This is a genomic window from Bacillus sp. FSL W8-0629, assembly GCF_038593225.1.
GTDB lineage: Bacteria > Bacillota > Bacilli > Bacillales > Bacillaceae > Bacillus > Bacillus altitudinis.
Window position 1 is genome coordinate 1,120,685 of sequence record NZ_CP151975.1, and the last position, 57,427, is coordinate 1,178,111.

Below are 57,427 nucleotides of genomic sequence, written 5' to 3' on the forward strand. Positions count from 1 at the left end.
CCTCAAATTCCTGCTCGCCGAGTAACACACGCAGCGGAATGAGTGTCATGTTTTGTTCATCATAATAAGAAAGAGGCAGATCAGCAGCACTGTCTGCTATGATATGAACAGTCATCAAAATCCCTTCTTTCTAAAAAAAATCAACCATATTTTACATCTTTTTAGCCTAACTATATCATAGAAAATCATTTTTTCGTGTTCAAATTCTAAATTTTAGGGAAAACCATAGAGAGAATGGTAAGTGGAGGAATGACAACATGTTCATTGGAGAAGCAAAAAAATTCATCGTCGTCGTCATTGGTGCCTTACTCAATGCGATTGGGCTGAATTTATTTTTAATCCCTGCTGACGTATATGCAAGTGGTTTTACAGGGGTTGCCCAGCTATTATCTAGTTTAATCGATCAATATGCACCGTTTTATTTATCAACAGGAATCCTATTATTTATTTTAAACATTCCGGTCGGCATTTTAGGCTGGATGAAGGTTGGTCGTTCCTTTACTTTGTATAGCATTATTAGTGTGGCACTGACAACGATTTTCCTCGGCATTTTACCAGAGACAAGTGTTTCTGAAGATATTTTATTAAATGCTGTATTTGGCGGAGTCATTTCTGCACTTGGCATTGGGATTACACTGAAATATGGGGCATCTACAGGCGGCCTTGACATTATTGCGATGATTTTAGCGAAATGGAAAGACAAACCAGTGGGCACGTATTTCTTCATTTTAAACGGAATTATCATTTTTACAGCAGGATTGTTACAAGGTTGGGAGAAAGCTTTATATACCCTTGTCACATTATATGTGACGACTAGGGTAATTGATGCTATCCATACGAGACATGAAAAGCTGACCGCCATGATTGTGACAAAGAAAGCAGATGAAATCAAAGAAGCCATTTATGGAAAAATGGTCAGAGGGATTACGACTGTTCCGGCAAAAGGGGCATTTACCAATGAACAAAAAGAAATGATGGTCATTGTCATTACAAGGTATGAGCTGTATGAACTTGAACAAATTATAAAGGAAGTCGATCCAAAAGCCTTTACAAATATTGTTCAAACAACCAATATTCTTGGATTTTTCAGACGAGATTAAAAGGTGGGTAGAAGATGAAAAAAGGGTTAGTGCTTTTTCTCGTTCTATTGGTTTTAACAGCTTGTGGACAACAAAAAAAGGATGAACCAGACAAGGAGGTATCCGGTCAAATGGGAGAAAAAACCGTTGTACTCACAGTAGACCCCGTCCAAAAAGGTTCTTCGGTTCAATTTCATATGTCACTAAAAAATGAATCAGATCGAGATATTGAATTCACGTTTAACACAAGCCAAAAATTCGAATTGAGTGTGTACGATGAAGACGGAAATGAAAAATACCGTTACTCGAAAGACCGTATGTTCACACAAGCCATCCAATCCTTTGTGCTGAAAGCAGATGAAACATATGACTTCCAAGATACGTGGTCAAACGGTGTGGAGCCGGGAACGTATGAAGCGGTCGTCACATTTAAAGGAAAAGCAGAAGGGCTAAAGCAAATCACTGAGAAGAAAACGTTCCAAGTGAAATAAGCATAAGAAAAGCTGTCCACAAAGCGGACAGCTTTTTTCGTTAAAGATCATCAAGCAGGTCTTGGAACGTATGCAGCTGGTTTCTTTCTGCATCTGTCGAATTAGCAAATGCAGATGATACGGCGTTTTTAGCTCGCTGAACTGCTTGTTGACGCTCTAAACCAGATGGAAATGAAGAAGTAAGGGCTTCTTCAGTAAATGATTTGGCTTGATCAAAAAGTTCGTTTCTCACAATGAACCTCCAGAAGCATCAGTCTTCATATTTCCCCTGTCCTCAGCAGCCTCTTCAAGTGTGGAACGATACGGAAAACGTGCGTCATGCAGACTGACTGAATCTTTACCTTGTTGTATAAAGCGTTTCGATTTGCTTCTTTTACCCATTCGGAATCCGCCCCTTTACACAAGCTGACAGGACAACCTGTCTAACGGTAGTATGCCCGCTTCGACCTGCTATGTATGAATGGAAAAATTAAAGCGAGAAGTAATTCGTTAGGAATTTTGCAATCCCATCTTGTTCATTCGTATCTGTCACTTCATTAGAGACGCGTTTCACTGCATCAATTCCGTTGCCCATTGCAACCCCGCATCCAGCAAATTCAAGCATTTCTAAATCATTGTCTTCATCTCCGAATGCCACAATTCGCTCCTGAGGCACCCCGTAATAATCACTAATTTTTTGCAGTCCAACGGCTTTATTCATACCTGTTTTAATGATTTCAATGACGTGCCACGGAGCAGCCCAGCGTCTGTGGTCAATCACTTCTGCATGAACATCTGTCAAATAGCTCCGGATCGCTCCGACGTCTTCTTCTTTTGCGTGAATTAAGACGCTTGTGACATTCTCTCCAAGATTGTCCCGAAGGTCTCCAACGGTCACTTTGTTTGCATTCATATTAAATATATCAATGAGCTTTTCATCATGATAATGGAAATACAAATCGTCTAGCACTTCAGCTAACACATTGTGCACTTTATATTCCTCACTAATATCCACAAGCTGTTTCACGACTTGAAGATCAAGTGATGTGTGAAATCTGCCCCATTTTTCATCAAGAGGATGATGGACAAAGGCTCCATTAAAGTTCACAATCGGTGAATCGAGCTGCAATTGCTGATAATAAGGAGAGCTGGAACGAAATGGCCGGCCAGTTGAAATACAGACATGATGCCCGCTGTCTTTCACTTTTTGAATGACATCAAGTGTGTGTGCAGAAATCGTTTTATCGTCTTTTAATAACGTGCCATCCAGGTCAAGTGCGATTAGATAAGGTTTAGTCTCCATAAAATCTCCTTTGATCTGTAAGTAATAGGAGGCAGCTGGTGCGGGTGCCTCCACCTATAGTGTATCTTTATCACATCTTCGTTGTCTACATGTTAAAATAAACAAAGACGGGAATGATAAAGGAGGATTCATAGGCTGTGATCACCATTGATGAGCAAATGACGCACGATATTCCATTTTTACATATCGTAAAAGCTGAAAATAAAGATAAACCGATGCCACTTGTATTTTTTATTCATGGATTTACAAGTGCACGAGAGCACAACTTACACTTCGCCTTTCATTTGGCGGAAAAAGGCATGAGAGTCATTTTGCCTGACTGTGCTTATCATGGTGTAAGATCAGAAAACCTCAGCTTAGAGGAACTGGCATCAAAGTTTTGGGAAATCGTCCTGAACGAAATCCGTGAAATCGATATCTTAAAAACATATTTTCAAGAAAAACAATTGATTGAAGCCGATCTAATAGGTGTTGCAGGTACTTCCATGGGAGGCATCACGACCTTTGGTGCACTCGCAAAACATGATTGGATTAAAGTGGCAGTCAGCTTGATGGGCAGTCCGAAATATACGACATTCCTACAAGCACAAATTATGGACATGCGGCACAAAGGGTTGATGAAAGAGATTACAGATGAAGAGGTTCATCAGCAATTAGACGCGCTGCGCCCTTATGATTTAACGCTGCAAACAGATCGATTAAACAAAAGACCGCTGTTATTCTGGCATGCAGAAAACGATCCAGTTGTCCCTTACAGACATGCAAAAGCTCTTTATGACGAGTTAGCAGAAACCCAATATAAAGAAGATCCTCACCTGATTCGTTTTATCACAGATGGACAGGCTGGCCATAAGGTCTCAAGACAAGCGATGTTTGAAACCATTGACTGGTTTGTGACACACCTGAAAAGCACAAACGTTTAGCCAAAAGGAAAAGTACGTTATACTAGTTGAAAAAGGAGTGGATATCATGGATGAAGCATTGAAAGAAAATATTTTAGGCGCCCTAGAACAGGTGATTGACCCTGAGTTAAACGTAGACATCGTCAACCTTGGACTTGTCTATGATGTCGATCTTGATGAGAATGGAAAAGCGGATATCACGATGACTTTAACATCAATGGGGTGTCCCCTTGCACCAGTTATCGTGGATGAAGTGAAAAAAGCATTAAGTGACTTGCCTGAAGTGAAAGAAACAGAAGTTCACATCGTCTGGAATCCACCTTGGACACGTGACAAAATGTCAAGATACGCTAAAATTGCGCTTGGTATTCAATAAGTAAATACGGAAAATGCCTGGTATGAGTTGAACTCGTACCAGGTTTTTTTATGAAAAATTAAGGTAGAGGAGGAGTATGGCTTGATATAATGGATGTAATTTTATAGAACGGAGTACCTATAATGAAACGAAAGTGGATATGGATCGTTCTTTTGATGGGATATGGCGCTGCCTTTTTTGCATCAGTCTCTATACGTGAAGGTCAAGCACACAAAAGGCAAGGACTTGAGGCGTTTACAGATGTGAGTCACCTTATGCCGGTCAAAATAAAAAAAGTCGTGCAAGGAAAAGAAATAGAATCTTTAAAAGAAGTATTAGAAGAAGCAAAAGAGAAGAATCTGCCCATTTCAATCGCCGGAAAGCAGCATAGTATGGGCGGCCACACGTATTATGAAAATGGCATTGTACTAGACATGACGAAATTTCGCCGAATCGTATCATTTAATGAAAAAAAGAAGACCATTCGGGTCCAGAGCGGCGCCACATGGGATGATATTCAAAAATATGTGAACCCATATGGTCTTGCAGTAAAGGTGATGCAATCTCAAAACATCTTTACGATTGGTGGCTCGTTAAGTGCAAATGCACATGGACGTGACATTCGCTACGGCTCACTCATTGACACTGTGCGCTCTTTCACACTGTTAAAAGCAGATGGAGAGATCATCACAGTAAAGCCTAGCGATGATTTATTTACTGCCGTGATTGGAGGATACGGCTTATTCGGTGTCATTTTAGATGTTGAGCTGTCCTTAACAAAGGATGAATTATATAAAATGGAGACAACCTCTCTACACTTCGATGAATACACTGATTATTTTCAAAAGCATGTAAAGAACAATAAAGAAGTGCGCATGCATCTCGCAAGAATCTCTACAGCGAAAACAAATTTTTTGAAAGAGATGTATGTGACGAATTATTCGCTTACTTCTGATCAACAGATCGATCCATACCGCGAGCTCAAAGAAGATCAGCTCGTCATCCCTTTGAAATTTATGCTCGGCCTTTCGAGAAGATTTGATATGGGGAAAGATTTGCTATGGAACTTGCAAAAGAAGTATTTTCAAAGTCAAAATGACCAGCTGATCACAAGAAATAACGTGATGCGGTCTGATTCTGCTTTTTTAGAATATGAAAATGAGTCAGATACCGATGTGCTTCAAGAATACTTTGTTCCAGTTGATCGTTTTCGTGCGTATATCGATGACATGAGAAGCTTTTTACAACAGGAAGAATTGAATTTAATGAACATCACGATCCGCTACGTACAAAAAAATGAAAAAGCGGATCTCTCATATGCGAAAGAAGATATGTTTGCACTTGTTTTGTTAGTGAATTATGGTTTTGAGAAAGAAGAGAAGGCAGAAGCGGAGCGGGTCATCCGGCAAGTGACAGATATCACCTTGCGGCACCATGGAAGCTATTACTTACCATACATGCCGTATCAAACGAAAGCACAAATGAAACAAGCGTATCCAAAAACCGATCTATTCTTTCAAAAGAAAAAGCAAGCAGATCCAGATGGCAGATTTATCAACTACTTTTATGAAAGGTACAATACACAATGAATGCTAAAGCAATGAAATGGTTCGTCTATTCACAAAGTCTACTGTTTTTCGCCAGTAGTCTCATTTTCCCTTTTTATATTCTTTTTATTAAAAATGTTGGGTCGAGCTATTCTCAATTTGGTCTTGCTTATGGTCTGTTTGGTTTGAGCGGTGCGTTCATTCATTTATTATTAGGAAAACTTCCTGAAACGACCGACAAGCGTCTCTTTTTAATCATTCATGCGTTTGGTATGGCGTTTCTTCTTCTACTTTTTCCACATATCACAGAAGTAGAGCAAGTTTATATGATTCAGCTTGCCTTAGGTGTGCTAGGTGGTGTTCAGAAGCACGGAGAGAAATTACTCGTCACCGAACTCACAAACGAGAAAAAGCGTATGAAAGAAGTTGGGCACTATCATTTTTGGACAGCGCTTTTTTCATCGATCGCCATTATGCTTGGCGGCCTGTTTGCTGATTTCTTCACCATTCATTTGATTTTTTATGCAAGTTCCCTATTATATTTATGCAGTGCGCTTCTGGTCCTCAATATGAAGAACAATAGATAAAATCCGCATGTCTCACGAAGATATGTGGATTTTTTTATGAAAAAAAATGAAAACAAATATTAAATATACAATTGAATTAATTTTTATACATGTTATAATGTTAAATAATTTCACAAAGATCAAGAGGGTGTATTGACGTTGAAAATAGGTATTATAGGTGCTACAGGGTACGGCGGTGCGGAATTAGTTCGTATCTTTAAGCAGCATCCACATGTGGAGGAATGTATATTGTATTCATCAAGTGGTGATGGGCAATTATACAGTCAATCTTATCCGCATCTGACAACGATTACTGACCAAACATTAAAAGCCATTGATCCGGCGGCCATTGTGCAAGAAACAGATGCTGTGTTTTTAGCGACACCAGCAGGCGTTTCAAGTGAACTCACACCGAAGCTCATGAATCAAGGGGTGCCAATTATTGATTTATCAGGTGACTTGCGCATTCAAGATGGAACTGTTTATGAAGCGTGGTATAAACGAAGGGCAGCGGATGAAGCATCGGTTCAACAAGCTGTATACGGATTATCTGAATTGAATCGTGAAACCATTAAGCAAGCGGAAGTCATTGCAAACCCCGGCTGCTTTCCTACTGCAGTTCTTCTAGGTTTAGCACCGCTGATGAAACAGAATTTAATCGATGAATCTATGATCATAATAGATGCAAAAACCGGGGTGTCCGGTGCAGGACGATCAGCCTCACTTGGCACACATTTTTCAGAGCTGAACGATAACTTTAAAATTTATAAGGTGAATGAACATCAGCACACACCTGAAATAGAACAAGTACTTAGAGAATGGAACCCGCAAACGGCGAACATCACATTTTCAACACACCTTGTCCCGATGACAAGAGGGATTATGGCGACGATGTATACACAATTGAAATCAGATGTCACAAAAGAAGAATTAATGAAACAGATGAAGGGTTTTTATGAAGATTCCTATTTTGTAAGAGTGAGAGATCATGGGATATATCCGCAAACAAAAGAAGTATACGGCAGTAACTTCTGTGACATTGGTTTTCATTTAGATGAGCGAACAGGTAGACTGACGATTGTATCTGTCATAGATAATCTCATGAAAGGTGCAGCCGGCCAAGCGGTTCAAAACTTCAACATCATCAAAGGCTTACATGAAGAGGCGGGCCTCACAATGACACCTCTCTATCCATAAGAACAGGGGAGACAACAAACATGATCGAATTGAATGAAAAAAGTATTGTCAAAATTGACGGGGACGTATCATCACCAAAAGGTTTTGAAGCAAAGGGGATTCATATAGGATTACGCTATTCAAAAAAAGACCTTGGCTTGATCATCAGTGAAGTACCAGCAGCGAGTGCAGCGGTATACACTCAAAGTCACTTTCAAGCTGCGCCTCTTCAAGTCACACAAAAAAGCTTAAAAAAGACGGGCAAACTAAAAGGTGTCATTGTCAATAGTGCCATCGCCAACGCATGTACAGGTGAGCAGGGATTAAAAGATGCATACGACATGCAGGCAGCCTGTGCAGACATGTTAGGCACAGAGCCTGATTACATTGCTGTTTCTTCTACTGGTGTCATTGGAGAGTGTCTGGATATGGATAAAATCAAAACAGGCATCACTCAGCTAAAAGAAGCAAAAGCAGGAAATGGCCACTTTGAAGAAGCGATTTTAACAACAGATACAGTCATTAAAAATACGACATACTCCTTGACGATAGACGGGAAAGAGATTCTCATTTCAGGTGCAGCAAAGGGCTCTGGTATGATTCATCCGAACATGGCAACAATGCTCGGGTTTGTCACAACCGATGCAAATGTCGAACAAGAAGCTTTGCAAAATGCTCTTCGTGACATTACAGATGTGACGTTTAATCAAATTACCGTCGATGGAGAAACATCAACTAACGATATGGTGCTTGTGATGGCAAATGGAATGGCAGAAAACCAGGCACTGAATGAAGAACATCCAGAATGGCCATTGTTTAAAGAAGGATTAAAACTAGCCTGTGAAGATCTAGCAAAAGAGATTGCAAGAGACGGAGAAGGCGCAACCAAATTAATCGAAGCGAAAGTTGTTGGTGCAAAAAACAACTTAGAAGCGGGTATTATTGCAAAAAAAATCGTAGGTTCAAGTCTTGTGAAAACAGCCGTATACGGTACGGACGCCAACTGGGGACGGATTATCGGAGCAATCGGTCATAGCGCAGCTTCTGTCACGCCAGAAGAGGTTGAAGTTTACTTAGGCGGGCAATGTCTGTTTAAACATAATGAACCTCAGTCTTTCTCAGAAGAGGAAGCAAAAGCGTATCTAGAGCAGGATGAGATTACGATTTTCATTCAAATGAATGAAGGAAATGGTGAAGCGGCAGCATGGGGCTGTGACCTTACCTATGATTATGTGAAAATTAACGCGAGCTATCGCACATAATGAAGGAGATAGACATGGATAAAACGATCGTGTTCAAGTGTGGAGGCAGTGTCATTCGAGAACTTTCCGATACCTTTTATGAAAATGTCCGCTCACTTCAAGCTGCTGGATTTAAACTGGCTATCGTACATGGCGGGGGTCCTGAAATCACGAGCATGCTGCAAAAATTAGAAGTGAAAACGGAATTTGTAGATGGACAGCGCAAAACAACAAAGCCGGTGTTAGAGGTAGCCGAAATGGTCCTTTCAGGAACGGTGAATAAATACTTTGTTTCAGAGTTGGCAAAGCATGATATATCATCTGTCGGTGTATCTGGTAAAGATGGACAGATGCTTGTCGCCGATTTTCTCGATCAAGATGTATATGGGTACGTTGGCGAAATCAAAGAAGTCAATCCAGAGATGGCAGAAGCACTAATGGAGAAACAATTTATTCCCGTCATTGCGCCGCTATCTATGACCGAAGAATGCCAAACGTTAAATGTAAATGCTGATCTTGCAGCATCAGCAGTCGCAGGAGCTATGAAAGCTGATAAGCTCATGTTTGTCACAGATGTGGAAGGAATTTTAAAAAATGGTGAGCTGTTAGACGTTGTCACCGAACAAGAAGCTCTCAAGCTCATCGATGAAGGTATTATTTCCGGGGGAATGATTCCAAAAGTGCAATCTGCGCTAAGTGCTTTATCAGGAGATGTGGATGAAGTCATGATTGTGAATGGAAAAGGCAGTATTTTTACAGGAGATACCTTTAAAGGAACTCGAATTGTAAAACAAAAGGAGGCGGTCCTGTGAGTCATCTCTTTCAAACGTACGGACGGTGGAATGTTGAAATTAAAGAGGCAGAAGGTTCTTGGGCAGTTGATACAACTGGGAAAAAATATTTAGACTTTATACAAGGCATTGCGGTCACGAATTTAGGTCACAATCATCCAAAGGTCAATCAAGCCATCAAGAAGCAGCTTGACGAGGTCTGGCACGTATCAAATCTATTTGAAAATGGACTGCAAGAAAAAGCAGCGGAAAAGCTGGCAGCAAACAGTTCAGGAGATCTCGTATTTTTCTGCAACAGCGGGGCTGAAGCGAATGAAGGGGCTATCAAATTGGCCCGAAAAGCAACAGGTAAAACAAATATTGTGACGTTTTTGCACTCTTTCCATGGGCGCACGTATGCTGGTATGGCTGCCACAGGTCAAGATAAAATCAAAACTGGTTTTGGACCGATGCTGGAAGGCTTTCATTATGTACCGTTTAATGACCCTGAAGCGATCACAGCGTGTGAAATCGATGATGTCGCAGCGGTCATGCTGGAAGTGGTGCAAGGTGAAGGTGGAGTGAATCCAGCTACAGCTGAATTTCTAGAAGCCGTTCAAACGTTTTGCAAAAAACATCAAGCACTGCTGATTGTAGATGAAATCCAAACGGGTATTGGGCGAACAGGGACAGCATTTGCCTATGAGCAATCGGGACTTGATCCTGATATTATTTCAGCCGCAAAAGGTTTAGGAAATGGATTTCCAGTCGGTGCAGTGATAGGGAAAAAAGCTTTAGGGGATGCATTTTCTCCAGGCTCTCATGGCACAACATTTGGTGGCAATATGCTCGCTATGTCAGCTGTGAACGCAACTCTTGATGTAATATTCAAAGAAGACTTTCTTTCAGAAGTGAAAGAAAAGGGTGCGTACCTTTTAAAGAGACTGCAAGAAGTCAAACAGCTGAACATCGTGAAAGAAGTACGTGGCAAAGGATTAATGGCAGGAATTGAGTGTCATCAGCCAGTAGGTGATTACATCACAGCCCTTCGAGAGCAAGGTTTGCTGGTGCTTCCAGCTGGTCCGAATGTCATTCGTTTATTACCTCCGCTGAATGTCAAAAAAGTTGAATTGGATCAAGCCATTGAAGCAATCATTCAAGTGTTAGCAAATGAAACAGTAACGGTCTAAATTTTTTTTACACCAAAACGCATAAACATGCATTTATATTATTAATTATTCAATATGGGGTGACACAAGCATGAAAGGTTATTTAAATTTAGAAGATGGAGCCTCTTTTGAAGGAGATCTGACAGGAGAAGCTGGCATGACAGGTGAAGTGGTCTTTTTTACAGGGATGACAGGTTATCAAGAGGTGCTTACAGATCCTTCTTATAAAGGACAAATCATTGTCTTCACATATCCGCTCATCGGAAATTACGGCATCAATCATGAAGACTTTGAGAGCAAAAAACCACAAGTGAAAGCGGTCGTTGTCTATGAGGCAGCTGACCATTTTTCTCATCACCTTGCAGCCGTAAGCTTAAAAGATTATTTACAGAAGTGGAACATTCCGCTTCTTACACATACAGATACTCGTGCAGTCGTGCAGAACATTCGAGCAAATGGAACGATGAATGCAGTGCTTAGTTTAGACGAAAATGAAACGCCACCTGCAATGAAGCAAGACAATGTGGTTGAGCAGGTCACAGAAGATGAAGTATACACACAAGGCAGCGGTGAGGATCATGTAGCGCTCATTGATTTTGGCTTTAAAAAATCAATTGCGGACTCACTCGAAGCGCGCGGCTGTAAAGTCACAGTGATTCCGTACAAACAAATGGAAAAGGTATTTGATATCAAGCCAGATGCGATCCTTTTGTCAAATGGACCTGGAGATCCAAAAACAATGAAGCCATATTTAAAAACCATTCATGACATCATGATGACCTTCCCGACACTAGGCATTTGCTTAGGTCATCAATTAATTGCTCTTGCGCTTGGCGGGGATACGTATAAGCTTCCTTTTGGCCACCGCGGGGCGAATCATCCTGTACAAGATACAGAATCAAAACGTGTCTTTATGACAAGCCAAAATCATAGCTATGTGGTCAATGAAAAAAGCATGAATGACAAAGAAGTGGACGTCAAATTCCTCCACGTGAATGACGGATCTGTTGAAGGATTCATTCATAAAGAGAAGCTGATTATGTCCGTTCAATTTCATCCAGAAGCACACCCAGGCCCTGCAGAAAGTGAATGGGTATTCGATGATTTTATTGAGAAAGTGAAACAAGCAAGGAGAGAAGTTGCACATGCCTAAAGATCAAAGCATACAAACCATTCTAGTCATCGGGTCTGGTCCAATCATCATTGGTCAGGCAGCAGAATTTGATTACTCAGGAACACAAGGTTGTATGGCCTTAAAAGAAGAAGGCTACAACGTCATCTTAGTGAATAACAACCCAGCAACCATTATGACAGACGAGTCATTTGCTGATGAAATTTATTTTGAACCGCTTTCAGTTGATTCAGTGACAAGAATCATTGAAAAAGAGAAACCAGATGGTCTTTTAGCCAATCTTGGCGGACAGACGGCTTTAAACCTTGCTGTCGAGCTGGAAAAAGCCGGTGTGCTGAAAAAGCATGGGGTAAAACTGCTCGGAACGTCAGTTGAAACAATTGAAAACGGTGAAGATCGTGAGAAATTCCGTGCTCTCATGAAGCATTTGAATGAACCTGTACCAGAAAGTGAAATTGTGGATAATGCGAAAGACGCCCTTCAATTTGCAAAAGAAGTGGGTTTTCCCGTCATTCTTCGACCAGCCTACACACTTGGTGGTAAAGGGGGAGGCATCGCTTTAACTGAAGAGGCTTTTAAACCGCTGATTGAAGGTGCTCTTCTAGCGAGTCCGATTCATCAGTGCTTAGTTGAAAAAAGCATTGCTGGCTTTAAAGAAGTCGAGTATGAGGTCATGAGAGATCGTCAAAATACGTGTATCACTGTATGTAACATGGAAAATATCGATCCAGTTGGTGTGCATACAGGCGACTCGATTGTCGTTGCACCGTCACAGACATTAACGGATCAGGATTATCAAATGCTCCGTTCAGCGAGCTTGAAAATCATTTCAGCGCTTGATGTCGTTGGCGGCTGTAATATCCAGTTCGCTCTTGATCCACTTAGCAAAGAATATTTTGTCATTGAGGTCAACCCTCGGGTCAGCCGGTCTTCTGCTCTTGCATCGAAAGCAACAGGCTATCCGATTGCCAAAATGGCGGCAAAACTTGCGGTCGGTTATACACTAGATGAATTGAAAAACCCGCTTACAGGAACAACGTATGCTAGCTTTGAGCCGGCACTCGATTATGTCGTGGTGAAATTCCCGCGCTGGCCGTTCGATAAATTTAAACAGGCAGACCGGAAATTAGGCACAAAAATGAAGGCGACTGGTGAAGTCATGGCGATTGACCGTAATTTAGAATCTGCCATTCAAAAAGCAGTCGCATCACTTGAAATCAAAACAAAGGGCTTCCACTTGCCTGAACTGAAAGAACATTCGACTGAACAGTTATTTGAATTAATCAAAACACCGGACGATCGCCGTTTCTTCGCTGTCATGGAGCTTCTTTCCAGACAAGAAACCGTTGAAACGATTCATGAAACGACGAAGATTGATCTGTTTTTCTTACATGTCTTCAAGAATATGATCACACTCGAACAAGAATTGAAGAATCATCAGGGGACGCTATCCAAAGACACCTTAAGAAAGGTGAAAGAAAAAGGTTTCCTTGATGAAACAATCGCTTCTCTGACGGATCGCAGTGAACAAGATATCAGACAGCTTCGTCAAGAGTATGGCATTGCCGCTTCATTTAAAATTGTCGATACATGTGCGGCTGAATTCGATGCAAAAACGAATTACTTCTATTCTACGTACTTTGGCAAAAGTGATGGAGAGCATCAAGAGAAAACAAAGCAGCGTGCACTCATCATTGGATCTGGTCCGATTCGAATTGGGCAAGGGGTCGAGTTTGATTATAGTGCCGTTCATGGCGTTCTTACTTTACAAAAGCTTGGATTTGAAACCATCATGATGAACAATAATCCAGAAACGGTTAGTACCGATTATGAGATTGCAGATCGTTTATACTTTGAGCCGATCACGTTAGAACATATTTTAAACGTAGTTGAAGCGGAGCAAATTGATTTTGTCATCGTTCAATTTGGCGGGCAGACAGCAATCAATGTGGCGGAAGGTTTAGAAAAAGCCGGCGTTACCTTGTTAGGCACGTCCTTTGACACACTAGATGCATTAGAAGATCGCGATTTATTCTATCAGCTTCTTGATGAACTGAATCTTCCTCATGCAAAAGGAGATACAGCTCATTCAAAAGAAGAAGCACTGGGGCATGCTGCAAGCATCGGGTACCCTGTTCTTATTCGTCCATCATATGTCATTGGTGGAATGGGCATGATCGTTGTTCATACAGAAGCTCAATTGGCAGAACTACTTGATCAGCCAGATCATTTACCTTATCCGATCTTAATTGATGAGTATGTCACTGGAAAAGAAGTGGAAGTGGATCTCATTTCAGACGGACAAACGACATTCATTCCAACCATTGTTGAGCATATTGAAAAAGCGGGCGTACACTCAGGTGACAGCTTTGCCATCTTACCAAGTGTCTCTATTAGTGAAGACATCAAACAACAGGTGTATAACGCTTCTGAACAAATCGCAAAGAAATTAGCTTTTAAAGGCATTATGAATATTCAATTTGTGATAAAAGGGAACCAGGCGCTCGTATTAGAGGTGAATCCTCGGGCAAGCCGGACTGTTCCAGTTGTAAGTAAAGTCATGGGTGTTGACATGATTCCAATGGCGACTCAGCTGTTAGCTGGTGCAACGCTTGAAGAATTGAAACCGGCAACGAAGAATAAGGGGGGCACAGCTGTTAAATTCCCAGTCTTCTCCTCACATGCCATTCAAGATATCGATTTAAAGCTCACACCTGAAATGAAGGCGACGGGTGAAGGAATGTGTGTAGGAAAGAACGTCGAAAGCGCCTTGAAAAAAGTGTTTGCACCGATCTGGAAACAGAAAGGAAGCCTCTTTATACAAGGCAGTGAATTATTCGTAGATGAAGCAAAACGAGCAGGCTTTGACGTCTGGACTGGCAGCTTTGAATCGTGGCTGCAACAAGACGATAAATCGCTTCACATTCATTTAGGTGATGATGAAGAGGCAAAAGAACAGCGTGTAAAAGCACTCACACATGGTGTTCAAGTTCTAACCGAATATGAAACGGCGCAAGCGTTCCTGCAAGGAAAAGATGGAGATGTATCACCAGTATCTCTCCACGAATTATATAAAAAGGAAGTGACGGCATGAGCCAAGTCGACGTGCAACCGGCATTATACGGAAAAGACTTTTTATCGTTAAAAGACTTTTCGATCAATGACATTGCGTACTTAATTGAAAAAGCAGAAGAAATGAAACAACATCCATATCAAGATTTATTCAAAGGAAAAACATTAGCGATGATCTTTGAAAAATCTTCAACTAGAACCCGTGTCTCGTTTGAAGCGGGCATGACGCAGCTAGGCGGACATGCGCTCTTCCTCAGCTCAAATGATCTGCAAATTGGCAGAGGAGAAACGATTGGTGATACAGCGCAGGTGCTGTCTGGGTATGTAGATGGCATTATGATTCGAACCTTTGAACATGAGAAGGTAGAAGAACTTGCAAAATACGCCTCTATTCCAGTGATCAACGGACTAACGGACTACTCTCATCCATGTCAGGCACTGGCTGATTTACTGACGATTAAAGAAGCAAAAGGCACACTAAAAGGTGTGAAAGTGGCGTACATCGGTGATGGGAATAATGTGGCTCATTCCTTAATGGTCGGCTGCGCGCAGTTAGGCTGTGACATTGCCGTTGCATCACCAAAAGGCTATGAACCTCTTCAAGAGGTGACAGACACTGCTCGGGCGTTTGCAAAACAATCAGGCGCAGAAGTCATCGTCACAACAGATCCAGTAGCTGCTGTTCAGGATGCAGATGTCATTTATTCAGACGTATTTACAAGCATGGGACAGGAAGCTGAAACAGAGAAACGTCTAGCAGAATTTAAAGAATATCAAGTCAATGAGGAACTCATGCAACATGCAGCAGCAGATTATATCTTCCTTCATTGTCTGCCGGCACATCGCGGAGAAGAAGTGACGGCTGATATCATTGATGGACCACACTCTAAAGTATTCCAGCAAGCAGAAAATCGCCTGCATGTGCAAAAAGCGTTAATCAAAGAGCTCATGTATCAACAACCTAAATAAATCACAAGTGTCCCTGTCTCGACTGAGCAGGGACTTTTTACATATTGGATTGGAGAGGCAATGGACGGGACATAATAACATCAATCGAGAAAGGAGGATGGAAATGGGTCAACAGCATCAGTTTAAATCTGGTAATAAGGCACCTAATAATGGTGTTTATATCGAAATCGGTGAGACCGGTAGTATGGTGAAAGATCCTTTAAAGATAAAGCTTAAAGCAGGAGACGTCTTTCCGGATAACTCGAACCATAACCGCGTTTGGACTTACCAAAGGAAGCCGTAAGCAATTGACTAAGAGTCCATATGAATAAGTCTTTAGAGGCATGTGTCATGCCTCTTTTTTCTTTATAATAAAAAACAATTAAGTTCCAATTTTCAAATAAATAGTATGAAAAAAAGAAAGATTAAGGTAAAATATGTAAAAATAGTATAAGGTTGAAAGGATTTGTGTGATGGAAAAGATGAATCTCAGTGAAAGTGTTTGGAATAAACGCTTCACCTCATTGTTCATATCAAGACTCATAAAAAATACAGGAGAAAGTTTTGCTTTTACATCCGTTCTTTGGTTATTGATTTTAAGAGGGGATGGAGCGCTCGGTACCGGACTTCTTCTAGCAGTGACAGTTCTTCCTTCATCATTGTTGGCCCCAATACTAGGACCTCTTATGAAAAGACATCATTTATCTAAATGGATGTTTGCTTCAGATGTCATTCGAGCAACCATTGTACTCATTATTCCACTACTGCATTTTTCGCACATATTGCCTCTATGGTTATTGATCTCATTAATGGTTATTCAATCGGCAACAGGTGCAGCATATAACCCGGCTTCTGTGGCCATCCTGCCGCAGATTGTTCCAAAGCATCTCATTCAAAAAGCAAATGCGATCCTGCAATCATCTTTTGAAATTGTCGCACTTGCTGCGGTGATGGTCGCTGGTCTTTTGGTCAAACTAATTGGCCCTGCAGATACGCTCCTAATCACCACTGCTTTATTTATCATATCGGGCTTGTTCATTATTGGCGTTAAACTCCAAAAGTCAGATGCAGAAAAAGCAGCAGACATTAAACAAGCAAAGAATACATATCTGTATAACTTAAAAAGAGGCTTTCTAGTCGTTAAAAATCATCATATTTTATTTGCACTAACCCTTTATTGTATTTTAATGAATGTCGCTGCAGCTCCGTGGCAGGCATTATCCGCTGTATATGTAGCAGAAGCGCTGCAAAGTGATTCAATGGTGTATTCCATTTTAAGAGGTGTCGCTGCAGTCGGTGCGTTTATGATGGGCTTTGCACTGGCGAAGGTGAAAATCAAAAGATTCGGCTTGTTCTTTATTGTCGCAGGCATGATTGAAGGTGCTGCATTCTTTATCACTGGAATGAGTACATGGCTTCCAGTCGTTCTTCTAGCTTCCTTTATTTTTGGTGCAGCCGTCAGTGCGATCAATGTCCCAGAGATGGTTATTATTCAAACGTCTGTTGACCAAGAAGATCAGCCGCAAGTATATGCCGTGATCAATGCGTCATCAAATGTCTTTCTCCCGCTTGCAGCCGTCATATCGGGCGTCCTGGCAGAACGCTTTGGAGCAGGACCTGTCATTGCGGGGGGTGGTGTGCTTGAAATTTTATCGGGCATCGCGATCTTCCTGTTCACAGGGCTTGCGAAAAGCCATTTGTCAGCAGACAAACAGAAGTCCGAAACGGTTGAGGTGTAACTCAAAAACCCCCTGTAATTGACGGCAGGGGGTTTTAGCGTGCGCTCTCAACTTCTAGTCATCATTCTGAAAAAAAGAAAAAGAGCTAATCTCAAATCATTAGCTCTTTTCCAGCAATATTAAGAATGTTCTGTTGAACTTTCTGTTTCTTTCATTGGACTTACTTCAGCAAAGATGAATAAAATAACCGTAAACACTATGGCAAGAATGGAAGTTAACGTAAAATCATAAGCAGCTCCATTCATAGATGAAACGATGTAACCAGCCATATGTGTCAGCAGAAAAGTCCAAATGAGGGTGATAATGTAATGCATTATTCCACCGTCCTTTATGTAACAATCTATTGACTATCATACCATAGATACGAGTTCAGAGAAAAGACTGTTTTCCGCCTTTATGTGATCATTTTGAGACCTTCTACTATAAAAATAAAAAGAATTCTTCTGTCTTTAGGGGATTTCCTTATTCCTACAAGAGTTGTTGTTCATATCATAGAAAGCAGAATCACTGAAAGGAGGCTGGCCATATGGGTGTAAGCGAACGTTTTTTCCAGCTTGGTTCCCAGTGGAACGTCATTCACCTTCCTCAAAAACCAAATGGCTTTGGCATTCTAATCCTCGGTGACCGAAATCACTTTGTGCAGGAAAATACATCATTCTGGCTTCAGCATTACGGAAGAAACCAGCTATTAACTGCTTTAAAGGATGAAGGATATACATTGTTTAATAGTCATCTTCATGGGAATCACTGGGGATGTGAAGATGCTGTTTTTAGTGCGAAACAGCTTGTTCATCACACATTAAAACAAGAAATATTAAACCGGGAAATTCATGTGCTGGCAGAGGGAATGGGCGCACTTATCGCCATGAGTCTTGCCGAAGAAATGCCAGAAGTGCTAAGGTCTATAGCCATGATGAATCCATGTTTACACCTGCAAGCACAAAGAGAAAGAGAAAAGGAACACAAATTCTTCTACAAACAGTTCATGAAAGAACTCGCACAGAGCTATGGGTGCTCTGCAAAGGAAGCAGAAACGTATCCACTTCCTTCTTGCCCCGTTCATTCAGCTCATGTACCGATTCATATATGGCAGAGACTAAACGGCGCACCGTATGCCTATGAACTACATGCAAAGCCTTTTATTGATCAACATATGATGAATCCAGACCATTGTCAGATGGACCTTACCTTGCATATGTTTGATCATCCAAGAAGAATCTTTCAGTCCATTCACAAGTTTTATAAATCGCATGAAAGAGAATTGTAATGAATAGGATGATAACAGCCCTTCATGGAAAGGGCTCTTCTTTTTATTCGATATGCTAAAAAAGGGGACATGAACATGGAAACAGGACTGATCATAGGTGCAGATGAATTTTTTGGACTGACACTTTGTGAATATATGATGAAAGAGGGCATACAAGTGGATATCACATATCCTAAGGAGCAGTCAGAGGAGCAAAAAATGTTATTAGAAGAGCGAATGATGTGGCTCGGCCGCAATGATCTTGTCCGCGTTATTGATGGTCAAGATAGGAAAGAGGCATATGACCTGATCTTTTTTCAATCAGATGATTCAATGAACAGAGAGACAATCCTAGAAGCGAAGCATGGCATATACCGCTTGTTTTACGAAGAACCCGAAAGCCATTCGCATGAACAAAGCGTTTCGGCTGTTATCCTTCCACGCATGTTTGGTCCGTGGACACTCCATGAAGAGAGACGAATAAAGGACGATCACGCATTTTTTGTAGAAGATGTCGCAAAGGAGCTTTTAAAGTGGGCACGGACTGATCAAAGGCAGGAAATGATCCATCAATTGAAGGTAGAAAGACAAACAGGTGACAAACAAGCAGAAGAAATCATAGCAGAATGGAAAAGACAAAACTCAACATTTTTCGACAAAAAGCAAGAATGATCTTCCATCTTATCTTTTTTCAGTATAAAATAAACCTATATTTAACATACAGGTTCATGCCTGCGTGTTGCAAAGGGAGTTGAACATGGCATGAAGTACCAGCGGCTTGTCATGATCTTTTCGTTCCTTCTTCTTATGCTATCTGCCTGCTCGCAGGCGCCGTTAAAAGGACATATTGAGAAGGTGGGTTTACTCGTCCCCGATACGATTAATGATCAAGTTTGGGGAACGAAAGGTTATAAAGGCTTATTAAATATCCAATCAACATTTGGTGTAGATGTTTATTATAAGGAAGGGATGGTCGACAAGGAGAAAATCGTTGATGCCATTGAAGAATTTCATAAAAAAGGAGTCAATTTAATTATTGGCCATGGCAATGAATACAGCGAAATTTTCAACTTGATCAGTGAAGATTATCCGAAAACACAATTTATCACGGTCAATGGAGGCAAGCCTCAAGCTGATAATGTCACAAACGTCACGTTTAAAGGAGAAGCAATGGGCTTTTTCGGAGGCATGACAGCAGCACATATGTCCAAAACAAAAAAGATTGGTATTCTGGCTACATATGATTGGCAAAGTGAAGTAGACGGTTTTATCAAAGGTGCAAAATATCAGGACGAACATGTGCAAGTCCTAGCGGAATTTGTCGAAAACTGGGATGATGCTGACAAAGCGGTGAACCTCTATCAAAAATTGAAAAAACAAGGTGTCGATGTTGTGTATCCAGCAGGTGATGGTTATAATATCCCTGTCATTGAACAAATCAAAACCGACAATTTATCTGCGATCGGATATGTCACTGATCAATCCAACCTTGGAAGCCATACGGTGTTAACAAGCACTGTACAGCATGTCGATAAAGCGTACAGTATCATTGCGAAGAAGTTTAATGAAGGCAAGCTAAACGAACAAGGTGAGTACTCCTTTGACTTTAAAGAAGGAGTGATCGAAATGGGGAAATTTAGCTCAACCATAGACCGCGCTTTTGTGAAAGACATTGAGAAGGATATTGCGAATTACAAAAAAACAGGCAAATTGCCAAATGAAAAGTGAGGACGTTGAACATGCAACACGAAAAATCGATGGAGTTTTTACAAATTGCGATGAAGTATTTTCCACAAGCAAAAGAAGAATTAGATAAAGCAGGGATTCAGCTTGATCCAGAAGCACTTCAGCCGCTTCTCTCTTTGTTTACATCTGTCATGCAAGAGGCATATGAGCTTGGAAAAGCAGATGCAGCATCAGAAAAAGCCACAGAATAGTGGCTTTTTTTTTATGATAATTTTTTCTTGAAGGCACTAATCATAGGACCAACATCTTTAAACACAGGCTTCAGCTCATCGATGGAGTTCATAATGTTTCCAATTTGATTCATGACATGCATGTAGTCAATGGAGTCATCACTTGAAGAAGTCTCTGCACGCTCCTCCTTTTTTTCTGTCTTGCTTTTCTCCTTTTCAAGCGGCTGACCAAACATCATTGCTGAGAAAATATCCTTTTGCGCCATATCACATGTTCCTTTCTACTATTGGTATATCATTAATCTATGAAAAAAGTGAGAGGAAAGGTTAGACGTTTGTATTGCCAAGGAGAAAAAAATAAGGTAAAATTAGTACCAGATACTAATATAAGATCACAATATCACATGCTCGTATGAGTAAAAGGAGTCTTATTCAATGAATGCTGGAATTATTGGCCTTGGCCGCTATATACCTGAAAAAGTATTAACAAATCGTGATTTAGAAAAAATGGTTGAAACTTCTGACGAGTGGATTCGTACTAGAACAGGTATAGAAGAAAGAAGAATTGCATCTGATGATGTCAATACATCTCATATGGCGCTTGCTGCTGCAAAAAAAGCATTAGCTGACGCAGATGTGGCTGCAGAAGATATTGATATGATTCTTGTAGCGACAGTTACGCCAGATCAAGCATTTCCGACAGTCGCTTGTATGATTCAAGAGCAGCTCGGTGCACATAAAGCATGTGCAATGGATATTAGCGCTGCCTGCGCTGGCTTTATGTATGGGCTTGTTACTGGAAAACAATTTATCGAATCTGGCACTTACAAACATGTGCTTGTCGTTGGTGTAGAAAAGCTTTCTCGCATTACCGACTGGGATGACCGCAACACAGCTGTTTTGTTTGGAGATGGAGCAGGTGCTGCTGTACTAGGAACAGTCAGCGAAGGCAAGGGAATTCTATCATTTGAGCTTGGAGCCGATGGAAGAGGCGGGAAGCACTTGTACTTAGATGAAAAAGATCATACAATCATGAATGGAAGAGAAGTATTTAAATTTGCTGTGAGACAAATGGGCGAGTCAAGTGTAAACGTGATTGAAAAAGCTGGACTATCAAAAGAAGACGTAGACTTCTTGATTCCGCATCAAGCAAACATTCGCATTATGGAAGCGGCACGCGAACGCTTAGAGCTGCCAGTTGAAAAAATGTCGAAAACAGTCCATAAATATGGAAACACATCAGCAGCATCCATTCCAATTTCACTATGTGAAGAAATCGAAGCCGGAAAAATTCATGACGGCGATGTGATTGTAATGGTTGGTTTTGGTGGAGGATTAACGTGGGGCGCAATCGCTATGCGATGGGGCCGATAAAAGAGTGGGGTGCACAAATTAATGGATAAGAAACGAGTAGTTGTTACAGGATTAGGTGCTTTGACACCTCTTGGCAACGATGTAGAGACAACATGGAAAAATGCTGTAGCAGGTGTATCAGGTGTTGGCCCGATCACACGTGTTGATTCAAGTGAATATACAGCAAAAGTAGCAGCAGAACTAAAAGATTTTAACATCGAAGATTACATGGAGAAAAAAGAAGCGAGAAAGATGGCACGCTTCACACAATATGCAGTCGTTGCTGCTCAAAAGGCTTTAGAAGATTCACGCCTCGAAATTACAGATGAAAACGCACCTCGTGTTGGGGTATGGGTTGGATCTGGTATTGGCGGACTTGAAACATTCGAAGAGCAATTCGAAGTGTATTCAAATAAAGGAGCAAGACGCGTAAGCCCGTTCTTCGTTCCAATGATGATTCCAGATATGGCGACAGGTCAAATTTCGATTGCACTTGGCGCAAAAGGGGTTAACTCTTGTACAGTGACAGCATGTGCGACAGGAACAAACTCCATTGGTGATGCCTTTAAAGTGATTCAGCGCGGAGATGCAGATGCGATGATTACAGGTGGAACAGAAGCACCATTAACGAAAATGTCGTTTGCTGGTTTCTGTGCAAACAAAGCCCTTTCGACAAATCCTGATCCAGATACAGCAAGTCGTCCATTTGATAAAAACCGTGACGGATTTGTGATGGGTGAGGGAGCGGGAATTGTTGTTCTTGAAGAATTAGAGCATGCGTTAAAACGTGGTGCGACCATTTATGCAGAAATCGTTGGCTACGGTTCAACTGGAGATGCATACCATATCACAGCACCTGCTCCAAACGGAGAAGGCGGCGTACGTGCAATGAAAGAAGCAATTCGTGATGCAGGTTTAACAGTGGAAGAAATTGATTATATCAATGCCCACGGAACAAGCACACCGTATAATGATAAGTTTGAAACAATGGCGATTAAAGAAGTGTTCGGAGAGCATGCGAATCAGCTTGCGATCAGTTCGACAAAATCAATGACAGGTCATTTACTTGGTGCAGCAGGCGGAGTAGAAGCGATTTTCTCTGTTCTGGCGATTAAAGACAGTGTCATTCCGCCAACGATTAACCTTGAAACACCAGATGAAGAATGTGATCTTGATTATGTAGCAAATGAAGCACGTTCAAAAGAAGTACAAGTTGCGTTGAGCAACTCACTTGGTTTTGGCGGGCACAATGCGACAATTATCTTCAAAAAATACGAAGCGTAATATGTCTTAAGAAGGCGGCGATCTATAAACAGATCGCCGCCTTTTTGCATATGATGAAAATGGAGGTGTTCAGCGGTATGGGTCTGATCAATACACAATATCTCATCCAACAATCATCATCATTTCAGGAGCTGGCGGCACGTTTTGTCCCTTATTTTAAAGGAGCGGAGAAAAAAGAAGGATCATCTATTCTCGCCCATTTACAACATCACGGAATGGTGCGATCATGGAACGCCTGCCAGGAAATGATCGACAAGCTCAAAGAAAAAGGGTATTTCAAGCTTGTGATGAAAGAATACAAAGCGCTGCAAAAAAAGTGGGGAGGTCCTGATGTCCCCGTCTTTATTTTGCCTGTTAATGAGAGCAGCAAAGAGATCAGAGAACAATTTTACTTTCAATCCGGCATGGCATTTGATGACAAAATCTTTCTTTTTTTATCCCCGCATACACCGAAGGAACGAATCGGTACGTTGCTGACGCATGAATATCATCATGTATGCAGGTTGCATTTTCTCACTAAAGAAGAAAAAGATTTTACATTCCTTGATACAATCATGATGGAGGGGCTCGCTGAATATGCTGTGTATCATAGATATGGAGAAAGCTATACAGCAAAGTGGACGACTTTATATGACGAATCGCAGCTGCAGCGCATGTACAAGAAATGGGTATCCAGTCACCTTTATCAGAAAGTGCAGGACGACGAAAGGCTGATACAGAATCTCCTTTATGGAAAAGGGAACTACCCCAAAATGCTTGGCTATGCCACTGGATTTTATATCGTGAAAAAGTATTTCGATGAGCACCGAATCAGCGAGGAGTCTATGATTGCGGAGCCAGCGGAAACGTTTTTAAAGGCGATAGAATCATAAAGACAATCATTAACAAAAAAAGTGACATATTACAATTTTACTAAATAATTCTTGATTTCGTCATGCTGATGTAATAATATACAAATATAAATTTTGATAATTCTTTTTATTCTAAAAAGGCAGAATTTTTCGATTCGGTTCATTTAATCTATGGAGAAAGGGGCGAATGCATGAGCACACTGCTTGAAGTGCAAAACTTAAAAACCTATTTTTTTCGAAAAAAGGAACCAATACCTGCTGTTGATGGCGTGGATTTTAGTATCAAAAAAGGGGAAACAGTCGCATTAGTCGGTGAGTCTGGGTCTGGTAAAAGTATTACGTCTTTATCCATCATGGGTCTGATTAATGGGACTGGTGGGAAGATTATGGATGGTTCCATTAAGCTTGATGGAAAAGACCTTGTTACATATAGTGAAAAGGAATTGTGCAATATTCGCGGTAATGATGTATCCATGATCTTTCAGGAACCCATGACCTCACTTAATCCCGTCTTAACCATCGGGGAACAAATAACAGAAATCCTCATTTACCACAAAAAACTTTCAAAAAAAGAAGCGACCAAAAAAGCGATTGATTTGCTAAAGCTTGTAGGCTTTTCCAGGCCAGAACAAATCATCAAAGATTACCCGCACCGTTTATCCGGCGGTATGCGTCAACGAGTCATGATCGCCATTGCGCTAAGCTGTGATCCGAAGCTCCTCATTGCGGATGAGCCGACTACTGCTCTCGATGTGACCATACAAGCCCAGGTGCTGACCTTAATGAAAGATTTATGTTCGACCTTTGGTACATCTATACTTCTCATTACGCATGATTTAGGTGTTGTGTCGGAAGTAGCAGACCGCGTCATTGTCATGTACTGCGGACAGGTTGTTGAAAATGGAACCGTTGAAGAGTTGTTTGATGAGCCGCTTCACCCATACACAGAAGGACTGCTTGAATCCATTCCAGTCATTGACGGAGACATTCAGCCATTAACGGCGATAAAAGGAAATGTCCCTGCGCCAGATCAGCTTCCGGCAGGATGCCGTTTTGCGCCTAGATGCCCGAAAGTAATGGAACGCTGCATAGGTGAATTGCCCAAACTGACAACCTTTGAAAATGGTAGAAGCGTCAGGTGTTTCTTATATGAGGAGGCAAGCCAAACATGACACTTGCTGAAAATCAACCATACATGACAGATCGATCTGAGAAAGAAACCATCCTGGAATTAAAAAATATACGAAAACACTTTCCGATTAAAGCTGGGGTGCTGCAAAAGAAAGTAGGAGCAGTCAAAGCGGTTGACGGCATCGACTTAAACATTTATAAAGGCGAAACGTTAGGCATCGTTGGAGAGTCTGGATGCGGTAAATCCACATTAGGACGGACGATGATTCGTTTATATGAACCAACAGAAGGACAAATTCTATTTAAAGGGCAAGATATCTCTCATGTATCTGAATCAAAACTAAGACAATCAACAAGGAAAAACATCCAAATGGTTTTTCAAGATCCCTTTGCATCACTCAACCCTAGAAAAACACTTCGAAGTATCATCAAAGAACCCTACAAAACACATCACTTATATTCCTTAAAAGAAAGAAATGAAAAAGTAGAACAGCTTTTATCCAAAGTCGGCCTTCACCCAAGTTTTGCGAATCGATACCCGCACGAATTCTCCGGCGGACAAAGGCAGCGGATCGGTATCGCTCGTGCACTTGCCATGAATCCTGAAATGATCATAGCAGATGAGCCTGTTTCAGCGCTTGACGTCTCCATTCAGGCACAGGTCATCAATTTGATGGAAGAGCTTCAAGAAGAGTTTGACCTCACCTATCTCTTTATCTCTCACGATCTCAGTGTGGTCCGCCACATTAGTGATCGAGTGGGCGTCATGTATCTTGGGAAAATGATGGAACTGGCGGATAAACATAGCCTGTACGATGATCCGCTTCATCCATATACACAGGCGCTTTTATCTTCCGTTCCAGTCACCCGTAAAAAAGGTCAGGTGAAAAGGGAACGGATTATGCTGCAAGGGGATTTACCAAGCCCTGCAAATCCGCCAAAAGGCTGTGTGTTTCATACAAGATGCCCGCATGCGAAAGAAGTCTGTAAAGAAAAAGTACCACAATTTCAAGAATTAAAAACGAACCACTTTGTGGCCTGCCACCTCTACGACGCTTGATCACGCTTGTATGATCTCATCTTTGAGAGGGGGGATAAAACGGGCTTCTGTCATCATTTTTTAAAAAAAGATAGGGGGAATTGTCTATGAAAGATAAAAAGAGAAAGTCCATTTTGGTCAGTTTGCTGCTGATCTTTACATTGATCCTTGCTGCTTGTTCTGGTGGAAATAAAACGTCTGGAGACAGTGAAAAGAAATCCACAGGTAAACCTGTACAAGGCGGCGATCTTGTCATTGGTTCGATTGCAGAGCCTACATTATTTAACTCACTTTACTCAACAGACGTGGCAAGTTCTGATATTGAAGAAAGAATCTATAGCTTTTTACTACAAACAGATGGAAAGCTAAACCCACAGCTGGCGTTGGCAGAAGATATTAAAGAATCCGATGACGGCAAACAGTTTGATGTGACCATTAGAAAAGGCGTGAAGTTTCATGATGGAGAAGAACTGACTGCTGATGATGTTGTGTTTACATACAGCATTCCGATTAATAAGGATTACAATGGTGAGCGTGGATCAGGCTTTGAAGTATTAGAGTCTGTCAAAAAAACAGGGGACTATTCGGTCGAATTTAAGCTGAATAAAAAAGATCCATATTTTTATAATGTCACGCTAGGAAGCTATGGGATTTTACCAAAGCATATTTTAGGTGATGTCCCTATAAAGGATCTTGGCGAAAATGAATTTAACCGAAAAAATCCAATCGGCTCCGGTCCATTTAAATTTGCCGAGTGGAAAGAAGGAGACTATGTCAAACTCGAAGCATTTGATGACTATTGGGATGGACGGCCATACCTTGATACAGTCACCATTAAAACGATTCCTGATCAAAATGCAGCCATGGCTCAGTTATCCGCAGGTGATATTGATTTCTTTGCAGTGCCTGGAGCAGAACTGCAAACAGCTGAAAAAGTTAGTAACATCAAAATTGAATCTGATCTAGGGCTAAATTATTCATATATTGGCTGGAATCAGAAAAACGAACTGTTCAAAAGTAAAAAAGTCCGTCAAGCTCTTACCCATGCCATTGATCGTCAAACGATTGTCGATCAAGTGTTAGATGGAGACGGGAAAGTAGCCAACATCCCAGAAAGCCCGCTGTCATGGAACTACCCAAAAGATGAAAAAGTCCCAGTATTTGAATTTGATCAAGAAAAAGCGAAAAAGATGCTGAAAGAAGAAGGCTGGGAGGATACAGATGGAGATGGTTATCTTGATAAGGACGGTAAGAAGTTCTCCTTCGTCTTGAAGACGAACCAAGGAAACAAAGTCCGTGAAGATATTGCTGTCGTTGTCCAGCAGCAGCTCAAAGAAATTGGCATTGAAGCAAAACCGCAAATTGTAGAATTTAGTGCATTAATCGAACAAACAACCCCGCCAAAATGGGATTATGATGCGTTATTACTCGGCTGGAGCTTAGCGACATTCCCTGACCAATACAGCATTTTCCATTCAAGTCAGTCTGAAAAAGGCTTAAATAACATTTGGTATAAAAATGAAGAAGTCGATAAACTGCTAGTTGATGCCAAAAACTTGAGTGATCGAAAAGAGTATTCAAAGGCGTATGAAAAAATTTATGAGCTGATTGCAGAAGACCAGCCGTATACGTTCCTTTATTATGCCAACTCACATCGCGCGATGCCATCTAATCTACAAGGCTACTCTTACCACCCGAAAGATGAATATTACAAAATTGAAAAATGGTGGATTGAACAGTAGTCTGCTAGTGAAGAAGGGGAGGGGTCTCCCCTTTTTTCATCATAGTATGGCCATCCGATGAAAAAGGAGTTGTGCACATGGTTACATATATCATTAGAAGGACACTTCTTTCCATCCCGATTTTGTTTGGTATTACGATTTTGTCCTTTGCCATTATGAAAGCAGCACCAGGCGATCCGATGTCACTCATGATGGACCCTACCATTAGTGCGGCAGATCGGGAAGCCTTTATTGATAAGTACGGCTTGAACGATCCTGAATATGTGCAATATATGAAATGGCTTGGCAATATGCTTCAAGGTGACTTTGGCACATCCATTGTCAAAAAGGGAACGCCCGTGGCTGATTTGATTTTTGCCCGGCTGCCAAATACCCTCATCCTCATGATCTTTTCTACATTAGTTGCCCTGATCATTGCCATCCCATTTGGTGTTCTTTCAGCAAAACGTCCGTATACAAAACTTGACTATGGTATTACGGTTACATCATTTATCGGACTGGCTATTCCGAATTTCTGGTTTGGTTTGATCCTGATTATGGTGTTATCAGTGAATTTAGGATGGTTTCCGACCGGGGGTGTCTCTACCTTAAATGCAGATTTTAATCTATTTGACCGGCTTCATCATATTATTTTACCGGCCTTTGTTTTAGCAACGGCTGATATGGCCGGCCTTACACGTTATACAAGGTCAAGTATGCTCGATGTGATGCGGCAGGATTACATTCGCACGGCGCGAGCGAAAGGTTTTAGAGAGAACAAAGTCATCTTCAAACATGGATTGAGAAACGGTCTGATGCCTGTTATTACGATCTTTGGACTCATGATTCCATCCTTTATTGGCGGCGCAGTCGTGGTGGAACAAATCTTCACATGGCCAGGGCTTGGGAAACTGTTTATCGATTCTGCTTTTTCAAGAGATTATCCCGTCATTATGGCGATGACTGTTATCTCTGCTGTGCTCGTGGTCGTTGGAAACTTAATAGCGGATATTCTCTATGCGATCGTTGATCCGCGTATTGAATATTAGAAGGGAGCTGAAGCACAATTGGCACAACCTAATATGGGAACACCTCCAGTTGATCTCAAATTAAAGGAAGGCCTTCCGCCAAAACCAGAGACGATGCTTCGTTTATTTTGCGAGAAATTTTTCAAAAATAAATTGGCGGTTGCCGGCTCCGCTATTTTATTGGTCATTATCTTTTCCGCTATTTTCGCTCCGGTGATCGCACCTTACGCACCGGAACAGCAAGACTTATTGAAACGGCTACAGCCTCCAAGTGCAGAGCATTTTATGGGAACCGACAAGTTTGGTCGAGATATTTTTTCAAGGGTGCTATACGGAGCGAGGGTGTCTCTATTAGTTGGCTTTGTCTCAGTAGTCGGAGCCATCACCATTGGTACCGTCATTGGGGCGGTAGCGGGATACTTTAAAGGCTTTGTTGATTCTGTGCTCATGAGAATGGTGGATGTCGTATTGTCTATTCCAGATATTTTTCTCTTGATCACGCTAGTGACAATTTTTAAACCGGGTATTGATAAATTGATTTTAATCTTTGCGCTGACTGGCTGGACAACAACCGCCAGGCTGATCCGCAGTGAATTCTTGTCACTTCGCACAAGAGAATTCGTACTCGCAGCAAGAACGATCGGAACGAAAAACCATGTCATCATCTTTTCGCATATTTTACCGAACTGTATCGGCCCTATCATTGTGTCTGCTACATTGAAAGTCGGTTCTGTGATTTTAGCTGAGTCGACACTTAGCTATCTAGGGTTCGGCATCCAGCCTCCAACGGCGAGCTGGGGAAACATGCTTCAAGATGCACAAAATTTCTCCATAATGGTGCAAGCATGGTGGTATCCACTGTTCCCAGGCTTACTGATTCTACTGACCGTTTTATGCTTTAACTTCTTAGGTGATGGACTGAGAGATGCCCTTGATCCTAAAAAGCTAAAATAAGGTTCTGCTTATAGAAGATCGTGAAAGGACTCTGCGAGACGTTCTCCTTTTCCCAGGAAATAAAGCCGTCCTTCCGTCAGGGCGAAGTTTTAATAAAGTTGGAATAATTTCTCTATCCCTTGCCCATACTGTGGACAACAGTTTTTAAAAAGTGAGGGATTGGTTATGTTATTTCTTCATGACGTATGGGTGAATTGGTTTGAAGGGGAAGAGAATGGCTATAATGTGTGTCATTTTCATGAGTGGCGCAAGGAGGACAGCGTGGAGCTGTTAGATCAAGTACCTTTACTCAAGGTGCAGAGTCCTTTGTTTGATTACATAGAGAATGATCTATCAGAGCTGCCAAAGACGCTGCTAGAGACTGTATTTGAGAAATCATATATTCGAAAAAATCATGAACGCCGTAAATTAGAGTATTGCTTTGTGGTTACGGACGGGATAAGAATCATCGCTGTGGATACGATTGGTTATTCCATCCCTGTGAGAAAGAGCCGATTGATTCCAAGACAGGAGCAATTGGTCTATGAAATGGTGAAAGATGTGAAGGCAGAGGAGTATGAATTCACGCCGGACAGCCTTGAATCGACGAAAGAATATCACATCCTATCATTACCACCGCAGCATATCAGCGGATTAACGAGAAAAGAAAGACAGCTGAAGCAGCTGATGTTTATGGCGCTAGATCAACTAAAGGGGCTTCAAAACCGAGCAGAAATTGCCTATTGGTATACAGAATGGAATCCGCGCATGTACAACCAGATCAAACGAATGTCTTTCGAGGAAATTTGGAACATGCTTTATAACGAAACCATTGATGGATGGTCAGAAAACCATTTAGCCTTTTGTGAAAAAATGATTAAAGGACAGCCATTTTTTGAAAAACTTTGGGAAATGGAAAACGAATCAAAAGTGAATTAGAAAAAGCTTGCAGCTGAATATGCTGCAAGCTTGTTTTATTTGCGTTTCCGGCCAAGACCCATTGCATTCTCCATTTTTTTCAGCATTTTGTTTGCCGCACGGTTAGCCTTTTCAGCACCCTCATCTAAAATGCGATCAAGCTCATCTGACTCAATGAGTTCATAATAGCGATCTTGAATCGGTTTTAAAGCATCCACGACCACGTTCGCAAGATCACCCTTAAATTCACCATAACCTTTGCCTTCGTATTTTTGTTCAAGCTCTGAAATCGATACGTTCCCTAATACAGAATAAATCGTCAGCAAGTTGGCAATTCCAGGTTTGTTTTCTTTGTCATATTTGACGATGCCTTCTGAATCAGTCACAGCAATTTTGATTTTCTTTTCAAGCTGTTTTGGCTCATCTAATAAGGTAATGAAAGATTTTTGGTTCGGATCAGATTTGCTCATCTTTTTCGTTGGGTCTGTTAAAGACATAATCCGAGCGCCTTCTTTTGGAATTTTGACTTCAGGTACAGTAAAGATGTCGTTATACTTTCGGTTAAAGCGTTCAGCAAGCGTTCTCGTTAATTCAAGATGCTGCTTTTGATCTTCTCCTACAGGAACTAAGTCCGTACCGTATAACAAAATATCGCCAGCCATTAATGGCGGATACGTTAATAGTCCTGAAACGACTGCTTCCTTACCAGCAGATTTGTCCTTAAATTGAGTCATTCTTTCTAATTCCCCAATATAAGCGACACATTGCAGCATCCATCCTGCCTGGGCGTGGGCAGGTACCTCTGATTGGATAAACAATGTTGCCTTCTCTGGATCAAGTCCCACTGCCAAATAAAGAGCGGCTAAGCTTCTAATATTTTGTCGAAGGGCTAAACGATCCTGACTGACCGTAATGGCATGCTGATCGACCACACAAAAGTAGCCGTTGTAATCATGCTGAAGATCGACAAATTGTTTCATCGCTCCAATGTAGTTCCCCAATGTCACAGAACCGCTAGGCTGTATGCCTGAGAAAATCGTCTTTTTTGTCATACTAAAACCTCTTTTCTTCAATATAAAAAGGCCCACCCATCACTTTTCAACAGAAAAGGGACGAATGAACCGTGGTACCACCCTTGTTATTTCAATACGAAATCACTCAAGACGTTGATATCGGAGACTGCTCCGTCTAAGCCTACTGACTCTGTCAAGTGTTCGGTTAGCTGCTCCAAAGCCCATTCCATACATGCCATTATCTGCTTGCACCGACCGCAGACTCTCTGTAAATGGTGAATATATGTACTCTTCTTTTTCATCGCAACAGTATGTCTATCTATTATAAAGGATGACCATGAAAAAGTCACGAAACCTATTTGTGACCTTCTCATCATGTCGTTTGACACTTAAAATTTTAGATAAAATAGTAACTATCTGTCAGAATTTTTTAAAAAAGGATGATTAATTATATGTATAAAACATTATTCCTGCTGAATTTGTCAAATTATTTTAATCAATTTACGCTTTAATTTGTTGAAGTGATTGAGACTTTAGTTTATAAAAATCAATCTTTATCCCCATTTACGTTTTTTAAAAATATGTGAAATTGATATTGCAATAAATTATTCTATTCATTATAATGAATTTGTTCACACGTTTGTGCTAGGCTCTTTACATAGTGAAAATTCAGAAAAAACAAAAGAAATAGAAAGTAAGCTATTCAGGGACTTTTTTACGCTATTTCTTAAATCTGAATCTCATCTTCTATCGAGACCTTTGAACTAAAAACATATTATAAGGGGGAATACAGTTGAAAAAGCGTTGGTCTGTTGTTACTTTAATGCTTATTTTCACACTTGTATTAAGCGCTTGTGGTTTCAGCGGAAACAAATCAGGCGACAGCACGAGCAGTTCTGGAGAGGCTAAAACAACATTAAATGTGAATATCTCCACTGAGCCTTTTTCTCTACATCCGGGATTGGCAAATGATTCAACTTCAGGAAGTGTCATCCGTCAGACTTTTGAGGGATTAACAAGAATTAACGCTGAAGGTAAGCCAGAAAACGCAATGGCTTCTGATATCAAAACAAGTGATGATGGTAAAACTTACACATTCACACTTCGTGATGCAAAATGGTCTAATGGTGACCCTGTCACAGCACAAGACTTCGAATATGCTTGGAAATGGGCATTAGATCCTAAAAATGAATCTCAATATGCTTACCAGCTTTATTATATTAAAGGTGCTGAAGCTGCTAACAAAGGGGAAGCAAAAGTTTCTGATGTTGGCATTAAAGCAAAAGACGACAAAACGCTTGTAGTTGAGCTAGAGAACCCAACACCGTTCTTTACTGAACTAACTGCATTCTATACGTATATGCCAGTCAACAAAAAAGTGGCTGAAAAGAATAAAAACTGGTACACAAATGCTGGTGAAAACTACGTATCTAATGGACCATTCGTTCTTTCTAAATGGAAACACGGCGGTTCTATCACACTTGAAAAGAACAATGAATACTGGGATAAAGACACTGTGAAATTGAAAAAGATTAACATGTCTATGATCAAAGATACAAACACTGAACTTAGCATGTTCAAAAAAGGCGAACTTGACTGGGCTGGTTCTCCAACTGGAAGCCTTCCAACTGAGTCTTTAAAAACGTTGAAAAAAGAAGGCGGTCTTGAAATTCAAACGATCGCTGGTATCTATAACTACAAATTCAATACAAAAGTAAAACCTTTAAACAATGCGAACATCCGTAAAGCCCTTGCTTACTCAATCAACCGTCAAGCAATCGTTGACAAAATTACGCAAGGTGAACAAGTTCCAGCGATGGCAATCGTTCCTCCAACAATGGAAGGATTCACGGATAACAAAACTGGTTACTTCAAAGATCATGATGTAGCGACTGCTAAAGAACTTCTTGAAAAAGGTGCGAAAGAATTAGGTTATAAGTCAGTTTCTGATCTTCCAACATTGAAATTGTCTTACAACACAGATGAAGGCCACCAAAAGATTGCACAAGCAATTCAAGAAATGTGGAAAAAAGATTTAGGTGTGAACGTTGAACTTGATAACTCTGAGTGGAACGTATACATCGATAAAATCCACAGTGGAGACTACCAAATCGGACGTATGGGCTGGTTAGGTGACTTCAACGATCCAGTGAACTTCCTTGAGCTTTACAAAGATAAAGACGGTGGAAACAATGACACTGGATGGGAAAGCAAAGAGTACAAACAATTATTGAATGATTCTGCAAAAGAAACAGACAAAACAAAGCGTGAAGAAATGCTGAAAAAAGCAGAAAAAATCATCATCGACGATATGCCTGTAGCGCCTATTTACTTCTACACTCAACTTTGGGTACAAGATCCAAAACTTAAAGGTGTGGTTGTATCTGGACTTGGTGATGTTCAATACAAATGGGCACATTTCGAAAAGTAAGAGTTATAGTGTAAGAGATCTACGGCAAGGATCTTAAGGTATATGGAGGATGTCTCTCCATATACCTTTCTTGCTGATTAGAGAAATTGTTGTAAAATCATGGAGGTGCAATTCCGTTGCTTAAATATATCGGTAAGCGATTAATATATATTTTAATCACACTGTTTGTTATTGTAACTGCAACTTTCTTTCTCATGCAGGCAGCACCTGGTGGTCCATTCTCTGGAGAGAAGAAACTTCCTGCTGAAATTGAAGCAAACCTAAACGAGCACTACGGGTTGGACAAACCCTTATTTGTTCAATACGTGAGCTACCTAGGTTCAGTTGCAAAATTAGATTTTGGTCCCTCATTTAAATATAAAGGACAAACTGTTAATGATTTAATCAGTTCTGGATTCCCCGTTTCCTTTACCCTCGGAATTGAGGCAATTCTCCTCGCATTAGCATTTGGTGTATTGTTTGGGGTCCTTGCAGCGCTCTATCATAACAAGTGGCAAGACTATACGATTGCCATTTTAACGATCTTTGGAATCTCAGTTCCAAGTTTCATCTTAGCGGCGCTATTACAATATGTATTTGCATCTGAGGCAAGCTTTTTAGCGATCTTCCCAGTTGCAGGATGGGAGTCTTGGGCAAGCACCGTACTACCTTCTATTGCACTTTCCTTCATGCCAATGGCATTTATCGCTAGACTTGCACGGTCAAGTATGCTTGAAGTATTAAATAGTGACTACATTAGAACGGCTAGAGCAAAAGGATTAACAAAATCAGCTGTGACGATCAAACACGCCATTCGAAACGCATTGTTACCTGTTATCACATACATGGGACCAATGGCAGCTTCAGTGTTGACAGGTAGTTTTGTCGTGGAGAAGATTTTTGGTATTCCTGGTCTTGGCTCTCACTTTGTTACAAGCATTACAAACCGTGATTACACCGTCATCATGGGTGTCACAGTCTTCTACAGTATTATTCTATTAGTCAGTATTCTAGTTGTTGACGTCCTCTACGGTATTATTGATCCTAGAATTAAACTGACGAAGGCGAAGAAAGGGGTCTAACACATGGAAGAGATGAGAAAAGATTTATTTGTGCCTGCGACAGCTGACGCAGCAGAATCTGAAAAAATTTCTAAACCTAGTCTATCTTTATGGAAGGATGCCATGCTTCGCTTCCGTGCAAATAAACTTGCAATGGTTGGACTTGCAATCATTTTCATTATTGTGATTCTGGCCATTTTCGTTCCAGTGTTCTCGAAATATGATTATTCAACGACAGATTTGCTTAATGCAGATCAGCCGCCATCAAAAGAGCATTGGTTTGGTACAGATGATCTAGGACGAGACATGTTTGTTCGTACATGGGTAGGGGCAAGAATTTCGATCTTCATCGGTCTTGCTGCAGCAGTTCTTGACGTGATCATCGGGATCATCTGGGGAAGTATTGCTGCATTCAAAGGCGGCCGTACAGATGAAGTCATGATGCGTATCGCAGACGTTTTATGGGCAATTCCAACACTATTAATGGTTATTTTAATGATGGTGGTTCTGCCAAAAGGATTATTAACGATTATCCTTGCTATGACAGTCGTAGGCTGGATTAACATGGCACGTATCGTTAGGGGACAAGTTTTACAATTAAAGAGCCAAGAATACGTTCTTGCAGCACAAACATTAGGTGCAAAAACATCTAGACTTTTATTTAAACACTTGATTCCAAACTCAATGGGACCCATTCTTGTCACAATGACATTAACGATTCCTTCTGCTATTTTCACAGAAGCATTCTTAAGCTATCTAGGGCTTGGTGTACCGGCTCCATTAGCTAGCTGGGGAACAATGGCTTCTGATGGAATTCCGGCCATGACGTATTATCCATGGAGATTATGGTTCCCAGCCGCATTTATCTGTATTACAATGTTTGGTTTTAACGTGGTTGGAGACGGACTAAGAGACGCTTTAGATCCGAAGTTGCGTAAATAAGGAGTGATTAGGATGGAACGTGAACGTATTCTAGAGGTGAAAGACCTTGCAATCTCATTTAAAACATATGGTGGAGAGGTTCAAGCCATTCGTGGTGTGAACTTCCACTTAAATAAAGGCGAGACACTTGCTATTGTAGGTGAATCTGGTTCTGGTAAAAGTGTAACATCCCAGGCCATCATGAGATTAATCCCGATGCCGCCAGGTTATTTCAAGCGCGGAGAGATTTTATTTGATGGGCAGGATATTGTCAAGAAAACGGAAAAACAAATGCAAACCATTCGAGGAAAAGACATTTCGATGATCTTCCAAGATCCGATGACATCTTTGAACCCAACCATGAAGGTCGGGAAACAAATTACAGAAGTACTTTTCAAGCATGAACAAATCTCAAAAGAAGCGGCTGAAAAAAGAGCCATTGAACTTTTAGAGCTTGTTGGGATTCCAATGCCTGAAAAAAGAATCAAACAATATCCGCATGAATTTAGTGGCGGGATGAGACAAAGGGTTGTCATCGCGATGGCACTTGCAGCCGATCCAAAGCTATTGATTGCTGATGAGCCAACGACTGCACTTGATGTAACCATTCAGGCGCAAATCTTAGAATTAATGAAAGAAATTCAGCAAAAAGTCGAAACATCTATTATCTTTATTACCCATGATCTAGGTGTTGTGGCCAATGTTGCTGATCGTGTAGCCGTTATGTATGCTGGACAGATCGTGGAGACAGGGACTGTTGATGAAATTTTCTACAATCCGAAACATCCATATACATGGGGACTTTTAGCATCTATGCCAAGCCTAGACACAGATGGAGGAGCTGAAGGGAAACTAACGGCGATTCCAGGAACACCACCAGATTTAACAAACCCGCCGAAAGGAGATGCATTTGCACTCCGGAGCGATTATGCAATGAAAATTGACTTTGAACAAGAACCACCAATGTTCAAAGTATCAGATACGCATTATGTGAAATCATGGCTACTTCATCCGAATGCCCCTAAAGTTGAACCGCCTGCTTCCGTAAAGGCGAGAATGCGTGAACTAGAAGGTAGCTACGAAAAACCTGTATTAGTAAAAGAGGGTGAATAGCATGGCAGAAAAACTGTTAGAAATTAAAAATTTAAAGCAGCATTTCCATACAGCAAGAGGGACTGTAAAAGCAGTTGATGGTGTCTCATTTGATATTTATAAAGGTGAAACACTTGGACTTGTAGGTGAATCTGGATGTGGAAAGTCGACAACTGGCCGTTCGATCATAAGACTTTATGATGCGACAGATGGCGAAGTTCTCTATAAGGGAGAAAGCGTTCACGGAAAGAAATCAAGACAAAAAATGCTTGAATTTAACCGTCAAATGCAAATGATTTTCCAAGACCCATATGCTTCACTTAACCCTAGAATGACAGTGCTTGATATCATTGCAGAAGGGATTGACATTCATGGCCTTGCGAAAACAAAGCAAGCACGTAAAGACCGTGTGTATCAATTGCTTGAAACTGTTGGCTTGAATAAAGAGCATGCGAATAGATACCCGCATGAATTCTCAGGCGGTCAAAGGCAGCGTATTGGGATTGCTCGTGCGTTAGCTGTTGAGCCGGATTTCATCATTGCCGATGAGCCAATCTCTGCACTAGATGTGTCGATCCAAGCGCAGGTCGTCAACTTAATGAAAGAATTGCAAGAAGAAAAGGGCTTAACGTATTTATTCATTGCCCATGACCTTTCCATGGTGAAATATATCAGCGATCGTATCGGTGTGATGTATTTTGGGAAATTGGTTGAGCTGGCACCAGCGAATGAATTATATGAAAACCCGCTTCATCCATATACAAAATCATTACTATCTGCGATTCCGCTTCCAGATCCTGATTATGAGCGTAACCGCAAACGGATTAAATACGATCCATCTGTTCATAAAGGAACAAATACGGAATTTCGTGAAGTGAAGCCAGGTCACTTTGTCAGCTGTACTGAGGAAGAATTCAAAGAGATCAAAGCAAAACAATAAGAATAGAGAAGAAGCACTGCGATATCAGTGCTTCTTTTTTATTTTACAAAAAAACAAGTTGATGGTAATTTTTATGTAAAATGAGTAAACCAGGAGGAAATGAAATGTTGTTATGGAAGACGTTTCGCTATTCATGTCTTCACTTTTTTATCGTCACGATGCTTTTTTCAATATCTTTTTTATCGAAACCAAACGGAGGAAAGTGGATGATCGCATTTTTAGTGCTCATTTGCATCATTTCGTTTTCGGTTGAATTTGCTGTGTATCGGCGCACGAATAAACAGAAGGAAGAAGTCCGGCGTATGAAGTACCTTTATTTCATCATGTTTCAGATCGCCATGACACTTCTTTTGTTTGCTTGCTTTCAAATGCTCATGAATCGTTCGATATAAAACTTTTTTGCTTTCTCTTGAAAAAAAGTGAAACCACCAATGGCATTGCTGCGTCTTACTAGTACAGGCGTTTAAATAGCAGGAAATCGGGAATAGATAAGGAAGTGGTTCTTAACTACATCATAAGGAGCGGATCCATGAATTGGTATGAAAAGCTCAGTGAATACTTCCCGATAGAAGAAATGAAGTCAAAAGAGCATATGGAAGCTTTATTAAAGGAAAGAAGTGATATTTATCATAAAGAAGAAGGGCCTCATCATGTGATGATGTACGCTGAATTTGATTCTTTCATCTTTATTGATTATTTATTTGTTTCCAAGGATGCAAGAGGTGAAGGCCTCGGCTCAAAGCTCATTCATAAGCTGAAGGAAAAAAGAAAACCGATCTTGCTTGAGGTCGAGCCTGTAGATGAAGATGATGCAGATACTGCAAAACGCCTAAAGTTTTATCAGAGAGAGCACTTCAAGCATGCTGAATCAATTGGTTATAAACGCAGGTCACTTGCAACGAATGAAGTGAACCGCATGGAAATTCTTTATTGGTCGCCTCGTACAGATAATGAGGAAGAAATGATGGAGGCCATGAGAAAGACGTACGAAAGAATCCATACGTATAAAGACGAAGAATGGTATGGACAATCGTATGAGGATGTTGATGATGTGCTGAAGCCCGTTGAAAATAGAAAACAAAAAAATATTTTCGATCATCTCGACTAAATGAGAATGTTCAGACATCAAACATCACCACAAAAAGAATGAAATTGTCTAGTTTTTGTCACAAAAATTGCAAGAAAATCTGTTCACACTTACTTTTTTATAGTATAATCACTATAAAGATTACTTATTTAGAACAATTTTAATTTAAGAATACAGATCAATATTCATTCTACAAATTGAGGAGTGAAGATTTATGGTAACATTATACACATCACCAAGCTGTACATCATGTAGAAAAGCAAGAGCGTGGTTAGAAGAGCACAATATTCCATACCAAGAGAGAAATATCTTTTCTGAGCCTCTTTCAATCGATGAAATCAAAGAGATTCTTCGTATGACGGAAGATGGTACAGATGAAATTATCTCAACACGTTCTAAAGTATTCCAAAAACTAAATGTAAATGTTGAGACAATGCCGCTTCAACAATTGTATAAACTAATCAATGAGCACCCTGGTCTTCTAAGACGTCCAATTATTTTGGATGAAAAAAGACTGCAAGTTGGGTACAACGAAGATGAAATTAGACGTTTCCTTCCTAGAACGGTTCGTACATTCCAACTTCGAGAAGCTCAGCGACTTGCTAACTAATAGACAACACGAAAAGCTGCCGATCATTTGGCAGCTTTTTTTATTTATTTTCAGCCGTTTGTTCGTAAAAGAGACTGGCTAAAATAACGGTTGCGACGGTTAAAAAAGGAAGCAACAATTCAAGTGTTGTATGCTGCGCCATAAATTCATTCAGTTTTACATCACGGACAATCATTTCTCCGCCAGTAAAAGCTAAAAGGGCACTCCCTCCGTATAAAAGAATCGGAAACTTGGTTAGTGCTGCATGAATCAGCTTACTCCCCCAAATAATAATCGGAACTGAAATCATTAAGCCAAAGGCAGTGAGCACCATGTTCCCCTTAGCTGCCCCTGCAACAGCGATCACATTATCAAGTGACATAAAAAGATCTGCAATCACGATGGTCTGAACAGCACGCCAAAGGGAGCCGCTGCTTTTAATCCGAATGGATTCTTTCTTTTGTTCAATTAACAAATTGTATCCTATATAAAGGAGAAAGAGACCGCCGATAAATTGCAAATAGGGGATGGTCAATAAATAAACGGCAGCACCAGTCATGGTGATTCTCATCAGCACTGCCAAAAGTGTGCCGATCCATATGGCTTTGTTTCGTTTTTCATTTGATAAGCTTCGACTGGCCATCGCAATGATTAATGCATTATCTCCGCCTAATATGAGGTCTATGCCAATAATCATCAGTAAGGATACGATCCACTCTGTTTCCATCCAGTTCACCTCATTTCACTAAAATAGCTCGTACAACCAATATATGAGGACAATTCAAATATATGTTTCTGCAAGTTTTCTCTGCAAAAAATGCGTTTTTATTTCTTTTATTCATGTTTTATCATAAAATAGACAGTACACAGCAATACCTCATTTCTTTAAATGGTTAACATGTAGACGGAACGGGTAAAGTGTAGTAAAGTACTATTAATTGGGAGCTTGTATGTCCCTTCAACATCTTATATAGAAGGGAAGGTTGGCAAAATGGAAATCGAAAGAATAAATGAACATACAGTCAAATTTTATATTTCCTACGGTGATATTGAAGATCGCGGTTTTGACCGTGAAGAGATTTGGTATAATCGTGAGCGCAGTGAAGAGCTGTTCTGGGAAGTGATGGACGAAGTGCACGAAGAAGAAGAATTTGCAGTAGAGGGACCACTTTGGATTCAAGTACAGGCACTTGATAAAGGTCTTGAAATTGTCGTGACAAAAGCCCAACTTTCTAAAGATGGACAAAAGCTCGAATTGCCGATTCCAGAAGATAAAAAAGATCAAACAGATGAAGAAAGTTTAGATGCTCTGCTTGATGATTTTCATAAAGAAGAGCAAGATCAAGAAGATCATAATGAGAAGGACAAAAAACTTCAACTTCAGTTCGTATTGAAAATGGATGACTTTGAAGATTTGATTGCACTTTCTCAATTAAATATGCAGGATTTTACGACAAGTTTATATTCGTTTGAAAACCGTTATTATCTATATGTTGACTTCCACGAGGATTTGTCAGATGAGCAGGTGGAGAATAAGCTTAGTATTCTGCTTGAATATGCTCATGAATCAGTGGTCAGCATCTACAGACTGCAAGAATACGGTCAGCTGATTGTCAAAGAGAATGCGCTTGAAACGATTCAACAGCACTTCTCGTAACAACCAAAAGTCGATTTCTATAGAGGAATCGACTTTTTTATCTGAATGAAAAAGTAAATAAAGTGATCGGCAAGGAGAAAATGAAATGAGAAATGTAGTCAAAGTTCTATTTTTTCTTATCATTACGATAGGTGCTTATTTGATTATCCAAATTTTTGCCGGTGATCTAGCGGTAAGTGTATTAAGTTCCGTCAGTGTTCTATTCACTTTATCGATTATCTTCATCGGGTTTGTCATTTTCTTAGAAAACAGAAATCCCTCTCAAACGATTACGTGGCTTGTGCTGCTTGGGAGCTTTCCGCTTTTCGGGTTTTTGTTTTATATTTTCTTTGGACGCAATATTAAAAAGCGCAGACTTTTTGAAAAGAAAGCGGTACTGGATGAACAGCTTGTCCAGGAAGATGAACGTATCCACAGAGAAGCAATTGAAAAAATGACTCATATGGGTGACCATCAGCAGCTCTTATTTAAGCTGGCCCACAGACTTGGACATACCCCTATTACGTATCGCACATCCTCTAAAGTTCTGACCAATGGAGAAGAAACGTTCTCTCATATTTTTGAAGAGATCAAAAAAGCAACACATCACATTCATCTAGAATATTATATTCTCCGTCATGATGATCTGGGACAAGAATTAAAGGACATTTTAATCGAGAAAGCAAAAAATGGTGTGATTGTCCGCTTTTTATATGATGATGTAGGCAGCCTAAAACTCTCCCGTCAATATATTGCTGACTTAGAAAAGGCTGGCGTGCAGATCGTTCCGTTTTTACCAGTGAGACTGCCCTTATTAAATAATAAAATCAATTTCCGAAATCACCGGAAAATCGTGGTGATTGATGGAGAAGTAGGATTTGTCGGAGGACTTAACATTGGGGACGAATATATGGGTAGAAGCAGACAATATGGATTTTGGCGTGATACACACCTGATGATTAAAGGTGAGGCCGTTCGTGATTTGCAGCAGATTTTTATGCAGGATTGGTATTACATGACCAACGAAAGGTGCTCGGGTGTGGATTATTTTAAAGATTTCAGCCATATGGAGAGTCGAGCAGAAGGCGTACAAATGATTGCGGGTGGTCCTGATAAACAGTGGGAAGTCATTAAAAATCTTTTTTTCTCCATGATTATCTCCGCCAAAAAATCAATTTGGATTGCTTCACCTTATTTTGTACCTGATGATGATATTTTGTCCGCACTGAAAATTGCTGCGTTGAGCGGAGTCGATGTGCGAATCATTGCGCCGAAAAATCCAGATAAACGCATCGTATTTCATGCGTCCCGTTCATACTTCCCCGAACTTTTAGAAGCAGGTGCGAAGGTATACGAATATGATCAAGGCTTTATGCATAGCAAGTTTATCATTGTGGATAGTGAGCTAGCATCAATTGGTACAGCAAATATGGATATGAGAAGTTTTCATCTGAACTTTGAAGTGAATGCTTTCCTCTATAAAACAAAAAGCACAGAGAAGCTGGTCAACGATTTCTTAGGTGATTTAGAGCAGTCGCATGAAATTGTTCCAGAAGAATTTGCGAAGAGACCTTTGAGGGTGAGGCTGTTTGAATCAACAGCAAGATTGTTATCACCACTTTTATAAAAATTGTATTTCCCCCTTTTCTAAAAGGGGGATTTTTGATTTTACTAAGGGAAAGCAGGTTGAAATCGTGTTTTGACACGGTAAAAGTTCATTTTCGATATTCGCTTTCTTGTGAGAGAAAAAGCTATAATACGGTCATCAAAGAGCAAGGGGCGAAATATATGAATGCAGCGATCATGGAGAATGGCAAGCTGGTTCGCATCACACAACATCTGACTAAAAGGCGGCTAGAGCATGTAAGAGCTACGTGCAAATTTTACTGTCCTGAATGTAGGCAGGAGGTTCTATTAAAGCTAGGTGAGCATCGTGTCCATCATTTTGCACATAAACAGCTCTCGGCATGTCCATTAGCGTCCACCGGTGAAACAGCTTATCATCAGGCAGGGAAAATGGCTCTTAAGGATTGGCTCACGCAGCTTGGATATGAGCCGTTACTAGAGAAATATGTTTCAAACATTCAGCAGCGCCCTGATGTGACCGTTGCTATAGAAAATAAAAGCTATGCCATCGAATTTCAATGTGCAAATATTTCGTGGAAAGAGCTATATAAACGAACGGAAGGTCTCCATGCTGCGGGGCTCTATCCTATATGGATCATAGGGGCGAATCGTTTAAAACGAATGGCTGGCCAACTCTTTTCATTCTCCTCCATTCATTGGGGAATTTTAAGGCAGTCAAAGAATAGGAGACTCATTTTTTATTGTCCGATCCAAAATAGATTCATCCACCTGGATCAACTTCTCGTGTTTCAGCCAACGAAAATATGTGCCTCAATGACCGTTAGACCGCCTTCAGCTTATCGCCAACTACCAGCACTCTTATCTGTTTCCTCGAGCAATCATCAATTGTATAAAGAGTGGCTCAAGTGTATTCGGCAATTTAGGGAGCGGCCACCCCGCATTTTAGCAAATGAAAGCAAGCGTTTAAGAACCATTTTTTATGAGCATCATCAAACAGCATGGCCATTTCTACCGACAGAATTATTTATCCCCCTGACAGAAGCATATATCTTTTCAAGCCCTGTTTATGTGTGGCAAGGATGTCTTTATGATTGGATGGTTAGAAAGGGAAAAGAACAAGTGACCATTCATCTACTTTTAAAAGAAATTAAGCGATGTGTCCAGAATAAAGAAGTGAAGCTCCGATATGCCAATGTCACAATAGAAGAAATCAAAGGGGTGATCATTTCATATGTACGGGCGCTTGTGAATCTAGGGTTTTTATACATGACGAAAGAGGGTAATTATCAAGTAACGTCGAATCAAAAGCCTATACAAACAGCAGATGAAGCGATAAAACGAGATGCTTTCTTATTTCATTAGCATGTTTCATGCCCACTTTGATCATGATAAGAAAAAGGTGGTGCTGCTATTGAATAGAAAGAAACGCTTTTTTCTCATTTTTTTAGTTTGTTTGGTATTTATTTCTGCATATGATTTGACAAATATAGTTCAAAACAAAGAAGATAAATACAACACCAATTTCTTTCACTTTCCGAAAGGTTGGTTCAACACAACTCATGCAAGGGGGATTCATATGACTTCACAAAATAACAACAATCATTTACCAGACAGAAGCGAAGTAAAAGAAGAAAACAAATGGCGCCTTGAAGATATTTTTGAAAGTGTCGATTCTTGGAATAAGGAATTCGAAGCTGTAAAAAAAGAAATTCCGAAGCTCGCCCAATTTAAAGGCAAGCTGGCCCATTCTGCTGATGTCTTGTATGAAGCCCTAACATTTCAGGATCAACTTTCTGAAAAACTTGGCAAGCTTTATACATATGCGCACATGAAATACGATGAAGATACAACAAATTCATCATTTCAGGCTTTAAATGATAAAGCATCCAATTTATTTACACAGCTGTCTAGTACATCTGCCTATATTGTTCCGGAAATTTTATCTATTCAAGAAGATAAGTTGCAGCAATTTATTTTGGAAAAAGAAGAATTAAAACTTTATTCTCACGCTCTCGAAGAAATTAACAAAGAGCGTCCGCATATTTTAAGTGAGGAGCAAGAAGCTTTATTAGCTGAAGCCTCTGAACCTTTATCAACATCATCCACTACGTTTAGTATGTTTAATAATGCAGATATTTCGTTCCCTTCTGTTAAGGATGAAAATGGAGAAGAAAAGAAAATTACTCATGGCAACTTCATTACCTTTTTAAACAGTGATGATCGTGAAGTGAGAAAGAATGCTTTTAAAGCCGTTTATAAAACGTATGATCAATATAAGAATACTTTGGCGTCTACACTCAGTGGCTCGATTAAAAAGGATAATTTTTATGCGAAAGTACGTCATTACAAATCTGCAAGAGAAGCAGCGTTATCACGCAACAGTATTCCTGAAGAAGTGTATGACAATCTAATTGATACAGTTCATCAATATTTACCGTTATTACACCGCTACATTGAATTGCGTAAAAAGGTATTAAAGCTTGATGAAGTGCACAATTATGACTTGTATACACCATTAGTAAAAGATGCTGGCATGAAGCTGACCTATGATGAAGCAAAGGATTATATGCTGAAAGGGTTAGCGCCATTAGGAGAAGAATATGTTTCGGTATTAAAAGAGGGACTCGAAAATCGCTGGGTAGACGTTTATGAGAATAAAGGGAAACGAAGCGGTGCGTATTCTTCTGGAAGCTATGGTACGAATCCTTATATCTTAATGAACTGGCAAAATAATATTGATAATTTATTTACACTGGCTCATGAATTTGGTCACTCTGTTCATAGCTACTATACAAGAAAGCATCAGCCATATCCGTACGGAAACTACAGTATTTTTGTAGCGGAAGTAGCTTCTACAACAAATGAAGCATTACTAGGTGAATACTTACTGAATCATTTAGAGGACAAAAAGCAGCGCTTGTATGTGCTCAATCATTTGTTAGAAGGATTTAGAGGGACGGTATTCAGACAAACGATGTTTGCAGAGTTCGAGCACCTGATTCATGTGAAAGCGCAAGAAGGGGAGGCATTAACGCCAGAGTTTATGACGAACCTGTATTACGACCTGAATAAGAAGTATTTTGGCGACGGTATGGTTGTGGATAAGGAAATCGGATTAGAATGGACGCGAATTCCGCATTTCTATTACAACTATTATGTGTATCAATATGCGACAGGCTATAGTGCGGCTCAGGCATTAAGTAAACAAATTTTAGAAGAAGGGAAACCTGCGGTGGAGCGCTATACAGACTTCCTTAAAGCAGGAAGCTCTGACTATCCAATCAACGTGCTGAAAAAAGCTGGTGTAGATATGGCATCGAAAGAGCCAATTGAGGCAGCATGTCAATTGTTTGAAGAAAAATTAAAGGAAATGGAAGAGCTCATCTCAAAGACTGGTGAGTAACGAGAAGACTTCTGTCAGATGTGTGAGTGCAAACTCACCTTTTGGCAGGAGTTTTTTCTTGAAATAAAAAGACCAGATTGTTGACAAAGGGCTAAAATGAACTTAATTTTAGCCCTTTGACTTCTTTTTAGCGTGATAGAAAACCTTTGCAGGACTGACACCGAATGCGAGGGTTTGCCTACACGCTAGACCTCGTCTATATGAACGAGGTTTGTACATTCAATGATTACGCTTTAAATCCTTTGAAGGTTTTTCGGTGATTCATTCGATAGAGTGTAAAGAGAATGGAAGCGAATAGGAGTGGAGATGTCAGGTAAAGAGGCAGCATCTTCATTAAGCCTAATATATTTAAACAGAAACATAAGCCAATGGCAACAAGTCCGATGGTTGTGCTGCGCATGCAGATCCCCCCATTTTTTTGTTACTTTCACTATATGAAAGTGACAGTCCTCTTATGTTTTGTGACAAAAATATGAACATATAGTATATCGGTTGTCATAAGTCGACAAAATTTGATATACTACAGATGTGAAATTAATCACATACAAACATTACCCCTTTGTTTGACCGTGAAAAATTTCTCCCATCCCCTTTGTTGTCGTTAAGACATAGTGAAACCGCGCTTATCCCGGCGCGGTTTCTTCGTACTTATAAATAGAACAAGTGTTCCTTTGGGAGTGAAGAAAAAAACATGGGTCAGCACCCATGTTCATTCTCACAGCGGTAGACATCAAGATCTGAATGATTGTCTCCTTCTGTATAACGCCAAAACATTTCTTGATGTACTTGTACACGTTCTACCTTTTTAGCAAATGCGAGTTTTTTCATCTCGCGTTCAACTTCTTCAAGTGTCAGGTCATATACAACGGCAATTTCTTTTGCTGATGCAAATTGAAAGTAAGCGATAAACCATTCAATTGGCGGTCGTTCTGAAGGTGTTGGTTTTTCGCCAATCATTTCAAAGAGAATTTCCTCGTAAATATCATAAGAATATGCACCTGAAATCTTTAATCCTTCTTCACCATTTATCGTATTAAAAAAGGCGAAAGTGGGAAGCTCAGACACATCCATTTCAGCTGCGATTTTCATATCACATTGGAGCGCTTTGACAGCACTTTGAGAATTGATATCTCGCTGGAACTCTTCAATGTCCAGTCCAGCCGTTTTTGCATTTTCTAGCAAGACTTGTTCACTGGTGACGTCCTGCTGATGGCAAAAAAGCGATTCTTGAATGAGTCGTAAAAATTTCATTCCGCATTTTCTGCCCTGAAGTTCAGCTGCTTTTAATGCAAGAGAGGCGAGATAAGGTGATGTCACAATTTGTTCAGACAGCATTTGTTCTTTTTTGGTCTGAGTTTTCGTGGCAAATTTCCCCCACGCTTCGGTTAGTAAATGTTTTTTTCGTTTCCGGTTCAAAGCATTAATACTAGAACTTGTAACCGTTCGTAAAGTGAAGAAACGGCCATATTTCATTTTTAACTTTTTAATTGATGGCTCTAATAACCAGCAGTCCGGGCTGAGAGGATCAATGAATACATAGATTTCAATCGGCTTTTGAGGATGTCCGTGACAATGTGAGAAATATTGCTCATGCGGATTGCAGCTCAAGATCGTCCGTCCTTTTCAGGTATTTGGTTGACCATGTGACGAGCCGTCAAAGACAGCCGCTCAAATAAAAAGTCACGAATATCGCCGGTTAGTCCTACTTGATCCATTGCATCCTCCATGCATTCAAGCCATGCGTCCGCCCGCTCCTCAGTAATCGGAAAAGGGAGATGTCTCGCCCGTAGCATTGGGTGACCATGCTCCTCAGTATAAAGCGGCGGTCCGCCTAAATATTGAGTTAAGAACTGTTTTTGTTTTCTTGCTGTTTCTTTTAAGTCATCCGGGAAAATAGGATGAAGCAAAGGATGACACTTTACATTTTCATAAAAAGTATCAACAAGTTGCGATAGAAGTTCCTCTCCAACCGCTTCGTAAGGTGCGTTAAACGATTGTACCATGTTGACTACTCCTTTAACTCGTAGCTAATAGGATGGCTCACCCTATTGCGAATTTCATGTATTTCAAAAGTGATATTCAGTTTGTTCTATTTTGTTGTTTCTATTCTTGTATACTTATTTTAACAACCTCTACTCAATTCCACAAACAAACCGCTTTGGTCCTTTGGGAATAGTGAGGGAGACAGGGTCCGTGTTCAATTGACCATATCATAACACATTCAGTCAAAAAAGGGTGAAAAGCGACATACAAAAAACCGAAGAGGTTATTCTCTTCGGTTTAGGCGAAATATTGAGCTGTGATTTTCTTTACATAATTTTGTGTTTCTTTAAATGGAGGAATGCCTCCGTACTTATCTACATTCCCTGAGCCTGCGTTATAAGCGGCTAAGGCAAGTGAGACATTTCCATTATATTTTTGCAGCATTTGTTTTAAATACTTCGTTCCGCCTTCAATGTTTTGGGCTGCATCAAAGGCATTGTTCACGCCAAGTGATTTAGCAGTAGACGGCATAAGCTGCATCAGTCCAAGTGCACCTGCATGGCTGACAGCATTCGTGCGATAACCGGATTCTTGCTTGATCACTGCGTGGATCAGCTTTTCTGGAACTCCGTGCTTTTGAGCCATTTGTGAGACGATCTGATTAATCTCTTTTGATGAAGAGCCTGAAACAGCTTTTTGAAGCGGCGGTGTGTAGCTGTTATTTAAGACGTTTCCAATACCATTTGCGGTATTCAATTGGCTGTCATTTGCATAAAGAGACTGAGATTGAAGCTGTTCACTGCCCGCTATCGCAGATAAATATGGATTCATGCGTGCATATTGCGTGTTCGGAGACGTTGATGGGTCCGATCCCATGAAAGCAGAAATGGAAAGCGGGAGACGAGATAATTCTGATCCGCCTAAAAAATCTTGCAACAGCGACTGGAATGAAGTCTCAGCGCTTGATTCTTGTCCAGCTGTGAGTTGTGTTTGTCCGTTATCAGATTGTAACGTTTTGAGTGATTGAAGCTGCATAAAGGATTGAAGTTGATTGACGTTCATCATGTTCCTCCTTCAAGGAATTCATCTATTCTTTTGTTTTCATTTTTTCTTCATAAAAACGTACGACTTTGTTTTTCGTGTGTCTTGGTGGGATTTGAAATAGCTGAAGCAATGCTGTGAAAGCGGCTTGTCCAATGTCTAAATCGCTCACTTCAAATTCAAGTTCATAGTCCTCTACTGTTAAATATCGGCTGTGATCCAAAACAATTAAGCCTTCTTTGATCATTTTTTCTGCTCTTGACGTTTCCAGTGAACCAAAATACACGATTTGATCCTTTTGAATGTGAAGGTGTACTAATCTGTCTGCCACTTCACCTTCAGGCAGGTGGAAATGTTCAAGACTTGCGGGAGGATCGATCGTTTGGTGAGTTTCCAAAAGGCCGATCTCATGCGGTTCCTTTAATGTGAGGACCCACTGCCCGCCTTTTTCTCTCATTCGTAATGCAGCGAATTTGGATTTTATATCAAATTGAGGTGTATCAAAATAATAGTTGGTTTGAGTGTGGAAGTCCTCGTCCTTTAATTGAAAATAATCTTTTAGCTGTTCAAATTCTTCTTTCATTAATAATTGTTTTAGTTCTATCTCAATTTCCTGTGCCATTTTGACATCAACCTTTCATTTAGAGGAAATATGATTATTGTACATGAAAAGCTTCTTTTTTTCTTATTTACCTTAAAAAGAGACGTATATAGATGCTAAATGAGGCAAAATGAACAACGAAATGGAGAAATCAAATTTTCTCAAAAAGTTCGGTTTATCAATATTGAACTTGATATGATAAAATAAAGCTGTACTTTGTTGTAAAGGAGATCATGATGCAAAACAGAATTGAAATCACAGAAGCAACTGTAAAAGAAGACAGGCTGATCTTGACGGTCCAGTCAGATGAGCAAATTCAAAAAGCAAAAGCATCAGGACAAATGCTTGTTGATTCTGATCACTTTGCGTTCGTTTACATACTTGAGACTGAGGAGTCTTTTACGTATCTTATTTTAGGAGAACATACATGGGCTCCATTAAAAGAAGCAATGAATCGTGAAATCCCTGTCTATTTGGCGGCGGAAGAGCAAACGCTAGAACTCATTCAACTTCATCAGGAATTAAACTATTTAATCGACAATATTAAAGACAATGCCAATTACGGAGATATGGAAGAGAAAGTGAAGAGCACATTCCTCTGAAATAATTAGGTATTTGGAATTGGGGGAAGTTTCATGGACAAAAAACAATGGGATCAATTCCTCGCACCATATAAGCAAGCAGTCGAAGAATTAAAAGTGAAACTAAAAGGCATTCGAAAACTGTATGAATTTGAGGATGACCATTCACCAGTAGAATTTGTCACTGGCCGAGTGAAACCCGTTGCCAGCATATTGGAAAAGGCAAAGCGTAAAAACATCCCGATGCATGAGATAGAAACGATGCAGGATATTGCAGGGCTTCGCATTATGTGCCAATTTGTAGAAGATATACAAGTCGTCAAGAAAATGCTCCAGTCACGAAAAGATTTCGTGGTTGTAGATAAACGCGACTATATTGCAGAACATAAAGAAAGCGGATACCGCTCGTACCACCTTGTTGTGTTATATCCGCTGCAAACGATCAATGGAGAGAAGCAGCTCCTCGTCGAAATCCAAATCCGTACATTAGCCATGAATTTTTGGGCGACCATCGAGCATTCTCTGAATTATAAATATAGCGGGAATATCCCGGAGAAGGTCAAGCAGCGCCTTCAAAGAGCTTCTGAGGCAGCATCTCTTCTTGATGATGAGATGTCTGAAATCAGAGGGGAAATTCAAGAAGCGCAAGTGGCATTTTCCCGGAAAAAGAAAAACGATAGCTGAGCCTAAGCTTGATCAAATATGATGCTGCTTTCTCGTCGCAGCAAGGTGGAAAAGGAGAAGAATTCATGAAATTTGCAGTTTCTTCGAAAGGGAATTCTGTATCTGACACACTTAAAAATAAAATACAGACCTACTTATTGGATTTTGGAATGGAATTAAATGAAGAGGAACCCGATCTCGTCATTACAGTTGGCGGAGACGGAACCCTTTTATACGCTTTTCACCGGTATAGCAACCGTCTGAACGAAACCGCTTTTGTCGGTGTACATACAGGCCATCTTGGTTTTTATGCGGACTGGGTACCGAGTGAAATTGAAAAGCTTGTGTTAGCCATTGCCAAAACGCCTTATCATATTGTGGAATATCCGATTCTTGAAGTCATCGTCAGGTACAACGATGGGGGCAGGGAAGAAAAATATTTAGCAATGAATGAATGTACGATTAAAAGTATGGAAGGTACACTTGTGGCAGATGTTGAGATTAGGGGTCAGCTTTTTGAAACATTCAGAGGAGATGGTCTTTGTTTGTCTACACCATCTGGCAGTACAGCCTATAATAAGGCACTTGGCGGGGCTATTATTCACCCATCCATTAGGGCGATCCAGCTGGCAGAAATGGCTTCAATCAACAACAGAGTGTTTAGAACGGTCGGTTCGCCGCTCATTTTGCCGGACCACCATACGTGTGTGATCAAACCGATTAATGATGTGGATTTTCAGGTGACGATAGATCATTTGTCGCTGCTGCATAAAGATGTGAAATCCATTCAATGCCGAGTGGCAGACGAGAATGTCCGGTTTGCCCGATTTAGACCATTTCCGTTTTGGAAAAGGGTGCAAGATTCCTTTATCGGCAAAGGAGAATAAGAAAGAGGTTGTTCTCGCTGGAATACTTTAAGATAAACAAAACCATATCAGCCAAAGAAGAAGGCAGGCTGCTGAAGGACTACTTAATCGATCTTGGCATTTCAAAACGAATGCTGACAGATATTAAATTTGATGGCGGTGACCTTCTGATTAATGGAGAGCATGTGACCGTGAGATATGAGCTGCGCGAGGGAGACAGGCTCACCATTTTATTTCCCGAGGAAAAAGTGAGTGAAGGGCTAAAACCTGCGGTCATTCCGCTTGATATTTTATTTGAGGACGAGCACGTGCTTGTGCTGAATAAAAAGCCGTATATCCCATCGATTCCTTCTCGAGAGCACCCTGAGTATAGTATTGCAAATGGGGTGCTTCACCATTATGCTGAGCAGTCCGTTCGACTGACTGTCCACTTGGTGAACCGTCTTGATCGTGATACTTCTGGTGTCATGTTAGTCGCTAAACATCGCTTTGCACACAGCCTTTTATCAAAGGCGCAGAAAAAAGGGGAAGTCAAGCGAACGTATAGAGCCATTACACATGGCATGATCACGCAAAAGGAAGGAACAATTAGAGCAAAAATTGCTCGAAAAGGGGACAGCATTATTGAACGAATGGTGGATGAATCTGGTCAGGAAGCCGTAACACATTATTCGGTGCGGGCGGTACATACTTATTTAGATATGTCTGATGTGTCCCTTACCCTTGAAACGGGAAGAACTCATCAAATTCGTGTTCACATGCAATTCCTTGGTCATCCGCTTGTTGGAGATACGCTATATGGTGGAACAAGCGAGAGAATAGGCAGGCAGGCACTTCATAGTGAAACCCTTGTTTTTCCACATCCGATAACAGGGGAGTCCATGACCTTTTCGGCTCCTTTGCCGGATGATATGACATTATTGCTTCAGTAAACAAGTAAACCCGGTCACCTGTCATGGTGGACCGGGTTTTTTATTGCGTGAAATGCTGAAATCTTGAATCATCATATGGCATAGATGAAGGAACAGATACTGTCTCAAGCTCTGGATATCTAAGGGCAGAGAGCTTGTGGCCAAAGACGCAGCCTGTATCAATGTTAACCGTTCTACCGATAAATCTTGGTTCTTTTACGGGTGTATGCCCGTACACAATCCATGGTTTTCCGTGATATTCCTTTGCCCAGTCCTTCCTGACAGGTCGACCGTCTGGCCATGTTTCTCCGGTGACTGCTCCAAATAATAGATAAGACCTCATCTGTTTGTTCGGTTTTTTGCCAATATCCTTTTCCTTCATCGCTGCGTGTGCAATGATCAGTTCATTCGGAATCAGTACATCATAAAGCGGTGCCTTTTCAAATAAATGTTTAAATTCACGTGATAAAATGGTTTGTTCATCATGCGGCAGGTTTTTGATTTCATTCACTGTTGTTTCAATGCCATGCAGTAATTTTACGGGATTTCCTTTCAAATAGCGATACAGCTTAAAACAATGGTTACCAGGCACATAGCGGATTGCGTCCTTAGAATAGGCGTGTATGACAAATTGCATGACGGCAACTGATCGAGGGCCGCGGTCTGTTAAATCACCAACAAGGGCCAGTGTTCTCTTATCAGGGTGGACAGGTAGTCCATGTTTGAGTTCGTATCCTAGTTTGTGTATGAGGGTAAGCAGCTCTTCGTAGCAGCCGTGGATATCGCCGATGATATCGAATTTCATAAAGGTTCCTCCTGATTTTTTCATCCATTGATCGGATATAAAGAAGTTTGAATTTTAGAAAATATAACGAATGGCTTTCATTTCATTTGCGCAATTGTTAGAATCAATGCTTTAACGTAAAACTTAAAAATTAAACATGAATGTTAGGAGGCTTTAGCCAATGGAGCATACATCTGTTTCATCACTCGTTGTCGTTATTATTGTAGCCTTTTTCACCCCCATTTTATTGCACCGATTTAAGCTGACCATCCCGGTCGTTGTCGCTGAAATCATCATGGGGCTCATCATTGGAAAAAGCGGTCTTCAACTAGTTGTTGAACACGACGCATGGCTAGATACGTTATCCATGCTAGGTTTTATTTTTCTTATGTTTTTAAGTGGACTTGAAATAGATTTTTCTTCTTTTGAATCAAAGAAGAAAGCGCGAGAACTACCAAATGGTTTAAAAGAACCGAATACATTTAAAACAGCGACCATTATTTTTGTTGGCGTATTTTGTATGTCCTTTATCCTGTCTTATGCGTTTGTCCTTGCAGGATTTATTCAAAATGCCTTTTTAATGACGCTTATTATTTCCACCATCTCATTGGGTGTCGTGGTTCCTACCTTAAAAGAGGAAAAGTTGATGCAGACGAATATTGGTCAAATCATTTTGCTTGTAGCCGTCATTGCTGATTTGGTGACAATGATTTTACTTGCTGTGTTTTCCTCCATTTATGGCGATGGAACAGGGAACATGTGGTTGCTCTTATTATTATTTGCGGCAGGTATTCTTCTTTATTTATTTGGCCGGGTATTTAAGACAAAGTCCATTTTTCAGTCCATGTCAAAAGGAACGGTGCAAATTGGGACAAGAGCCATCTTTACTCTCATTATAGTCTTAGTTGCCTTATCTGAATCACTCGGTGCTGAAAATATTCTTGGGGCTTTTTTAGCAGGTGTGCTTGTGTCTCTTCTTTCACCTAATAAAGAGCTCGTACAGCAGCTGGACTCGTTTGGCTATGGATTTTTAATTCCGATCTTTTTTGTGATGGTCGGTGTGGACCTGAATATATGGTCACTCTTTAAAGATCCAACCATCATGATCATGATTCCGCTGCTGTTTATCGCATTATTGCTTAGTAAACTCGTTCCGATTCTTTATTTAAAAAAATGGTATGACATGAAAAAAGTCATCGGTTCTGGTTTTTTATTAACCTCGACGTTATCCCTTGTCATTGCTGCTGCAACGATTGGTGAGCGGCTTGGTGTCATTGATCATAAAATGTCAGGAGCCCTTATTCTAGTCGCTGTGCTCACGAGTGTTTTAACGCCTGTTTGGTTTAAGGCGTTATTTAAACAAGAACGTGAAACCAATCATAAAAAGCGTGTGACGTTTATTGGAGCGAATCAGCTGACGTTACCTGTGACGCTTGATTTGCATCAGGATGAATATGACATCCGTATTTTACACGTCTTTCAGGAAAATAAAGAAGCCTTGCTTGCTGACTCCATCTTTGAAGTTGAAGCGATTGAACAATATGACGATGATACGCTCAGGCAGGCTGGCATTGGGCAAGAGGATGTGCTCGTTGTGGCTACAGGCAGTGAAACGAAAAATAAGGAAATTGCTTTATTTGCAAAAGAAGAAGGGTCTAAACAAGTCATTGCAAGTGTTAACAAAGCGGAAGCGGAGCTGACTTTAAAAGAAGCAGGGATCGATACCTTTTCTAACTTCTTATCATCTAAAACGGTGCTGAGGGCATTGATTGAAGCACCTGATGCGATTCGCTTGTTAACAAATGAGGATTCTTCTTTGTATCAAATTCAAATGAACAATCATCGGTATCATAATGTCATGCTGAGGGAATTTCCTTTTACCGGCGATTTGGTGTTTGTCCGTATTTTTAGAGGAATTGACAGCTTAGTACCGCATGGGGATACGACGCTTAGAAGCGGTGACCGCGTGCTTGTGTCTGGCTCCCGGGAGTATGTGGCAGGACTTAGAGCCCAATTAGAGTTGCAATGAACCCTTGACCGATGAACAAATCCTGATTAAGATAGAGGTACAACAATATATGTTTGATCCACTAGGGGAGTCCTTTAAAAGGGCTGAGATAAAAGTGTAGACTTTTAGACCCTCATTACCTGAACAGGTTCATACCTGCGTAGGGAAGTGGTGCGGTGTTTGACTATGCTTTTTACAAATTCCAAACCACTTTCCACGCGGAAAGTGGTTTTTTTATATGGAAAAACAGGAGGAGAGGAACATGACATTTTCGAACGAATGTAAAGAAGCAGCAGCTAGATGGTGGAATGGGAGCTTTACACACCCTTTTGTGAAAGGGATTGGTGATGGCACACTTTCACTCGATCGTTTCACTTATTATGTGATGCAGGATTCGTACTATTTAACTCATTTTGCAAAAGTACAATCGTATGGAGCCGCCATTAGTGAGGACTTACATACGACAGGCAGAATGGCATATCATGCGCAGGGTACGTATGAAGCAGAGCTATCACTGCATAGAAAGTTCACAGAACTGCTCCAGATTTCTGATGAAGCGCTGGCAAACTTTAAACCTTCTCCAACTGCTTATGCATATACCTCGCATATGTACCGATCTGTGAAAAGCGGTCGTTTTGAAGAAATTTTAGCCGCATTATTGCCGTGCTACTGGCTTTATTATGAGGTAGGAGAAAAACTGAAACAAACAACACCAGACCATCCGATTTATCAAGAATGGATTTTGACATATGGCGGGGATTGGTTTAAAGAGCTTGTTTTTGAACAGGTGAACCGTTTTGATGAACTTGCAGAAAAAGCGCCAGAACATGTGCGGGCTAATATGAAAGAAAATTTCGTGATTTCGAGCTATTACGAATACCATTTCTGGGAAATGGCGTATGAAAAAGAAATGTGGCAGACAGCATGCTTAGATGGGGTTGGTGCAAATGGAACTTCATGCAGTGACAAATGATACGCTTCCTGTCAGGGAGCTCATCAAGCAAATAAAGAACATTGCGTCTGAAGTAGACTTTATTCATATTCGTGAACGATCGAAGGCAGCAGGTGAGCTGGTTCACCTCGTGAAACAACTCCTAGCAGAAGGTGTTCCGAAAGAAAAGCTGATTATAAATGACCGAGTTGACGTTGCGCTGCTGACCAATATTCACCGGGTTCATCTTCCAGGACACAGCTTTTCGCCAAAGGAATTAAGACAAAAATTTCCTCACCTCCATGCGGGGGTATCGGTTCATTCGATAGAAGAAGCCAAAGCAGCAGAGAAGAACGGGGCAGAGTATGTCATGTTTGGACATGTGTATGATACCGCATGCAAACCCGGTCTTCAGGCGAGAGGCATAAAG

Annotated in this window: 61 protein-coding genes, 1 riboswitch and 1 other annotated feature (2 of these 63 cut by a window edge); of the genes, 47 read left to right on the plus strand and 14 right to left on the minus strand. The window is 40.6% G+C overall.

The features are described from left to right. Nucleotides 1-115, minus strand: the beginning of a protein-coding gene (locus tag NSQ17_RS05615) for a DegV family protein (RefSeq protein ID WP_008348544.1). Its footprint begins 743 nt before the window's first position; 115 of the gene's 858 nt are visible here — the first part of the coding sequence; it begins with the start codon at nt 113-115; its stop codon lies off the left edge, out of view. Nucleotides 116-257: 142 nt separating this feature from the next. Between NSQ17_RS05615 and NSQ17_RS05620 the strand changes: the two genes are divergently transcribed. Further along, nucleotides 258-1,100 carry a YitT family protein gene (locus NSQ17_RS05620; RefSeq protein ID WP_007499067.1) on the plus strand — a complete coding sequence of 281 codons (843 nt, stop codon included), beginning with the start codon at nt 258-260 and terminating at the stop codon, nt 1,098-1,100. Between the two features lie 14 nt (nt 1,101-1,114). Then, nucleotides 1,115-1,570 (plus strand): BsuPI-related putative proteinase inhibitor, encoded by a 456-nt coding sequence (locus NSQ17_RS05625; protein ID WP_008348542.1) that lies wholly within the window; start codon nt 1,115-1,117, stop codon nt 1,568-1,570. A 40-nt stretch (nt 1,571-1,610) separates the two neighbouring features. On the opposite strand, the gene NSQ17_RS05630 is transcribed toward NSQ17_RS05625, so the two are convergent. From NSQ17_RS05630 to NSQ17_RS05640, 3 genes are all read right to left on the minus strand, one after another. Next, the gene (locus tag NSQ17_RS05630; protein ID WP_008348541.1) at nt 1,611-1,802 is read right to left on the minus strand and encodes a DUF3813 domain-containing protein; all 192 of its coding nucleotides are present in this window, start codon (nt 1,800-1,802) and stop codon (nt 1,611-1,613) included. Continuing rightward, entirely contained in the window at nt 1,799-1,951 is a 153-nt protein-coding gene (locus NSQ17_RS05635; protein WP_008348539.1) for a hypothetical protein, read from the minus strand. Before NSQ17_RS05635 ends, NSQ17_RS05630 begins: the two co-directional genes overlap by 4 nt. Before the next feature lie 88 nt (nt 1,952-2,039). Beyond that, nucleotides 2,040-2,852, minus strand: coding sequence for a Cof-type HAD-IIB family hydrolase (locus NSQ17_RS05640; RefSeq protein WP_039167379.1), 813 nt, complete (start codon nt 2,850-2,852; stop codon nt 2,040-2,042). A 137-nt stretch (nt 2,853-2,989) separates the two neighbouring features. On the opposite strand from NSQ17_RS05640, the gene NSQ17_RS05645 reads away from it, so the two are divergent. The 13 genes from NSQ17_RS05645 to NSQ17_RS05705 all read left to right on the plus strand — a co-directional run bounded on the left by NSQ17_RS05645 (nt 2,990) and on the right by NSQ17_RS05705 (nt 17,469). Beyond that, nucleotides 2,990-3,775, plus strand: a complete 786-nt coding sequence (locus NSQ17_RS05645; RefSeq protein WP_282746872.1) for a prolyl oligopeptidase family serine peptidase — start codon at nt 2,990-2,992, stop codon at nt 3,773-3,775. Nucleotides 3,776-3,821: 46 nt separating this feature from the next. Continuing rightward, nucleotides 3,822-4,130, plus strand: coding sequence for a metal-sulfur cluster assembly factor (locus NSQ17_RS05650; RefSeq protein ID WP_003211530.1), 309 nt, complete (start codon nt 3,822-3,824; stop codon nt 4,128-4,130). 122 nt (nt 4,131-4,252) lie between these two features. After that, complete coding sequence (locus NSQ17_RS05655; protein WP_342467942.1) at nt 4,253-5,698, plus strand: FAD-binding oxidoreductase; 1,446 nt, start codon at nt 4,253-4,255, stop codon at nt 5,696-5,698. Then, nucleotides 5,695-6,243 carry an MFS transporter gene (locus NSQ17_RS05660; protein ID WP_178930025.1) on the plus strand — a complete coding sequence of 183 codons (549 nt, stop codon included), beginning with the start codon at nt 5,695-5,697 and terminating at the stop codon, nt 6,241-6,243. Before NSQ17_RS05655 ends, NSQ17_RS05660 begins: the two co-directional genes overlap by 4 nt. 138 nt (nt 6,244-6,381) lie before the next feature. Further along, on the plus strand, nt 6,382-7,419 hold the full coding sequence (gene argC, locus NSQ17_RS05665) for an N-acetyl-gamma-glutamyl-phosphate reductase (protein ID WP_326242245.1): 1,038 nt from the start codon (nt 6,382-6,384) through the stop codon (nt 7,417-7,419). Nucleotides 7,420-7,439: 20 nt separating this feature from the next. After that, nucleotides 7,440-8,660 (plus strand): bifunctional ornithine acetyltransferase/N-acetylglutamate synthase, encoded by a 1,221-nt coding sequence (argJ, locus tag NSQ17_RS05670; RefSeq protein ID WP_144678926.1) that lies wholly within the window; start codon nt 7,440-7,442, stop codon nt 8,658-8,660. A gap of 14 nt (nt 8,661-8,674) precedes the next feature. Further along, complete coding sequence (gene argB / locus NSQ17_RS05675) at nt 8,675-9,451, plus strand: acetylglutamate kinase (protein ID WP_017360181.1); 777 nt, start codon at nt 8,675-8,677, stop codon at nt 9,449-9,451. Further along, nucleotides 9,448-10,599, plus strand: a complete 1,152-nt coding sequence (locus NSQ17_RS05680; RefSeq protein ID WP_035700272.1) for an acetylornithine transaminase — start codon at nt 9,448-9,450, stop codon at nt 10,597-10,599. The genes argB and NSQ17_RS05680 overlap by 4 nt, the downstream gene beginning before the upstream one ends. Nucleotides 10,600-10,669: 70 nt before the next feature. Beyond that, a complete protein-coding gene (locus NSQ17_RS05685) occupies nt 10,670-11,731 on the plus strand; it encodes a carbamoyl phosphate synthase small subunit (protein ID WP_017367005.1) in 1,062 nt (353 codons plus the stop codon). After that, a complete protein-coding gene (locus NSQ17_RS05690; RefSeq protein ID WP_138278387.1) occupies nt 11,724-14,804 on the plus strand; it encodes a carbamoyl phosphate synthase large subunit in 3,081 nt (1,026 codons plus the stop codon). The genes NSQ17_RS05685 and NSQ17_RS05690 overlap by 8 nt, the downstream gene beginning before the upstream one ends. After that, nucleotides 14,801-15,751, plus strand: a complete 951-nt coding sequence (gene argF / locus NSQ17_RS05695) for an ornithine carbamoyltransferase (RefSeq protein WP_024720054.1) — start codon at nt 14,801-14,803, stop codon at nt 15,749-15,751. The genes NSQ17_RS05690 and argF overlap by 4 nt, the downstream gene beginning before the upstream one ends. A 103-nt stretch (nt 15,752-15,854) precedes the next feature. Beyond that, entirely contained in the window at nt 15,855-16,034 is a 180-nt protein-coding gene (locus tag NSQ17_RS05700) for a YjzC family protein (RefSeq protein ID WP_008348517.1), read from the plus strand. A 169-nt stretch (nt 16,035-16,203) separates the two neighbouring features. After that, a complete protein-coding gene (locus NSQ17_RS05705) occupies nt 16,204-17,469 on the plus strand; it encodes an MFS transporter (RefSeq protein ID WP_007499050.1) in 1,266 nt (421 codons plus the stop codon). Between the two features lie 119 nt (nt 17,470-17,588). Here the strand turns inward: NSQ17_RS05705 and NSQ17_RS05710 are convergent, their stop codons facing one another. Continuing rightward, nucleotides 17,589-17,783, minus strand: coding sequence for a YjzD family protein (locus tag NSQ17_RS05710; RefSeq protein WP_024720055.1), 195 nt, complete (start codon nt 17,781-17,783; stop codon nt 17,589-17,591). Between the two features lie 212 nt (nt 17,784-17,995). Between NSQ17_RS05710 and NSQ17_RS05715 the strand changes: the two genes are divergently transcribed. The 4 genes from NSQ17_RS05715 (at nt 17,996) to NSQ17_RS05730 (ending at nt 20,652) form a co-directional block, all read left to right on the plus strand. Continuing rightward, complete coding sequence (locus NSQ17_RS05715; protein WP_326242248.1) at nt 17,996-18,736, plus strand: hypothetical protein; 741 nt, start codon at nt 17,996-17,998, stop codon at nt 18,734-18,736. A gap of 75 nt (nt 18,737-18,811) precedes the next feature. Next, a complete protein-coding gene (locus NSQ17_RS05720) occupies nt 18,812-19,387 on the plus strand; it encodes a hypothetical protein (protein WP_041093111.1) in 576 nt (191 codons plus the stop codon). Between the two features lie 90 nt (nt 19,388-19,477). Then, entirely contained in the window at nt 19,478-20,443 is a 966-nt protein-coding gene (locus NSQ17_RS05725) for a BMP family ABC transporter substrate-binding protein (RefSeq protein ID WP_017360174.1), read from the plus strand. Between the two features lie 11 nt (nt 20,444-20,454). After that, nucleotides 20,455-20,652 (plus strand): ComZ family protein, encoded by a 198-nt coding sequence (locus NSQ17_RS05730; RefSeq protein ID WP_024720057.1) that lies wholly within the window; start codon nt 20,455-20,457, stop codon nt 20,650-20,652. Between the two features lie 11 nt (nt 20,653-20,663). Here the strand turns inward: NSQ17_RS05730 and NSQ17_RS05735 are convergent, their stop codons facing one another. Then, nucleotides 20,664-20,897, minus strand: coding sequence for a hypothetical protein (locus NSQ17_RS05735; protein ID WP_008348506.1), 234 nt, complete (start codon nt 20,895-20,897; stop codon nt 20,664-20,666). 169 nt (nt 20,898-21,066) lie between these two features. On the opposite strand from NSQ17_RS05735, the gene NSQ17_RS05740 reads away from it, so the two are divergent. The 9 genes from NSQ17_RS05740 to NSQ17_RS05780 all read left to right on the plus strand — a co-directional run bounded on the left by NSQ17_RS05740 (nt 21,067) and on the right by NSQ17_RS05780 (nt 30,910). Next, nucleotides 21,067-22,005, plus strand: coding sequence for a beta-ketoacyl-ACP synthase III (locus tag NSQ17_RS05740; RefSeq protein ID WP_024720058.1), 939 nt, complete (start codon nt 21,067-21,069; stop codon nt 22,003-22,005). Nucleotides 22,006-22,026: 21 nt separating this feature from the next. Beyond that, on the plus strand, nt 22,027-23,268 hold the full coding sequence (gene fabF, locus NSQ17_RS05745) for a beta-ketoacyl-ACP synthase II (protein WP_008348501.1): 1,242 nt from the start codon (nt 22,027-22,029) through the stop codon (nt 23,266-23,268). 77 nt (nt 23,269-23,345) lie between these two features. Continuing rightward, nucleotides 23,346-24,140 carry a DUF2268 domain-containing protein gene (locus NSQ17_RS05750; protein WP_056407963.1) on the plus strand — a complete coding sequence of 265 codons (795 nt, stop codon included), beginning with the start codon at nt 23,346-23,348 and terminating at the stop codon, nt 24,138-24,140. A gap of 170 nt (nt 24,141-24,310) precedes the next feature. After that, nucleotides 24,311-25,291, plus strand: coding sequence for an ABC transporter ATP-binding protein (locus NSQ17_RS05755; protein WP_047945538.1), 981 nt, complete (start codon nt 24,311-24,313; stop codon nt 25,289-25,291). Between the two features lie 23 nt (nt 25,292-25,314). Then, nucleotides 25,315-26,310 (plus strand): dipeptide ABC transporter ATP-binding protein, encoded by a 996-nt coding sequence (locus tag NSQ17_RS05760; RefSeq protein WP_029575386.1) that lies wholly within the window; start codon nt 25,315-25,317, stop codon nt 26,308-26,310. Between the two features lie 86 nt (nt 26,311-26,396). Continuing rightward, nucleotides 26,397-28,031: a peptide-binding protein gene (locus NSQ17_RS05765; protein ID WP_039167353.1), complete on the plus strand. Its 1,635-nt coding sequence runs from the start codon at nt 26,397-26,399 to the stop codon at nt 28,029-28,031. A 77-nt stretch (nt 28,032-28,108) separates the two neighbouring features. After that, entirely contained in the window at nt 28,109-29,059 is a 951-nt protein-coding gene (locus NSQ17_RS05770; RefSeq protein ID WP_007499031.1) for an ABC transporter permease, read from the plus strand. Between the two features lie 33 nt (nt 29,060-29,092). Continuing rightward, nucleotides 29,093-29,992, plus strand: coding sequence for an oligopeptide ABC transporter permease (gene opp4C / locus NSQ17_RS05775; RefSeq protein WP_008348491.1), 900 nt, complete (start codon nt 29,093-29,095; stop codon nt 29,990-29,992). A gap of 165 nt (nt 29,993-30,157) precedes the next feature. Next, nucleotides 30,158-30,910: a YjbA family protein gene (locus NSQ17_RS05780; RefSeq protein WP_025207150.1), complete on the plus strand. Its 753-nt coding sequence runs from the start codon at nt 30,158-30,160 to the stop codon at nt 30,908-30,910. A gap of 35 nt (nt 30,911-30,945) precedes the next feature. Here the strand turns inward: NSQ17_RS05780 and trpS are convergent, their stop codons facing one another. Then, nucleotides 30,946-31,941 carry a tryptophan--tRNA ligase gene (gene trpS / locus NSQ17_RS05785; protein ID WP_342467943.1) on the minus strand — a complete coding sequence of 332 codons (996 nt, stop codon included), beginning with the start codon at nt 31,939-31,941 and terminating at the stop codon, nt 30,946-30,948. Nucleotides 31,942-31,994: 53 nt separating this feature from the next. Beyond that, nucleotides 31,995-32,213 (minus strand) — a binding site (T-box leader). Nucleotides 32,214-32,695: 482 nt separating this feature from the next. On the opposite strand from trpS, the gene NSQ17_RS05790 reads away from it, so the two are divergent. The 8 genes from NSQ17_RS05790 (at nt 32,696) to spxA (ending at nt 40,023) form a co-directional block, all read left to right on the plus strand. Further along, entirely contained in the window at nt 32,696-34,333 is a 1,638-nt protein-coding gene (locus NSQ17_RS05790; RefSeq protein ID WP_007499024.1) for a peptide ABC transporter substrate-binding protein, read from the plus strand. Nucleotides 34,334-34,449: 116 nt separating this feature from the next. Continuing rightward, complete coding sequence (locus NSQ17_RS05795; protein WP_007499022.1) at nt 34,450-35,394, plus strand: ABC transporter permease; 945 nt, start codon at nt 34,450-34,452, stop codon at nt 35,392-35,394. Between the two features lie 3 nt (nt 35,395-35,397). Next, nucleotides 35,398-36,315 (plus strand): ABC transporter permease, encoded by a 918-nt coding sequence (locus NSQ17_RS05800; protein ID WP_017360167.1) that lies wholly within the window; start codon nt 35,398-35,400, stop codon nt 36,313-36,315. Nucleotides 36,316-36,318: 3 nt separating this feature from the next. After that, a complete protein-coding gene (locus NSQ17_RS05805) occupies nt 36,319-37,407 on the plus strand; it encodes an ABC transporter ATP-binding protein (RefSeq protein ID WP_089374143.1) in 1,089 nt (362 codons plus the stop codon). 1 nt (nt 37,408) lies between these two features. Further along, nucleotides 37,409-38,326, plus strand: coding sequence for an ATP-binding cassette domain-containing protein (locus tag NSQ17_RS05810; RefSeq protein WP_024720064.1), 918 nt, complete (start codon nt 37,409-37,411; stop codon nt 38,324-38,326). A 104-nt stretch (nt 38,327-38,430) separates the two neighbouring features. Continuing rightward, complete coding sequence (locus NSQ17_RS05815; protein WP_058337480.1) at nt 38,431-38,718, plus strand: hypothetical protein; 288 nt, start codon at nt 38,431-38,433, stop codon at nt 38,716-38,718. A 137-nt stretch (nt 38,719-38,855) separates the two neighbouring features. After that, complete coding sequence (locus tag NSQ17_RS05820; protein WP_277519212.1) at nt 38,856-39,434, plus strand: GNAT family N-acetyltransferase; 579 nt, start codon at nt 38,856-38,858, stop codon at nt 39,432-39,434. Between the two features lie 193 nt (nt 39,435-39,627). Continuing rightward, on the plus strand, nt 39,628-40,023 hold the full coding sequence (spxA, locus tag NSQ17_RS05825) for a transcriptional regulator SpxA (protein WP_003211421.1): 396 nt from the start codon (nt 39,628-39,630) through the stop codon (nt 40,021-40,023). A gap of 40 nt (nt 40,024-40,063) precedes the next feature. Here spxA and NSQ17_RS05830 read toward each other — a convergent pair whose 3' ends face one another. Beyond that, nucleotides 40,064-40,729, minus strand: a complete 666-nt coding sequence (locus tag NSQ17_RS05830) for a TerC family protein (protein ID WP_007499010.1) — start codon at nt 40,727-40,729, stop codon at nt 40,064-40,066. Between the two features lie 264 nt (nt 40,730-40,993). Here NSQ17_RS05830 and mecA point away from each other — a divergent pair, with 264 nt between their 5' ends. From mecA to pepF, 4 genes are all read left to right on the plus strand, one after another. Continuing rightward, nucleotides 40,994-41,659 (plus strand): adaptor protein MecA, encoded by a 666-nt coding sequence (gene mecA / locus NSQ17_RS05835; protein WP_008348474.1) that lies wholly within the window; start codon nt 40,994-40,996, stop codon nt 41,657-41,659. An 85-nt stretch (nt 41,660-41,744) separates the two neighbouring features. Beyond that, complete coding sequence (cls, locus tag NSQ17_RS05840; RefSeq protein ID WP_024720122.1) at nt 41,745-43,265, plus strand: cardiolipin synthase; 1,521 nt, start codon at nt 41,745-41,747, stop codon at nt 43,263-43,265. A gap of 161 nt (nt 43,266-43,426) precedes the next feature. Beyond that, complete coding sequence (locus NSQ17_RS05845) at nt 43,427-44,587, plus strand: competence protein CoiA family protein (RefSeq protein WP_024720123.1); 1,161 nt, start codon at nt 43,427-43,429, stop codon at nt 44,585-44,587. A gap of 214 nt (nt 44,588-44,801) precedes the next feature. Beyond that, the gene (gene pepF, locus NSQ17_RS05850) at nt 44,802-46,628 is read left to right on the plus strand and encodes an oligoendopeptidase F (RefSeq protein WP_282706805.1); all 1,827 of its coding nucleotides are present in this window, start codon (nt 44,802-44,804) and stop codon (nt 46,626-46,628) included. Between the two features lie 226 nt (nt 46,629-46,854). Here the strand turns inward: pepF and NSQ17_RS05855 are convergent, their stop codons facing one another. The 5 genes from NSQ17_RS05855 to NSQ17_RS05875 all read right to left on the minus strand — a co-directional run bounded on the left by NSQ17_RS05855 (nt 46,855) and on the right by NSQ17_RS05875 (nt 50,274). Continuing rightward, entirely contained in the window at nt 46,855-47,028 is a 174-nt protein-coding gene (locus NSQ17_RS05855) for a hypothetical protein (protein WP_008348466.1), read from the minus strand. 296 nt (nt 47,029-47,324) lie between these two features. After that, nucleotides 47,325-48,236, minus strand: coding sequence for a ClpXP adapter SpxH family protein (locus NSQ17_RS05860; protein WP_342467944.1), 912 nt, complete (start codon nt 48,234-48,236; stop codon nt 47,325-47,327). Then, on the minus strand, nt 48,233-48,631 hold the full coding sequence (locus NSQ17_RS05865) for a thiol management oxidoreductase (protein ID WP_007499001.1): 399 nt from the start codon (nt 48,629-48,631) through the stop codon (nt 48,233-48,235). Before NSQ17_RS05865 ends, NSQ17_RS05860 begins: the two co-directional genes overlap by 4 nt. Before the next feature lie 277 nt (nt 48,632-48,908). Next, entirely contained in the window at nt 48,909-49,673 is a 765-nt protein-coding gene (locus NSQ17_RS05870) for a lytic transglycosylase domain-containing protein (RefSeq protein ID WP_342468086.1), read from the minus strand. 25 nt (nt 49,674-49,698) lie between these two features. Then, nucleotides 49,699-50,274 carry a CYTH domain-containing protein gene (locus NSQ17_RS05875; protein WP_178897166.1) on the minus strand — a complete coding sequence of 192 codons (576 nt, stop codon included), beginning with the start codon at nt 50,272-50,274 and terminating at the stop codon, nt 49,699-49,701. Nucleotides 50,275-50,489: 215 nt separating this feature from the next. Here NSQ17_RS05875 and NSQ17_RS05880 point away from each other — a divergent pair, with 215 nt between their 5' ends. From NSQ17_RS05880 to NSQ17_RS05895, 4 genes are all read left to right on the plus strand, one after another. Then, nucleotides 50,490-50,855: a hypothetical protein gene (locus NSQ17_RS05880; RefSeq protein ID WP_342468087.1), complete on the plus strand. Its 366-nt coding sequence runs from the start codon at nt 50,490-50,492 to the stop codon at nt 50,853-50,855. Between the two features lie 33 nt (nt 50,856-50,888). Further along, nucleotides 50,889-51,518: a GTP pyrophosphokinase family protein gene (locus tag NSQ17_RS05885; protein ID WP_008348457.1), complete on the plus strand. Its 630-nt coding sequence runs from the start codon at nt 50,889-50,891 to the stop codon at nt 51,516-51,518. Between the two features lie 65 nt (nt 51,519-51,583). Further along, on the plus strand, nt 51,584-52,384 hold the full coding sequence (locus tag NSQ17_RS05890; protein WP_008355343.1) for an NAD kinase: 801 nt from the start codon (nt 51,584-51,586) through the stop codon (nt 52,382-52,384). Nucleotides 52,385-52,401: 17 nt separating this feature from the next. Then, complete coding sequence (locus NSQ17_RS05895) at nt 52,402-53,295, plus strand: RluA family pseudouridine synthase (RefSeq protein ID WP_342468088.1); 894 nt, start codon at nt 52,402-52,404, stop codon at nt 53,293-53,295. Nucleotides 53,296-53,335: 40 nt separating this feature from the next. On the opposite strand, the gene prpE is transcribed toward NSQ17_RS05895, so the two are convergent. After that, entirely contained in the window at nt 53,336-54,079 is a 744-nt protein-coding gene (prpE, locus tag NSQ17_RS05900; protein ID WP_342467945.1) for a bis(5'-nucleosyl)-tetraphosphatase PrpE, read from the minus strand. Between the two features lie 160 nt (nt 54,080-54,239). Here prpE and NSQ17_RS05905 point away from each other — a divergent pair, with 160 nt between their 5' ends. The 3 genes from NSQ17_RS05905 to tenI all read left to right on the plus strand — a co-directional run. Further along, nucleotides 54,240-56,087, plus strand: a complete 1,848-nt coding sequence (locus NSQ17_RS05905; RefSeq protein WP_007498989.1) for a monovalent cation:proton antiporter family protein — start codon at nt 54,240-54,242, stop codon at nt 56,085-56,087. A gap of 53 nt (nt 56,088-56,140) precedes the next feature. Next, nucleotides 56,141-56,250, plus strand: a riboswitch (TPP riboswitch). A gap of 78 nt (nt 56,251-56,328) precedes the next feature. Then, nucleotides 56,329-57,039, plus strand: a complete 711-nt coding sequence (gene tenA / locus NSQ17_RS05910) for a thiaminase II (RefSeq protein ID WP_342467946.1) — start codon at nt 56,329-56,331, stop codon at nt 57,037-57,039. Further along, a protein-coding gene (gene tenI, locus NSQ17_RS05915; RefSeq protein ID WP_277519217.1) for a thiazole tautomerase TenI crosses the window boundary here: on the plus strand, nt 57,014-57,427 show its 5' portion. Its footprint extends 204 nt past the window's final position; only the first 414 of its 618 coding nucleotides appear in the window; the start codon lies at nt 57,014-57,016; its stop codon lies off the right edge, out of view. Before tenA ends, tenI begins: the two co-directional genes overlap by 26 nt.

What these genes read in the sequence shown, in the direction of transcription:
- NSQ17_RS05620 (WP_007499067.1), top strand. Translation starts at nt 258, where the DNA reads ATGTTCATTGGAGAAGCAAAAAAATTCATCGTCGTCGTCATTGGTGCC.
- NSQ17_RS05625 (WP_008348542.1), top strand. Translation starts at nt 1,115, where the DNA reads ATGAAAAAAGGGTTAGTGCTTTTTCTCGTTCTATTGGTTTTAACAGCT.
- NSQ17_RS05635 (WP_008348539.1), bottom strand. Translation starts at nt 1,951, where the DNA reads ATGGGTAAAAGAAGCAAATCGAAACGCTTTATACAACAAGGTAAAGAT.
- NSQ17_RS05640 (WP_039167379.1), bottom strand. Translation starts at nt 2,852, where the DNA reads ATGGAGACTAAACCTTATCTAATCGCACTTGACCTGGATGGCACGTTA.
- NSQ17_RS05650 (WP_003211530.1), top strand. Translation starts at nt 3,822, where the DNA reads ATGGATGAAGCATTGAAAGAAAATATTTTAGGCGCCCTAGAACAGGTG.
- NSQ17_RS05655 (WP_342467942.1), top strand. Translation starts at nt 4,253, where the DNA reads ATGAAACGAAAGTGGATATGGATCGTTCTTTTGATGGGATATGGCGCT.
- NSQ17_RS05660 (WP_178930025.1), top strand. Translation starts at nt 5,695, where the DNA reads ATGAATGCTAAAGCAATGAAATGGTTCGTCTATTCACAAAGTCTACTG.
- argJ (WP_144678926.1), top strand. Translation starts at nt 7,440, where the DNA reads ATGATCGAATTGAATGAAAAAAGTATTGTCAAAATTGACGGGGACGTA.
- argB (WP_017360181.1), top strand. Translation starts at nt 8,675, where the DNA reads ATGGATAAAACGATCGTGTTCAAGTGTGGAGGCAGTGTCATTCGAGAA.
- NSQ17_RS05685 (WP_017367005.1), top strand. Translation starts at nt 10,670, where the DNA reads ATGAAAGGTTATTTAAATTTAGAAGATGGAGCCTCTTTTGAAGGAGAT.
- NSQ17_RS05690 (WP_138278387.1), top strand. Translation starts at nt 11,724, where the DNA reads ATGCCTAAAGATCAAAGCATACAAACCATTCTAGTCATCGGGTCTGGT.
- argF (WP_024720054.1), top strand. Translation starts at nt 14,801, where the DNA reads ATGAGCCAAGTCGACGTGCAACCGGCATTATACGGAAAAGACTTTTTA.
- NSQ17_RS05700 (WP_008348517.1), top strand. Translation starts at nt 15,855, where the DNA reads ATGGGTCAACAGCATCAGTTTAAATCTGGTAATAAGGCACCTAATAAT.
- NSQ17_RS05705 (WP_007499050.1), top strand. Translation starts at nt 16,204, where the DNA reads ATGGAAAAGATGAATCTCAGTGAAAGTGTTTGGAATAAACGCTTCACC.
- NSQ17_RS05710 (WP_024720055.1), bottom strand. Translation starts at nt 17,783, where the DNA reads ATGCATTACATTATCACCCTCATTTGGACTTTTCTGCTGACACATATG.
- NSQ17_RS05715 (WP_326242248.1), top strand. Translation starts at nt 17,996, where the DNA reads ATGGGTGTAAGCGAACGTTTTTTCCAGCTTGGTTCCCAGTGGAACGTC.
- NSQ17_RS05720 (WP_041093111.1), top strand. Translation starts at nt 18,812, where the DNA reads ATGGAAACAGGACTGATCATAGGTGCAGATGAATTTTTTGGACTGACA.
- NSQ17_RS05725 (WP_017360174.1), top strand. Translation starts at nt 19,478, where the DNA reads ATGAAGTACCAGCGGCTTGTCATGATCTTTTCGTTCCTTCTTCTTATG.
- NSQ17_RS05730 (WP_024720057.1), top strand. Translation starts at nt 20,455, where the DNA reads ATGCAACACGAAAAATCGATGGAGTTTTTACAAATTGCGATGAAGTAT.
- NSQ17_RS05735 (WP_008348506.1), bottom strand. Translation starts at nt 20,897, where the DNA reads ATGGCGCAAAAGGATATTTTCTCAGCAATGATGTTTGGTCAGCCGCTT.
- NSQ17_RS05740 (WP_024720058.1), top strand. Translation starts at nt 21,067, where the DNA reads ATGAATGCTGGAATTATTGGCCTTGGCCGCTATATACCTGAAAAAGTA.
- fabF (WP_008348501.1), top strand. Translation starts at nt 22,027, where the DNA reads ATGGATAAGAAACGAGTAGTTGTTACAGGATTAGGTGCTTTGACACCT.
- NSQ17_RS05750 (WP_056407963.1), top strand. Translation starts at nt 23,346, where the DNA reads ATGGGTCTGATCAATACACAATATCTCATCCAACAATCATCATCATTT.
- NSQ17_RS05755 (WP_047945538.1), top strand. Translation starts at nt 24,311, where the DNA reads ATGAGCACACTGCTTGAAGTGCAAAACTTAAAAACCTATTTTTTTCGA.
- NSQ17_RS05760 (WP_029575386.1), top strand. Translation starts at nt 25,315, where the DNA reads ATGACAGATCGATCTGAGAAAGAAACCATCCTGGAATTAAAAAATATA.
- NSQ17_RS05765 (WP_039167353.1), top strand. Translation starts at nt 26,397, where the DNA reads ATGAAAGATAAAAAGAGAAAGTCCATTTTGGTCAGTTTGCTGCTGATC.
- NSQ17_RS05770 (WP_007499031.1), top strand. Translation starts at nt 28,109, where the DNA reads ATGGTTACATATATCATTAGAAGGACACTTCTTTCCATCCCGATTTTG.
- opp4C (WP_008348491.1), top strand. Translation starts at nt 29,093, where the DNA reads ATGGGAACACCTCCAGTTGATCTCAAATTAAAGGAAGGCCTTCCGCCA.
- NSQ17_RS05780 (WP_025207150.1), top strand. Translation starts at nt 30,158, where the DNA reads ATGTTATTTCTTCATGACGTATGGGTGAATTGGTTTGAAGGGGAAGAG.
- trpS (WP_342467943.1), bottom strand. Translation starts at nt 31,941, where the DNA reads ATGACAAAAAAGACGATTTTCTCAGGCATACAGCCTAGCGGTTCTGTG.
- NSQ17_RS05800 (WP_017360167.1), top strand. Translation starts at nt 35,398, where the DNA reads ATGGAAGAGATGAGAAAAGATTTATTTGTGCCTGCGACAGCTGACGCA.
- NSQ17_RS05810 (WP_024720064.1), top strand. Translation starts at nt 37,409, where the DNA reads ATGGCAGAAAAACTGTTAGAAATTAAAAATTTAAAGCAGCATTTCCAT.
- NSQ17_RS05815 (WP_058337480.1), top strand. Translation starts at nt 38,431, where the DNA reads ATGTTGTTATGGAAGACGTTTCGCTATTCATGTCTTCACTTTTTTATC.
- NSQ17_RS05820 (WP_277519212.1), top strand. Translation starts at nt 38,856, where the DNA reads ATGAATTGGTATGAAAAGCTCAGTGAATACTTCCCGATAGAAGAAATG.
- spxA (WP_003211421.1), top strand. Translation starts at nt 39,628, where the DNA reads ATGGTAACATTATACACATCACCAAGCTGTACATCATGTAGAAAAGCA.
- NSQ17_RS05830 (WP_007499010.1), bottom strand. Translation starts at nt 40,729, where the DNA reads ATGGAAACAGAGTGGATCGTATCCTTACTGATGATTATTGGCATAGAC.
- mecA (WP_008348474.1), top strand. Translation starts at nt 40,994, where the DNA reads ATGGAAATCGAAAGAATAAATGAACATACAGTCAAATTTTATATTTCC.
- cls (WP_024720122.1), top strand. Translation starts at nt 41,745, where the DNA reads ATGAGAAATGTAGTCAAAGTTCTATTTTTTCTTATCATTACGATAGGT.
- NSQ17_RS05845 (WP_024720123.1), top strand. Translation starts at nt 43,427, where the DNA reads ATGAATGCAGCGATCATGGAGAATGGCAAGCTGGTTCGCATCACACAA.
- pepF (WP_282706805.1), top strand. Translation starts at nt 44,802, where the DNA reads ATGACTTCACAAAATAACAACAATCATTTACCAGACAGAAGCGAAGTA.
- NSQ17_RS05855 (WP_008348466.1), bottom strand. Translation starts at nt 47,028, where the DNA reads ATGCGCAGCACAACCATCGGACTTGTTGCCATTGGCTTATGTTTCTGT.
- NSQ17_RS05865 (WP_007499001.1), bottom strand. Translation starts at nt 48,631, where the DNA reads ATGGTACAATCGTTTAACGCACCTTACGAAGCGGTTGGAGAGGAACTT.
- NSQ17_RS05870 (WP_342468086.1), bottom strand. Translation starts at nt 49,673, where the DNA reads ATGAACGTCAATCAACTTCAATCCTTTATGCAGCTTCAATCACTCAAA.
- NSQ17_RS05875 (WP_178897166.1), bottom strand. Translation starts at nt 50,274, where the DNA reads ATGGCACAGGAAATTGAGATAGAACTAAAACAATTATTAATGAAAGAA.
- NSQ17_RS05880 (WP_342468087.1), top strand. Translation starts at nt 50,490, where the DNA reads ATGCAAAACAGAATTGAAATCACAGAAGCAACTGTAAAAGAAGACAGG.
- NSQ17_RS05885 (WP_008348457.1), top strand. Translation starts at nt 50,889, where the DNA reads ATGGACAAAAAACAATGGGATCAATTCCTCGCACCATATAAGCAAGCA.
- NSQ17_RS05890 (WP_008355343.1), top strand. Translation starts at nt 51,584, where the DNA reads ATGAAATTTGCAGTTTCTTCGAAAGGGAATTCTGTATCTGACACACTT.
- prpE (WP_342467945.1), bottom strand. Translation starts at nt 54,079, where the DNA reads ATGAAATTCGATATCATCGGCGATATCCACGGCTGCTACGAAGAGCTG.
- NSQ17_RS05905 (WP_007498989.1), top strand. Translation starts at nt 54,240, where the DNA reads ATGGAGCATACATCTGTTTCATCACTCGTTGTCGTTATTATTGTAGCC.
- tenA (WP_342467946.1), top strand. Translation starts at nt 56,329, where the DNA reads ATGACATTTTCGAACGAATGTAAAGAAGCAGCAGCTAGATGGTGGAAT.